At 56.8% G+C, this 57,051-nt stretch carries 50 protein-coding genes, 3 tRNA genes and 1 pseudogene (1 of these 54 only partly in view); 34 read left to right on the top strand and 20 right to left on the bottom strand.

Translation table 11 applies throughout. The features are described from left to right. The 5 genes in view from rsxD to metG are tightly spaced (at most 32 nt apart) and all read right to left on the bottom strand, a layout consistent with a single transcriptional unit that may run on beyond the window. Positions 1-13: the start of an electron transport complex subunit RsxD gene (gene rsxD, locus CLH62_RS19900; RefSeq protein WP_099619928.1), read on the bottom strand. Its footprint begins 1,037 nt before the window's first position; the window shows 13 of its 1,050 coding nt (coding positions 1-13); its start codon is at positions 11-13; its stop codon lies off the left edge, out of view. A 20-nt stretch (positions 14-33) separates the two neighbouring features. After that, positions 34-1,860: an electron transport complex subunit RsxC gene (gene rsxC / locus CLH62_RS19895; RefSeq protein ID WP_099619927.1), complete on the bottom strand. Its 1,827-nt coding sequence runs from the start codon at positions 1,858-1,860 to the stop codon at positions 34-36. Beyond that, complete coding sequence (gene rsxB, locus CLH62_RS19890; RefSeq protein WP_099619926.1) at positions 1,860-2,438, bottom strand: electron transport complex subunit RsxB; 579 nt, start codon at positions 2,436-2,438, stop codon at positions 1,860-1,862. Before rsxB ends, rsxC begins: the two co-directional genes overlap by 1 nt. A gap of 29 nt (positions 2,439-2,467) precedes the next feature. Then, a complete protein-coding gene (gene rsxA, locus CLH62_RS19885; protein ID WP_099619925.1) occupies positions 2,468-3,049 on the bottom strand; it encodes an electron transport complex subunit RsxA in 582 nt (193 codons plus the stop codon). Between the two features lie 32 nt (positions 3,050-3,081). Beyond that, positions 3,082-5,112: a methionine--tRNA ligase gene (gene metG / locus CLH62_RS19880; protein ID WP_099619924.1), complete on the bottom strand. Its 2,031-nt coding sequence runs from the start codon at positions 5,110-5,112 to the stop codon at positions 3,082-3,084. Between the two features lie 198 nt (positions 5,113-5,310). Between metG and apbC the strand changes: the two genes are divergently transcribed. The 4 genes from apbC (at position 5,311) to CLH62_RS19860 (ending at position 9,201) form a co-directional block, all read left to right on the top strand. Beyond that, complete coding sequence (gene apbC, locus CLH62_RS19875) at positions 5,311-6,411, top strand: iron-sulfur cluster carrier protein ApbC (RefSeq protein WP_099619923.1); 1,101 nt, start codon at positions 5,311-5,313, stop codon at positions 6,409-6,411. Positions 6,412-6,685: 274 nt separating this feature from the next. Continuing rightward, a complete protein-coding gene (gene dcd / locus CLH62_RS19870) occupies positions 6,686-7,252 on the top strand; it encodes a dCTP deaminase (RefSeq protein WP_099619970.1) in 567 nt (188 codons plus the stop codon). Next, complete coding sequence (locus CLH62_RS19865; protein WP_099619922.1) at positions 7,249-7,848, top strand: YjaG family protein; 600 nt, start codon at positions 7,249-7,251, stop codon at positions 7,846-7,848. Before dcd ends, CLH62_RS19865 begins: the two co-directional genes overlap by 4 nt. A 75-nt stretch (positions 7,849-7,923) precedes the next feature. After that, complete coding sequence (locus CLH62_RS19860) at positions 7,924-9,201, top strand: valine--pyruvate transaminase (protein ID WP_099619921.1); 1,278 nt, start codon at positions 7,924-7,926, stop codon at positions 9,199-9,201. Here the strand turns inward: CLH62_RS19860 and CLH62_RS19855 are convergent. The 3 genes from CLH62_RS19855 to purM all read right to left on the bottom strand — a co-directional run bounded on the left by CLH62_RS19855 (position 9,198) and on the right by purM (position 11,741). After that, entirely contained in the window at positions 9,198-9,926 is a 729-nt protein-coding gene (locus CLH62_RS19855) for a DUF3108 domain-containing protein (RefSeq protein WP_099619920.1), read from the bottom strand. The two genes, CLH62_RS19860 and CLH62_RS19855, sit on opposite strands and share 4 nt — an antisense overlap. Before the next feature lie 91 nt (positions 9,927-10,017). Next, a complete protein-coding gene (gene purN / locus CLH62_RS19850) occupies positions 10,018-10,680 on the bottom strand; it encodes a phosphoribosylglycinamide formyltransferase (RefSeq protein WP_099619919.1) in 663 nt (220 codons plus the stop codon). After that, a complete protein-coding gene (gene purM / locus CLH62_RS19845) occupies positions 10,677-11,741 on the bottom strand; it encodes a phosphoribosylformylglycinamidine cyclo-ligase (RefSeq protein WP_099619969.1) in 1,065 nt (354 codons plus the stop codon). Before purM ends, purN begins: the two co-directional genes overlap by 4 nt. 159 nt (positions 11,742-11,900) lie before the next feature. Here purM and CLH62_RS19840 point away from each other — a divergent pair, with 159 nt between their 5' ends. The 5 genes from CLH62_RS19840 to CLH62_RS19820 are packed head-to-tail and all read left to right on the top strand — an operon-like array spanning position 11,901 to position 15,739. Beyond that, entirely contained in the window at positions 11,901-13,256 is a 1,356-nt protein-coding gene (locus CLH62_RS19840) for a DUF2066 domain-containing protein (RefSeq protein WP_099619918.1), read from the top strand. A gap of 27 nt (positions 13,257-13,283) precedes the next feature. Beyond that, on the top strand, positions 13,284-13,838 hold the full coding sequence (locus CLH62_RS19835) for a CDP-alcohol phosphatidyltransferase family protein (RefSeq protein WP_099619968.1): 555 nt from the start codon (positions 13,284-13,286) through the stop codon (positions 13,836-13,838). Next, positions 13,835-14,533: a DnaA regulatory inactivator Hda gene (gene hda, locus CLH62_RS19830; protein WP_099619917.1), complete on the top strand. Its 699-nt coding sequence runs from the start codon at positions 13,835-13,837 to the stop codon at positions 14,531-14,533. Before CLH62_RS19835 ends, hda begins: the two co-directional genes overlap by 4 nt. A gap of 60 nt (positions 14,534-14,593) precedes the next feature. Next, positions 14,594-15,391 carry a ParA family protein gene (locus tag CLH62_RS19825; RefSeq protein ID WP_099619916.1) on the top strand — a complete coding sequence of 266 codons (798 nt, stop codon included), beginning with the start codon at positions 14,594-14,596 and terminating at the stop codon, positions 15,389-15,391. 12 nt (positions 15,392-15,403) lie between these two features. Then, positions 15,404-15,739, top strand: a complete 336-nt coding sequence (locus CLH62_RS19820; protein WP_099619915.1) for a YqcC family protein — start codon at positions 15,404-15,406, stop codon at positions 15,737-15,739. On the opposite strand, the gene nadC is transcribed toward CLH62_RS19820, so the two are convergent. Then, positions 15,740-16,579 (bottom strand): carboxylating nicotinate-nucleotide diphosphorylase, encoded by an 840-nt coding sequence (gene nadC, locus CLH62_RS19815; RefSeq protein WP_099619914.1) that lies wholly within the window; start codon positions 16,577-16,579, stop codon positions 15,740-15,742. 223 nt (positions 16,580-16,802) lie between these two features. Here nadC and CLH62_RS19810 point away from each other — a divergent pair, with 223 nt between their 5' ends. The 4 genes from CLH62_RS19810 to CLH62_RS19795 all read left to right on the top strand — a co-directional run bounded on the left by CLH62_RS19810 (position 16,803) and on the right by CLH62_RS19795 (position 22,860). Continuing rightward, the gene (locus CLH62_RS19810; protein ID WP_099619913.1) at positions 16,803-19,124 is read left to right on the top strand and encodes a DUF1631 domain-containing protein; all 2,322 of its coding nucleotides are present in this window, start codon (positions 16,803-16,805) and stop codon (positions 19,122-19,124) included. Between the two features lie 69 nt (positions 19,125-19,193). After that, positions 19,194-19,820, top strand: coding sequence for a 1,6-anhydro-N-acetylmuramyl-L-alanine amidase AmpD (ampD, locus tag CLH62_RS19805; protein WP_099619912.1), 627 nt, complete (start codon positions 19,194-19,196; stop codon positions 19,818-19,820). Continuing rightward, complete coding sequence (locus tag CLH62_RS19800; protein ID WP_099619911.1) at positions 19,821-20,708, top strand: histidine kinase; 888 nt, start codon at positions 19,821-19,823, stop codon at positions 20,706-20,708. A gap of 121 nt (positions 20,709-20,829) precedes the next feature. Continuing rightward, positions 20,830-22,860 carry a methyl-accepting chemotaxis protein gene (locus CLH62_RS19795; RefSeq protein WP_099619910.1) on the top strand — a complete coding sequence of 677 codons (2,031 nt, stop codon included), beginning with the start codon at positions 20,830-20,832 and terminating at the stop codon, positions 22,858-22,860. A gap of 23 nt (positions 22,861-22,883) precedes the next feature. Here CLH62_RS19795 and CLH62_RS19790 read toward each other — a convergent pair whose 3' ends face one another. The 4 genes from CLH62_RS19790 to CLH62_RS19775 form a co-directional block, all read right to left on the bottom strand. Then, entirely contained in the window at positions 22,884-23,777 is an 894-nt protein-coding gene (locus tag CLH62_RS19790) for a ketopantoate reductase family protein (protein WP_099619909.1), read from the bottom strand. A 5-nt stretch (positions 23,778-23,782) separates the two neighbouring features. Beyond that, complete coding sequence (locus CLH62_RS19785) at positions 23,783-26,635, bottom strand: valine--tRNA ligase (RefSeq protein WP_099619908.1); 2,853 nt, start codon at positions 26,633-26,635, stop codon at positions 23,783-23,785. A gap of 83 nt (positions 26,636-26,718) precedes the next feature. Beyond that, the gene (locus tag CLH62_RS19780; RefSeq protein ID WP_099619907.1) at positions 26,719-27,231 is read right to left on the bottom strand and encodes a DNA polymerase III subunit chi; all 513 of its coding nucleotides are present in this window, start codon (positions 27,229-27,231) and stop codon (positions 26,719-26,721) included. Then, the gene (locus CLH62_RS19775) at positions 27,218-28,711 is read right to left on the bottom strand and encodes a leucyl aminopeptidase (protein WP_099619906.1); all 1,494 of its coding nucleotides are present in this window, start codon (positions 28,709-28,711) and stop codon (positions 27,218-27,220) included. The genes CLH62_RS19780 and CLH62_RS19775 overlap by 14 nt, the downstream gene beginning before the upstream one ends. A 242-nt stretch (positions 28,712-28,953) precedes the next feature. Between CLH62_RS19775 and lptF the strand changes: the two genes are divergently transcribed. Both lptF and lptG read left to right on the top strand, forming a co-directional pair. Then, positions 28,954-30,063, top strand: coding sequence for an LPS export ABC transporter permease LptF (gene lptF, locus CLH62_RS19770; protein WP_099619905.1), 1,110 nt, complete (start codon positions 28,954-28,956; stop codon positions 30,061-30,063). Then, positions 30,050-31,111: an LPS export ABC transporter permease LptG gene (lptG, locus tag CLH62_RS19765; protein WP_099619904.1), complete on the top strand. Its 1,062-nt coding sequence runs from the start codon at positions 30,050-30,052 to the stop codon at positions 31,109-31,111. Before lptF ends, lptG begins: the two co-directional genes overlap by 14 nt. 24 nt (positions 31,112-31,135) lie before the next feature. On the opposite strand, the gene CLH62_RS19760 is transcribed toward lptG, so the two are convergent. Next, positions 31,136-31,690 carry an RDD family protein gene (locus CLH62_RS19760; protein WP_099619903.1) on the bottom strand — a complete coding sequence of 185 codons (555 nt, stop codon included), beginning with the start codon at positions 31,688-31,690 and terminating at the stop codon, positions 31,136-31,138. A 141-nt stretch (positions 31,691-31,831) separates the two neighbouring features. Between CLH62_RS19760 and alaS the strand changes: the two genes are divergently transcribed. The 8 genes from alaS (at position 31,832) to CLH62_RS19720 (ending at position 37,751) form a co-directional block, all read left to right on the top strand. Further along, on the top strand, positions 31,832-34,462 hold the full coding sequence (alaS, locus tag CLH62_RS19755; RefSeq protein ID WP_099619902.1) for an alanine--tRNA ligase: 2,631 nt from the start codon (positions 31,832-31,834) through the stop codon (positions 34,460-34,462). Positions 34,463-34,566: 104 nt separating this feature from the next. Beyond that, a complete protein-coding gene (locus CLH62_RS19750) occupies positions 34,567-35,805 on the top strand; it encodes an aspartate kinase (RefSeq protein ID WP_099619901.1) in 1,239 nt (412 codons plus the stop codon). A 184-nt stretch (positions 35,806-35,989) separates the two neighbouring features. Next, positions 35,990-36,187, top strand: a complete 198-nt coding sequence (gene csrA / locus CLH62_RS19745) for a carbon storage regulator CsrA (protein ID WP_008172808.1) — start codon at positions 35,990-35,992, stop codon at positions 36,185-36,187. Positions 36,188-36,313: 126 nt separating this feature from the next. Further along, positions 36,314-36,403: transfer RNA gene (locus tag CLH62_RS19740), tRNA-Ser, on the top strand. A gap of 63 nt (positions 36,404-36,466) precedes the next feature. Further along, positions 36,467-36,543 (top strand) — tRNA-Arg (locus CLH62_RS19735). Between the two features lie 26 nt (positions 36,544-36,569). Continuing rightward, positions 36,570-36,646 (top strand) — tRNA-Arg (locus tag CLH62_RS19730). Between the two features lie 360 nt (positions 36,647-37,006). Further along, positions 37,007-37,198 carry a hypothetical protein gene (locus tag CLH62_RS19725; protein WP_099619900.1) on the top strand — a complete coding sequence of 64 codons (192 nt, stop codon included), beginning with the start codon at positions 37,007-37,009 and terminating at the stop codon, positions 37,196-37,198. Between the two features lie 40 nt (positions 37,199-37,238). Then, positions 37,239-37,751: a BCAM0308 family protein gene (locus tag CLH62_RS19720; RefSeq protein WP_099619899.1), complete on the top strand. Its 513-nt coding sequence runs from the start codon at positions 37,239-37,241 to the stop codon at positions 37,749-37,751. Positions 37,752-37,759: 8 nt separating this feature from the next. On the opposite strand, the gene CLH62_RS19715 is transcribed toward CLH62_RS19720, so the two are convergent. Together CLH62_RS19715 and CLH62_RS19710 are read right to left on the bottom strand one after the other, a co-directional pair. Next, the gene (locus CLH62_RS19715) at positions 37,760-39,616 is read right to left on the bottom strand and encodes a HAMP domain-containing methyl-accepting chemotaxis protein (protein WP_099619898.1); all 1,857 of its coding nucleotides are present in this window, start codon (positions 39,614-39,616) and stop codon (positions 37,760-37,762) included. Positions 39,617-39,867: 251 nt separating this feature from the next. Beyond that, the gene (locus CLH62_RS19710) at positions 39,868-40,404 is read right to left on the bottom strand and encodes a DUF2058 domain-containing protein (RefSeq protein WP_099619897.1); all 537 of its coding nucleotides are present in this window, start codon (positions 40,402-40,404) and stop codon (positions 39,868-39,870) included. A gap of 106 nt (positions 40,405-40,510) precedes the next feature. Here CLH62_RS19710 and dbpA point away from each other — a divergent pair, with 106 nt between their 5' ends. The 4 genes from dbpA to CLH62_RS19690 all read left to right on the top strand — a co-directional run bounded on the left by dbpA (position 40,511) and on the right by CLH62_RS19690 (position 45,536). Further along, positions 40,511-41,884, top strand: coding sequence for an ATP-dependent RNA helicase DbpA (dbpA, locus tag CLH62_RS19705; RefSeq protein WP_099619896.1), 1,374 nt, complete (start codon positions 40,511-40,513; stop codon positions 41,882-41,884). Between the two features lie 223 nt (positions 41,885-42,107). Further along, a complete protein-coding gene (locus tag CLH62_RS19700) occupies positions 42,108-42,359 on the top strand; it encodes an OadG family protein (protein WP_099619895.1) in 252 nt (83 codons plus the stop codon). Positions 42,360-42,400: 41 nt separating this feature from the next. Further along, a complete protein-coding gene (oadA, locus tag CLH62_RS19695; RefSeq protein WP_099619894.1) occupies positions 42,401-44,188 on the top strand; it encodes a sodium-extruding oxaloacetate decarboxylase subunit alpha in 1,788 nt (595 codons plus the stop codon). A gap of 13 nt (positions 44,189-44,201) precedes the next feature. Then, positions 44,202-45,536, top strand: a complete 1,335-nt coding sequence (locus CLH62_RS19690) for a sodium ion-translocating decarboxylase subunit beta (RefSeq protein WP_099619893.1) — start codon at positions 44,202-44,204, stop codon at positions 45,534-45,536. Between the two features lie 50 nt (positions 45,537-45,586). Here the strand turns inward: CLH62_RS19690 and CLH62_RS19685 are convergent, their stop codons facing one another. The 3 genes from CLH62_RS19685 to imuA are packed head-to-tail and all read right to left on the bottom strand — an operon-like array spanning position 45,587 to position 50,823. Continuing rightward, positions 45,587-48,706, bottom strand: coding sequence for an error-prone DNA polymerase (locus CLH62_RS19685; RefSeq protein ID WP_099619967.1), 3,120 nt, complete (start codon positions 48,704-48,706; stop codon positions 45,587-45,589). Then, positions 48,706-50,124: a Y-family DNA polymerase gene (locus CLH62_RS19680; RefSeq protein WP_099619892.1), complete on the bottom strand. Its 1,419-nt coding sequence runs from the start codon at positions 50,122-50,124 to the stop codon at positions 48,706-48,708. Before CLH62_RS19680 ends, CLH62_RS19685 begins: the two co-directional genes overlap by 1 nt. Before the next feature lie 9 nt (positions 50,125-50,133). Beyond that, positions 50,134-50,823: a translesion DNA synthesis-associated protein ImuA gene (imuA, locus tag CLH62_RS19675; protein ID WP_099619891.1), complete on the bottom strand. Its 690-nt coding sequence runs from the start codon at positions 50,821-50,823 to the stop codon at positions 50,134-50,136. A 128-nt stretch (positions 50,824-50,951) separates the two neighbouring features. On the opposite strand from imuA, the gene CLH62_RS19670 reads away from it, so the two are divergent. Together CLH62_RS19670 and CLH62_RS19665 are read left to right on the top strand one after the other, a co-directional pair. Continuing rightward, positions 50,952-51,299, top strand: coding sequence for a 4a-hydroxytetrahydrobiopterin dehydratase (locus CLH62_RS19670; protein WP_099619890.1), 348 nt, complete (start codon positions 50,952-50,954; stop codon positions 51,297-51,299). 62 nt (positions 51,300-51,361) lie between these two features. After that, positions 51,362-51,637, top strand: a complete 276-nt coding sequence (locus tag CLH62_RS19665) for a YrhK family protein (protein WP_099619889.1) — start codon at positions 51,362-51,364, stop codon at positions 51,635-51,637. On the opposite strand, the gene CLH62_RS19660 is transcribed toward CLH62_RS19665, so the two are convergent. Beyond that, positions 51,634-52,626: an integron integrase gene (locus CLH62_RS19660; RefSeq protein WP_099619888.1), complete on the bottom strand. Its 993-nt coding sequence runs from the start codon at positions 52,624-52,626 to the stop codon at positions 51,634-51,636. The genes CLH62_RS19665 and CLH62_RS19660 overlap by 4 nt on opposite strands. A gap of 522 nt (positions 52,627-53,148) precedes the next feature. On the opposite strand from CLH62_RS19660, the gene CLH62_RS19655 reads away from it, so the two are divergent. The 5 genes and pseudogenes from CLH62_RS19655 to CLH62_RS19630 all read left to right on the top strand — a co-directional run. Next, the gene (locus CLH62_RS19655) at positions 53,149-53,640 is read left to right on the top strand and encodes a hypothetical protein (RefSeq protein ID WP_099619887.1); all 492 of its coding nucleotides are present in this window, start codon (positions 53,149-53,151) and stop codon (positions 53,638-53,640) included. A gap of 71 nt (positions 53,641-53,711) precedes the next feature. Continuing rightward, positions 53,712-54,149: a hypothetical protein gene (locus CLH62_RS19650; protein WP_099619886.1), complete on the top strand. Its 438-nt coding sequence runs from the start codon at positions 53,712-53,714 to the stop codon at positions 54,147-54,149. Between the two features lie 517 nt (positions 54,150-54,666). Then, positions 54,667-55,011 carry a hypothetical protein gene (locus tag CLH62_RS19645; protein ID WP_143752391.1) on the top strand — a complete coding sequence of 115 codons (345 nt, stop codon included), beginning with the start codon at positions 54,667-54,669 and terminating at the stop codon, positions 55,009-55,011. A 488-nt stretch (positions 55,012-55,499) separates the two neighbouring features. After that, on the top strand, positions 55,500-55,985 hold the full coding sequence (locus CLH62_RS21690) for a GNAT family N-acetyltransferase (RefSeq protein WP_099619883.1): 486 nt from the start codon (positions 55,500-55,502) through the stop codon (positions 55,983-55,985). Between the two features lie 633 nt (positions 55,986-56,618). After that, positions 56,619-56,999 (top strand): annotated as a pseudogene (locus CLH62_RS19630) (GFA family protein); the annotation flags it as partial. Positions 57,000-57,051 lie beyond the last annotated feature (52 nt).

Genomic DNA, 57,051 nt, shown 5'->3' with positions numbered 1-57,051 from the left:
GAACAAACGCCATGTGTGTCGAGCCTGATTCCGTTAGTGGGTGGACTGGGATTCGGCTGGCCGGGTGGCCAGTTTGTTTCGGGCTTCAGTCAGCGCCTCTTCGGCTCGCTTCACCCGGTCATGGTTCTTTGCTACTGCACGCTCAAGCTTCTCCACGTTGTCGGCCTGTTGCGCTTTCGCTTCGTCAAGCATTCCCTGCATGGTTTCCAGTTTGGATTGGGCCTGGCTCAGCTGCTTTTCCAGAGATTCAATATCCGGCTTTTCTTCAGTTATGTCGGCTGCGGGTGGCGGCTGGGATGCCTCGGTTTTTGCCTTCTTGCGTGCCAGGGCCTGCTCGACCAGAGCGGCTTTGGCAGAGCGTTCATCAACGGCCTCTCCCTCTGCTGCGGCTTTCTCCGCTTCGGCTTGTTTCTTTTCCTGGGCTTCGGCCGCAGCTCTTGCCCGTTCTTTGCGCCTCAGTTCTTTCTCTTCCCGCTCCCGCTCCAGGCGGGCCTGGCGAGCTTCGAAGCGCTCCCGGGCGTGGTCCGCTTTCAGCTGTTCTGCCCGCTGAACACGAATTTCGCCTTTGGCGAAGCGGTAGTACTGCACCAGCGGGATCGAGCTCGGGCATACGTAGGAGCAGGCTCCGCATTCGATGCAGTCGAACAGGTTCAGGTGCTCTGCCTTTTCAAATTCGGTGGCTTTGGCGTACCAGAACAGCTGCTGTGGTAATAACTCCATGGGGCAGGCTTCGGCGCACTGTCCGCATCGGATACAGGGTTGTTCCGGTGGTGGAGCCGGTAACTCACTGGCCGTCGCCGCGATGACGCAATTGGTGGTTTTAATGACCGGAATGGCTTCGGTTGTAAGCGTATAGCCCATCATCGGGCCGCCGAGCACCAGACGGCTGAGCTTGTCCAGTTGAATACCGGCCTGTTCGAGCAGATACTCGATCGGCGTGCCAATTAACACCTCGAAATTGCCCGGTTCGCGCACGGCTTCGCCGGTAATAGTAACGATCCGCGAAATCAGTGGTGAACCTCCAAGCACGGCCTGCGCCACGGCAACGGCGGTTCCGATGTTCTGGCACATAACTCCGATATCAGCTGGAATACCGCCGCTGGGCACTTCCATGCCAGTCAGTATCTGGATCAGCTGTTTCTCACCACCGGACGGATACTTGGTCGGAATAACCGCAATTTCAGTCTGGGTGCCCTCGGTTGCCTTGCGCATCGCCGCAATGGCTTCCGGCTTGTTGTCTTCAATACCAATGACGCAGCGTTCCGGACGAAGAATCCACGCCATAACCTTCAGGCCGGCAACAACATCATCGGCTTTTTCCCGCATGGTCATGTCATCGGCCGTAATGTAGGGCTCGCACTCAGCGCCGTTCAGAATCAGGGTGCTTACCTTGCGGTCCCGGGGTGGCCGGAGCTTGATGTTGGTGGGAAACCCGGCGCCGCCCATACCGGAAATGCCGGCATTCCGGATAATCTCAAGGACCTGGTCACGGTCGAGGGCGCGATAGTCAGTCACCGGGTTGCGGGAGCACCATTGGTCTTCGCCATCCGGCTTGAGTGTTATGCACCAGTCCGCCATTCCCGATGGGTGGGGAACGGGGTGTTCCGAAATGCTCTCGATCAGGCCGGATGTCGGTGCATGAACGGCTACGCCCATTCCGGTTTTAACATCCGCGATTATTTGCCCTTTCAGAACCCGTTCACCGACCTCAACAATTGCTTCGGCCGGGTCGCCGATGTGCTGCTGAAGCGGTAAAATCAGCCGCTCGGGAATTCCGGTGTGGCGAATAGGGCGAGCCGTTGAGAAGTCTTTGTGCTGCGGCGGATGAATGCCACCGGGAAAGTCCCACAGGTGTGTCATCAGGCGCTGGCTCCCTGGCGGTCGGTGGCGATGAGTCCCGAGGTTGGCGGCGTCCATGTCCAGGTACGGATATCCGGTTCAACGGTCACCATGTCGATACAATCGACCGGGCAGGGCTCCACGCAGAGGTCGCAGCCGGTGCATTCGCTTTCAATAACGGTGTGCATATGTTTGGCGGCGCCGAGAATGGCATCTACCGGGCAGGCCTGAATGCACTTGGTGCAGCCGATACACTCGTCCTCCCGGATGACCGCAACCCGCTTGACCTGCTCAACGCCATGCTCCGCGTCCAGGGGTTCCGGCTCAACATCCAGCAGATCGGCAAGGGCCTTGATGGTCGATTCACCACCGGGAGGGCACTTGTTAATCGGGCCGCCCTCTGCGATGGATTCTGCATAGGGCCGGCAACCCGGATAACCACACTGCCCGCACTGGGTCTGTGGCAGGAGCGCATCAATCTGGTCAACCAGCGGATTGCCTTCTACCTTGAAGCGTTCAGCGGCAAAGCCCAGCAAACCTCCGAACACAACGGCCAGGGCCAGAAGAACCAACACGGCAACGAGAACGCTTGTCCACATAAACTGCTACTCCTAATTCAGCTACCCTGTCAAACGCTGACCAGGCCACTAAAACCCAGGAACGCCAGTGACATCAGCCCGGCCGTAACCAGCCCGATCGCGGCCCCGCGAAACGCAACCGGAACGTCAGAGACGGCGATGCGTTCACGCATGGCGGCAAACAGGACCAGGACCAGGGAGAAGCCGGCCGCTGCGCCAAAACCGTACAAAACCGACTCAACGAAGTTGTTGTTCTTGTTGATGTTCAGGAGAGCGACCCCAAGCACCGCGCAGTTTGTGGTGATCAGGGGGAGGAAAATGCCCAGCACCCGGTAGAGCAAGGGGCTGGTCTTGCGCACCACCATTTCCGTGAACTGGACCACCACGGCAATTACCAGGATAAAGGTGATGGTTCGGAGAAACGCCAGGTCCAGGGGGGCCAGCAGGTAGGTGTAGGCAAGGTAGCTGCAAACCGAGGCCAGCGTCAGCACGAACGTGGTGGCCAGGGACATGCCCATCGCCGTTTCCAGTTTTCCCGAAACGCCCATGAACGGGCACAGTCCCAGGAACTGAACCAGCACAAAGTTGTTCACCAGAATGGTGCTGACCAGAATCAGTAGGTATTCGGTCATTTACCTTGCTCCATTGACCCGGCTGCCGGCCGTTACATGATCCGCATGCCGGGCGTGGCCCCGGAATCGGGAGACAGAATAAAGATATCCTTGCCACCCGGCCCCGCGGCCAGAACCATGCCCTCGGACATGCCGAACTTCATTTTCCGGGGCTTGAGGTTGGCAACCATCACCGTCAGCCGCCCCTCAAGATCTTCCGGTTTGTAGGCAGACTTGATACCAGCAAACACGTTGCGTTCGCCATGCCCCACGTCAAGAGTGAGGCGAAGAAGCTTGTCTGCCCCTTCAACATGTTCTGCTTTCACTATTTTAACAATCCGGAGGTCCACTTTCGCGAAATCCCCGAATTCTATCTCGTCGGCAATCGGCTCAAGATTGGCGCCAGACGCCGGCTTGCCAGTCGCTGCGGGCAATTCCTCTTTTGAGGCGTCCAGCATCTTCTCGATCTGGGCCATGTCCACCCGATTCATCAGTGGCTTGAACTTGTCGATACCATGGTTCTCGAGGCGCTGACCACGGTTGTTCCAGTCCAGCTTCGCGTTCAGGAACGTTTCTGCCGCCTTTGCGGTCTCCGGTAGCACCGGTGCCAGGTAGGTCATCAGCAGGTGGAACATGTTGAGGGCATTAGTGCAGATCGCCTGCAACTTTTCATCCTGGCCTTCCTGTTTCGCGATTACCCAGGGCTGTTCGTCATTGACGTACTGATTGGCAATGTCCGCCAGTTCCATGACCCGGCGCATGGCTCGGCCGAATTCACGGGCTTCGTAGAATTCCTCGATCTGCTGGCCGGCATCGACAAACTCCTTCAGCTTGTCGTGTTCGGTGATCTGGCCCAGCTGGCCGTCAAACCGCTTGGTGATAAAACCGGCGCTACGACTGGCAATGTTCACGACTTTGCCCACCAGATCCGAGTTCACCCGGGCAGCAAAATCTTCCAGATTCAGGTCCATGTCATCCACGCTGCCGGTCAGCTTGGCCGCGAAATAGTACCGCAGGTATTCCGGATTCAGATGGTCCAGATAGGTGCGGGCCATGATGAAGGTGCCCCGGGACTTGGACATTTTCTTGCCGTTCACCGTCACAAAGCCGTGGGCCCAGACCGCCGTTGGCGTTCGGAAACCGGCATCGTGAAGCATGGACGGCCAGAACAGGGCGTGGAAGTTGATGATGTCCTTGCCGATGAAGTGATACACCTCGGCGGTGGAGTCGGCCTTCCAGAAGTGCTCGAAATCGATGCCTACCCGATTACAAAGATTCTTGAAGCTGGCCAGGTAGCCGATCGGGGCATCGAGCCAGACATAGAAGTATTTCCCCGGCGCATCCGGAATCTCGAAGCCGAAGTAGGGGGCATCACGACTGATATCCCATTCCTGCAGCCCGGCATCCAGCCACTCGGCCAGCTTGTTCGCTACCTGTGGCTGCAATGTGCCGCTGCGGGTCCATTTTGCCAGGAAGTCAGCGAAATCAGGCAGCTTGAAGAAATAGTGCTCGGACTCTTTCTCAATCGGCGTGGCCCCGGACACCGCCGAACGCGGGTTGATCAGCTCCGCCGGCGTGTAGGTCGCGCCGCAGGCTTCACAGTTGTCACCGTACTGGTCCTCGGTCTTGCACTTCGGACAGGTGCCCTTGATAAACCGGTCCGCCAGGAACATGTTCTTTTCCGGGTCGTAGGACTGGGTGATCTTGCGCGTGGCGATGTGCCCGTTTTCCTGCAACTGGCGGTAGATGTACTCAGAGAACTGACGGTTTTCCTCTGAGTGCGTGGTGTAGTAGTTGTCAAAGCTGATGTGGAAACCGCTGAAATCTTCCTGATGCTCCTCACGGATACGATCAATCAGCTGCTCGGAAGTAATGCCTTCCCGCTCGGCGCGGAGCATAATAGCTGTGCCGTGGGCATCGTCGGCGCAAACGTAGTAACAGTTCTGGCCACGCATTTTCTGATAGCGCACCCAGATATCCGTCTGAATGTATTCCAGCAGGTGGCCCAGGTGAATGGGGCCGTTGGCGTACGGCAGGGCGCTGGTGACCAGAATATCGCGCTGTTGCTTGCTCGCTTGCGTCATGGTGATGTCCGAACCTTATGTTGACACGGGTTGGAAAGACAAAACGGGGCGCTGGCGGCCAAATGAATGGCTTGCGCCAGGTAAAGACCCCATATGGTCAGAAACGGGCACAGATGATACCTTCCGGGCAGATATTTTTCATCCGAATCACCTGTTTCCGTGCTTAAAATCGCGCATTAGCTTATTCCGGAGAACCCGATGACACAGATTTCAGAGCAGGCCCTGCAGACAGCGGTACGCGAATACCGCGACCCGTATCTCGGCAAGGACCTCTACGAACTGGGTGCTGTAAAATCCCTGAACGCGGACGACAGCGGAAAAGTGACCCTCATGGTCGAGCTGCCGTACCCCTCAAAAGGCATCGCCGGCGCCCTGAAGGAAATCGTGACCAACGCGCTGGAGTTTGTCGATGGGGTAGAGAGTGCCGACGTTCACGTAGGCCAGAAGATCCACTCCTACAAGGTTCAAAAAGACCTGCCATCAGTACCCGGCGTGAAAAACATCATCGCCGTTGCCTCTGGCAAAGGCGGTGTCGGCAAATCCACCACCGCCGTCAACCTCGCCCTGGCGTTGCAAGCTGAAGGTGCCAGAGTGGGCATCCTGGACGCCGACATCTACGGCCCCAGCATCGGCATGATGCTCGGTGTACCCGAAGGCAAACGCCCCGACACCCGCGAAAACAAATACTTTGTCCCTATGGAAGCCCACGGATTGCAGGCCAACTCCATGGCTTTCGTCGTTACCGACAAAACCCCCATGGTCTGGCGCGGCCCCATGGTTAGCGGCGCCGTGATGCAACTGCTGCAACAGACCCTCTGGAATGAACTCGACTACCTCATCATCGACATGCCCCCGGGCACCGGCGACATCCAGCTCACCCTGGCCCAGAAAGTCCCAGTCACCGGCGCCGTCATCGTGACCACCCCCCAGGACATCGCGTTGCTGGACGGTAAAAAAGGCATCGAAATGTTCCGCAAAGTCGACATCCCGGTACTGGGTGTGGTCGAAAACATGAGTGTCCACATCTGCAGCAACTGCGGCCACGAAGAACCCCTGTTCGGCCACGGCGGCGGCGCCCGCATCGCCGAAGAATACGGCACCACACTCCTCGGCCAACTGCCGCTGCACATGACCATCCGCGAACAGACCGACGGCGGCACCCCCTCCGTAGTCGCAGAACCGGACTCCGAAGTTGCCCGCCGCTACCGGGATATCGCCAGAAGGGTAGGGGCTGAACTGTCCACCCGGGAGCACAATCTCAGCGGTTCGATTTCAAGCGTTTCAGTAACCGAGCACTAGCTGACACTCCCGGGACGGCAACTACCAAAGTCTGTTCGCGGGCGCGGGAAAGGTCGTCCAAAAATTTTGGAGGCCAAGGATGGCCGGAAAAAAGCGCACATGGACGTGCTCGTAGCGGTTTTTGGACGACCTTTGCTGTGACCGCAGCCCCCAAGGTCCAAGGAGTGCAGTCTCTGAGTTGAGGCGGAGAAGTAAGCCCGTGAAGCTTCGACAGACTTCCAGGGAACAGGTAAACTACGCCTCAATTTTTCCCAGTGATTACGAGACTTCGCCAATGAGCATCAAAGCCGACAAGTGGATTCGCCGGATGTCCGAAGAAAACGGCATGATCGAACCGTTCGAGAGCGGACAGGTTCGTGAAACTGAAAAAGGCCGCGTGATCTCCTACGGCACCTCCAGCTACGGTTACGACGTACGCTGCAGCAACGAATTCAAAATCTTCACCAACGTCCACTCCGCCACCGTGGACCCCAAGAACTTCGACGAAAACAGCTTCGTCAACTACACCGGCGACGTCTGCATCATCCCGCCGAACTCCTTTGCCCTGGCCCGCACCGTGGAATACTTCCGTATCCCGCGCAGCGTACTCACCATCTGCCTCGGCAAATCCACCTACGCTCGTTGCGGGATCATCGTCAACGTCACCCCGCTTGAGCCCGAGTGGGAAGGCCAGGTTACCCTGGAGTTTTCCAACACCACCAACTTGCCGGCCAAAATCTACGCCAACGAGGGCGTGGCCCAGATGCTGTTCTTCGAATCCGACGAGATCTGCGAGACCAGCTATAAAGACCGGGGTGGAAAATACTTCGGCCAGACCGGCGTAACCCTGCCCAAGACATGAACGCCAACCAGTTCCTCAAAGCAGTCTCACAGTTGCAGGGCTGGCGCGAATGCGCCTTCCTGCTCGCTCTGGCTGAGCGCTCATTCCCCAACTATGCCTTGTTCGCAGACGCCGTTGACCTGAAAACCGGGGCCAAAATGCGCCAGCTGCTGGACCTGGCCTGGGACCTGCTCCAGAAAGATGTTTCGGAGTCCGCGATCCCCCAACTGCTGGCAAAGCTGGAAGCCCTGTCTCCGGATGTGAATGCCTACGATGCCTACGGCGTGTATCCGGCTTTCGACTTCTGTCAGTTGCTGGAGCAGGCTTTGCTCAGTCGCCTGAACCCGGGCAAACACCGGGCAACAGATGCCTCGCAGATGGCCACAGCAACAGTGGTGAACTTTATTGAACTCTCCGAGGGTGAGGATCTCGACGAAGATGAGTTGGTTCGCTTGCTGGATCAACACCCCCTGATGAAAGACGACAAGGCCTTCCAGCGTGAACTGGTGCTTGACCTCAAACGCCAGCGCACGCCCACCGATCAATTCGTGGCTCGCCTGCGGGAAGAGGCTGGCAACGACGGCGTCAGCAACCTGGGCATCTCCCTCAACGAATAATTGAACAGCCCGCGGGCGAGCTACACTTTCAGTGTCATTTATTGTTGTCAGCACTGGTCAGATGGAATTTACCTCATGAAACTCTCTGCTTTTGGTCGAAAATTTACCGCCGATGCCGGTATCACGTCCCTGATGGATGACCTCGGTAATGCCATGGCATCCGGGGACGAGATGATCATGATGGGTGGTGGTAACCCCGGCCACATTCCCGAGATCCAGCAGCGAGTGCAGGAAATTCTGGCTGACATGAGCCGCAATGAAGGGGATGTTCGGCGTCTGGTGGGCATTTACGATCCACCCCAGGGTGAAAAGCAGTTTATCGCCTCCCTAGCCGAGATGCTGAACCGCGAGTATGACTGGGGCCTGAAGCCCGATAACATCGCGCTTACCAATGGCAGTCAGGCAGCCTTCTTCATGCTGTTCAACATGTTTGGAGGCGACTACGGTGAGGGCCAGCGCAAGCATATTCTGTTGCCACTGGCACCGGAATACATCGGTTACGCGGACGCCGGCATCGAACCTGGCCTGTTCCACGCGGTTCAGCCGGATATTTCCTTTACCGATGCCCACGAATTCAAGTACCGGGTGGATTTCGATGCCGTGGAAGTAACTGGCGAGACTGGCGCCATCTGCGTGTCGCGGCCCACCAACCCAACTGGCAACGTGGTCACCGACGAAGAGTTGGCGCGCTTGGAACAGTTGGCCCGCGAGCACGACGTGCCCCTGATTGTTGACGGGGCCTATGGCACGCCATTTCCGAATCTGTTGTTCGTAGATGCAACGCCCACCTGGAACGAGCAGATTATCCTTTGTCTGAGCCTGTCGAAATTGGGCCTGCCGGCGGCGCGGACGGGTATTGTGATTGCGGCTGAGCCGATCATTAAGGCACTTTCGGGAATCAACGCCATCATGAATCTGGCCACGGGCAGTTTCGGAGCTATGCTGGCGGAGCCCCTCGTGCGCTCGGGCGAGATCCTGTCTTTGAGTCGGGAAGTGGTATGCCCATTCTATAAGGCGAAAATGCAGAAGGCGGTGGCCGTTTTCCGGGATGCCATGGGTGAGGACAGTTGCCGTTGGTATATCCACAAGCCGGAGGGTGCGATGTTTCTCTGGTTGTGGTTCCCGGATCTGCCGATTACCAGCCTGGCGCTGTACCAGAGGCTGAAAGCCCGTGGCGTGCTGGTCGTTTCCGGCCATTATTTCTTTCCGGGACTGCCGGAGGATGACTGGAAGCACCGGCACGAGTGCCTGCGGGTTACTTATTCCCAGGATGATGAGCGGGTTGCCGAGGGTTTGCGAATCATCGCAGATGAAGTCAAAGCAGTCTGGCGTGAGGCTGGGCGCGAAATCTAGGGGCCGAAATCCGCCTCTTTCAATTTCAGCTCGTAGGTGCTGCCGTCCGGTTCCACCTGAAGTAGTCGCACGAGAAGGAAATCCTTCTCGGGTGAAAACCACATCAGGGTCTGGCGCTTGGAGTCCTTACGGACCTTTTCCGCTTTCAGGGTACCAGTGCGGTCGCCGCCGGTGCTTATTTGCTCACCGTTTATGACTGCAAAGGTTTCCTCATCAATGGACCGGCCATCAATGACCTTGTAGGTCATGTCACGCTTCCCGTCCCGGATATCCTGGTGCAGCTGGAGCTGATAACCGAGCGGATCCAGCACACCATCTTCCAGTTCGACTTCAAAGGGCTTGCCCTTGTACTCTCCGGTGGCCACACCTGCCGGCCAGTCGAAATCGATTGAATGTTTCCGGTCCTTTATCAGAAAGCCGGAAAGGTGGTAGCGGTACTTCATCGGAACGACCCGGCCGTTCTCCCATCTGAGGATCAGGGATTCATCAATGTCTGCGATAAAGGAATTCACATCGGTTCGGTATAGCCAGATGTCGTTGCCCTGAGATGTCAGAGTCCGTTTTGCGGTGCCATTGAGGGAGATACCTTTTTCCATGGCTGCTGTGTAGCTGGCCTCAAAGGGTGTGAGCCCGGTGTCCGTCTCCGCCAGGACAGGGCCTGCCAGAATGCCGAGGCAGAGCAGCAATGCTGTGCCCCGGAGTTTGGAGACTATTACTGAGTGCATATAGTTAAACCCGAACAAAAATCCGTCATCGATCGCGACAGTGTAGCTGCTCGGGTTGGGTGCGGAGATGACAATTCGTTCAGGCGATTGGTCAGTTATCAGGCAGGCGCATGGGTGCGCTCAGGGGTTTGCCGTCAAACATGACATAGTCGCTGCCCAGCTGAACCCGACCCTCACAGAACCACCGGACCACGATGGGATAAAGGACGTGCTCCTTTTCCTTAACTTTCTCCGCCAGGGATTCCGGGGTGTCGTCTGGGGCAATAGACACCTCTGCCTGGGCGATAACCGGTCCGCCGTCCAGTTCCTCTGTCACGAAATGGATGGAGACCCCATGTACGTTGTCGCCGGCTTCCAGCGCTCTTTGATGGGTCTTCAGGCCGGTATATTTTGGCAGCAGAGAAGGGTGGATGTTGAGCATCTTGCCCCGGAAGGCCCGGACGAAATCGGTGGTCAGGATCCGCATGAAACCGGCCAGCACGATCAGATCCGGGTTATGGCGGAGAATCTCTGCCATAAGGGATGCATCAAACTCTTCCCGGGAGCCGAAATTCTTGTGGTTTACCACAAAGGTTTCAATGTTGGCCTGAGCTGCACGCTCCAGGGCAAAAGCCCCTGGCTGATTACAGCCTACAGCAACAATCTGTCCGGGGAATTCCCGTTCACGGCTCGCGTCAATCAACGCCTGCAGGTTGGTGCCGCTGCCAGAGGCCAGCACCAGGATTCTCGGCAATGGGGTCTGATCTGCCTTCATGTCGACAGAAGTCCGGGAGCGTAGCGAACGGACGCATCTGCATCTTCGCTGGCTGCACTTTCCATGATGCCGACCTGCCAAGCATGTTCGCCCAGTGCTTTGAGGGTATCCAGAGCCAGCTCCTTCTGGTTTGCAGGTACGCAGACGATCATGCCGATGCCGCAGTTAAAGGTTCGGTACATCTCCTCGCTGGCCACGCCGCCATTATCCTTGAGCCACTGGAACACAGGTGGCAGTTTCCAGCTCGCCGTATCGATTGCGGCCACGCTGCCCTTCGGCAGTACCCGGGGAATGTTCTCTGGCAGTCCACCGCCGGTGATATGGGAGAGTGCACGCACGTCTACTTCGCGAATAAGTTGCAGGAGATTTTTCACGTAAATCCGGGTGGGCGCCATCAGGGCGTTGGCCAGGGTGGTCTCGCCCATGGGTTGACTCAGATCGGCACTGCTGACTTCCAGGATTTTACGAATCAGCGAGTAGCCGTTCGAGTGCGGACCGGACGACCCCAGGGCGATAAGCACGTCGCCGGACTGAACCCGGCTGCCGTCAATGATTTCACTGCGCTCGGCAACACCGACACAGAAACCGGCCAGGTCGTAGTCATCACCCTCATACATGCCTGGCATTTCAGCAGTCTCACCGCCTACCAGTGCACAGCCTGCCTGTTCGCAACCTTCACCGATTCCTGCGACCACCTGGGCGGCAACGTCGACATTGAGTTTGCCGGTGGCGTAGTAATCCAGAAAAAACAGGGGTTCTGCGCCGCCGACAACCAGATCGTTTACACACATGGCGACCAGATCAATGCCAATGCTGTCGTGCTTGTTCAGCTGCATCGCCAGTCTCAGTTTGGTGCCTACCCCGTCGGTGCCGGAAACCAGAACCGGCTCATTGTAGCCGGCAGGAATCGAGACCATGGCGCCGAATCCGCCGAGGCCACCCAGAACCTCCGGGCGGCGGGTGCGCGCTGCGGTTTCCTTGATACGGCTGACGAGTTCATTGCCGGCGTCGATATCAACGCCAGCATCGCGGTAGGTCAGGGAGGGCTTCTGTTCGCTCATGGTGTACTTAACCGTTGGCCAGTGGGTCAGGCGCCGGATTTTAACAGGTGGAGTGTGGCGCTCCAAATGTATATTGCTTTTCTGCAACCCGGCGCCGCTACTCACGCTCTGGGCCATGGTGTATCCTATGCGCCATTCATGCGAACTGCAGGGTGTTTCATGTCAGTATCAGGACAAAAGCCGGCACATACTTCAGTATCGGCAGCGTGGGTGTTTGTGTTGTTCACGTTTCTGCTGGGGGGGATTTCCGGCCCGGCGGCGGCGGTAACGGTATCCGGCCTTTATTCTGCCAGGGTGCCGGTGGCCGGTTCCTCCCCGGGTCAGCTGGCTGAAGGCTATTCAGACGGTTTGAGCCAGGTTCTGGTTCGTGTCTCGGGCACCCAGGATGTGCTGTCCATAGAGGGTGTCGAAGCGCTGCTATCCGACGCTGAATCCTTGCTGCTTTCTTATCAGGTAGCCCGGGACGACTCTGGCCAGAGTGTCCTGGACATGTCTTTCGGCGCGGTAGGTGTAAACCGGGCCCTGGCCTCCATCAATGCGCCGGTATGGGGCGCCAACCGTCCCCTGACGCTGGCGTGGATTGCGGCCGAGGAGCGGGGCTCCCGCACCCTGGTAACCGACGGTACGCAGGGGGCTACGACGGGCACCCAGGAAACCAGCGGAACCTGGAAGGCCGCCTTTGACGCGGCAGCCAGAAAGCGGGGGTTGCCGGTGGCGCTGCCTCCCGCAGGTTTCACCACGGATCGGGAACTTTTGTCAGACATCTGGGGCCAGTTTATTGGCCGGGTGAAGGCGGCATCGAGTGACCTGGAGCACGATGTGCTGGCATTGGTTCGGGTCAGTCGCAATGGTGATCAGTGGCGTGCCGGTTGGGTTTTTGATGGCATGTCGATGAATGCGGGCGAGGAATCGGTAACAGCTCCGACCCGTGACGCCCTGGCCGAGGCGATGATTAATCGCTGGGCCGAGCTTTACGCCAGCCGCTATGCCGTCGACGCTGCAGAAGTTGGCGAATCCCCGCAAGTCGATATTGTGGTGCGCGGTGTGAGCTCGCTGGAGGACTATGCCAGGATCAACCAGATTCTCGGAGGGCTGACGCCGGTGGTCAGTGTAGGTGCCCACCGGGTCCGGGATGACCAGTTGACTCTGAGAGTCGCTTTTTCCGGCGAGCTGGATCAGCTCAAGGAATACATTGCCCTCAATCCGAGATTCGTCTCCCTGGGAACGGAGAATCCGTCTGTTCCATCTGAAGCTCCGCGCGAAGTTCCGTCGTCATCGAGTCAGCCGTCGGCCGCGCCAGAATCGGAAGCCGGCCCCGAGAGCGCCGGTGAGCAACCGTCCGGCGCCGCCGGATCGCAGTCACCGGCGGGAGACTCAGAAAGCCCGTCACTGTTTACCTATCAGCCGGTGCCCGTTGATGAGGAGGATTCCAGGCAGGCGTTCGAATCCCTGTATCAGGTTCTGTATTATCGTTGGCAACCGTCGTCTGTCATCGGGAGCGATGGCGGAGAGTAAGACGTTACCGGAGGGAGCCTTTTGAATTTGCACAGCTGGCGCTGGATTCCCAATGCCCTGACGTTTCTGCGCATTCTTCTGATAGCTCCCTTTGCAGTCGCGTTGCTGGCCGGCGACTATCGGCGGGCGCTGGTCATTTTTTTTCTTGCCGCTGGCACGGATGCAATCGACGGGTTCCTGGCCCGGCACTTTAACTGGCGCTCAAGGCTCGGCGCCATTGCTGATCCTCTTGCCGACAAGGCCTTGCTGATTACCGCCTACCTGATGCTTACACTGACCTCTGTTCTGCCGGTCTGGCTGTTTATTGTGATTCTGGGGCGGGACCTGCTGATCGTGGCGGGCGCACTGGCTTACCATTACGCCGTTGGCCGCTATGATATGGAGCCGAGTATCCCTGGCAAGGTGAATACCTTCGTTCAGATTCTGGTGGCACTGGCGATCATCGTGCTGCTGGCCGACTTGCCCATGCCGCCCTGGGTGGTGGATGTCGGCATCGCGCTGGCGGCCGCCTCCGCAGTGTTCAGCGGTGTTCATTACATCTTCGTCTGGGGTTTGCGGGCCTGGAGGTCCAAACGGTCATGAGCGCATCCCAGCTGGCACTTGGCGTCAAGCTGCGTGACGATGCGCGCTTCGACAACTTCCACGGTGATCGTAATACGGATGCTGCGAAACGTCTGGAGGTCGTGTGTCATCAGCCAGCCGGGGTTCCCGTAGTGGTACTGTGTGGTGATTCCGATACCGGGAAAAGCCATCTCTTGCAGGCGGTTTGCCATTACAGCGAAAACCAGGGCAGGGCTGCGGTTTGCATCAGTATTGCCGAGCTCCAGCCCTTTGGCCCCGAGGCACTTTCCGGCCTTGAGGCCCAAGAGATTATCTGTCTGGATGACCTGGACCGCATTGCGGGTGACCCGGTGTGGGAAGAAGCCATTTTCCATTTGTATAACCGGATCCAGGACCAGGGTGGACTTTTGATGGTGAGTTTGTCGGACCTGCCCGCCAACCTGCCATTCGAATTGCCAGACCTGGTGTCGCGGCTTAGCCACGGCTTGACCATTCAGCTGGGTATTTACCGGGATGACGATCGACTGAAGATTCTGATGGCGCGGGCGGAAAAACGCGGTCTGATGATGGCCGACGACGTCGCCGGTTACATTATGCGCCGTGCGCCCCGAAGACTTGGGGATTTGCTGGGCATTCTCGATATACTGGATGAAAATTCACTTCAGGCGCAACGAAGGCTCACGATCCCGTTTGTGAAAACGGTTATGGGATGGTGAAAGACCGTAAAGCTCAGTGGCATCAATAGAACGATACTTGCTTATCAAGGGAGAGACGGAATGAGACGGGTGGTATTTAACCAGAAAGGCGGCGTCGGCAAGTCCAGTATTACCTGTAACCTGGCCGCTATCAGCGCAGCTCGGGGCAAACGAACATTGGTTGTGGACCTGGATCCCCAGGGGAACTCCACCCATTACCTGCTGGGAAAGCCGGCCAGCGAGCTTAAGGATACGGTCGCTGATATGCTCGAGCAAACCGTTGCTTTTACCGTGTTCAACCGTCGTCCGGACGAATTCGTTCATGCCTCACCTTTCAAAAACCTGTTTGTGATGCCGTCCAGCCCTGAGCTGGACTTCCTTGAGCGCAAGCTGGAGGCCAAGCACAAGATCTACAAGCTGCGAGAAGCCCTCAAAAAGCTGGAGGAAACCTTTGACGCCATTTATATCGATACGGCGCCGGCACTCAACTTCTACAGCCGGTCCGCACTCATTGCGGCCCAGCGCTGCCTGATACCGTTTGATTGTGACGATTTTTCCCGACAGGCTCTGTACAACATTCTCAACGAAATCCGTGACCTCCAGGAAGACCACAATGAAGACCTGGTTGTTGAGGGAATTATTGCCAATCAGTTCCAGTCCCGGGCCAGTTTGCCGAGACAGCTGGTCAGGGAGCTCATCGAAGAAGGCTTGCCGGTGCTGCCAGTGAGGCTGTCGAGTTCCGTGAAAATGAAAGAGTCTCACCAGAGCCGGCAGCCCCTGATTCATATGGCGCCCAAGCACCCACTGACTCGCCAGTACGAGGACCTGTTCCGGATTCTGCATGGCGAAACCGTGGAGCTGGAGCCACTGACTGACTAAAGCGAGACTGATATGACCAAACCCGACGATCCGATCGGGCAGGTTGCGGACAGCCTGTTGAAAATTGAGATGGAATTACGGCAACTCGGGCTTTGGGAGTCAGGGCGACCCCCGGAGGAGGCCTTACAGAGTACCAAGCCCTTCTGCATCGATACCCTGGAGTTTCACCAGTGGCTGCAGTTTGTGTTTGTGGCCAGGATGAAAGTCATTATTGAGAGCGACCACCCGCTGCCGGCGGTGTCCGGCATAGCGCCCATGGCTGAGGAGCACTTCCGTGGCCGGCCAGAACCTGGCAACGCGCTGGTCAGGGAGCTGGAGGAAATCGACCGTTTGCTGTCCGGAGGCTGATCAGTCCAGTCTCATGGACAGATCCACGGCCCTGATGTCCTTGGTCAGTGCGCCAATCGAGATGAAGTCCACGCCTGTTTCAGCGATCGGGACCAGAGTGGTCGAGTTTATGCCCCCGGAAGCCTCGAGCTTTGCCCTGCCAGCGGTCCTGGTGACCGCCGTACGCATGTCTTCCAGCGAAAATTCGTCCAGCATGATGATGTCGGCGCCGGCATTGAGGGCCTGGTCCAGCTCGCCAAGGTTTTCGGTTTCCACTTCAACGGGTTTGCCCGGTGCAATCCGGTGAGCCGCCACAATGGCGTCGGAAATGGAGCCGCACGCGGCAATGTGGTTTTCCTTGATCAGAAATGCATCCCACAGGCCGATGCGATGGTTGTAACAGCCACCACAGGTAACCGCGTATTTCTGAGCGAGGCGTAGCCCGGGCAGGGTTTTCCGGGTATCCAGCAGGCGAACGCCGGTGTGGGCCACCCTGGCAGAATATCCGGCGCAGGCGGTGGCAACGCCAGAGAGAGTCTGTAACCAGTTCAGGGCCGACCGTTCCGCGGTGAGCAAGCTTCTTGCGGGACCCTCCATGGTGAACAGTTCCTGATCGGGTGACACGGTATCGCCATCGGCAACCTGCCAGACAAGTTTCACCGACGGATCAACCTGCCGGAACACCTCTTCAACCCACTCGCGACCTGCGACTGTGGCGGCTTCCCGGGTAATGACACGGCCGCTGGCGCGTTTTTCCGACGGTATCAGTAATGCCGTGATGTCGCCTTCTCCAATATCTTCCCGCAGACTCTGGGCGACGTTTTCGATTCGGGCCTGGCGGAGGAGTTCTGCGGTGATCATAAGGCGCGCGTCCGGTGGTTTGGGGTGGAACAATGCTGAGGCGGGTAATTCTATAGGGCACTCGGTGAATCGCCAAACTCTTGCCTTCCGTCTTCTAAACTGTGATGCAGGTCAGGTCTACACAAAAGGTGACAAATTCTGACACAACCTGACGTAGTCAGCTCGTATCATGTGAGGTGGAAAGAAGTTCAGATATTTTCCGATCCAGACCCGGAGCAGTTTCATGGCGCACGATAACAAGGTTGTCAGCTTTTCAGGCCAGAAGCCGCCTGCCCGGTTTTCCTTGCCGGCTGCGTTGGTTCACCTGCGTGACGCTTCGGGTCAGTCACTGAAATCCGTTCTTGCCAGGTTTTTTGATCGCGCCGACGATGCCCTGTTCGAACTTGCCGATCGGGCCGGTACCAACCTTGATCAGACTGCCTATTTTGATGCCATGCGAGAGTTAAGGCTCCGCCGCAAGGCCATGGTGGTCTCGATCCTCCAGTATGTCAGCCAGGCGTTTAACGAAATCGGAAAGTTTCAGCCACAGAAGACAACGGGCACTCTGGAAGACATTGACCAGGATTCTCTTAGCCTGGTGGATCATTCCCAGCTGGAGCAACAGGTCGCTGTCGATAACCTGATCAACAAGCTCCGGAATCGTTACACCGAACAGATCCGCCTGTTGACCGTGCGGGTTGGCCATTTGGTACCGGGTATTAACCTGAAAGATGCACAGATGCCTCTGAGCCCGGAAATTATCTGTGGTGGCGTGGCTGAAGCCTGTGCCGATCTCGACATAGACATACGGGCCAAACTGGTGGTCCTCAAGCTGTTTGACCGTCTTCTTGCCGACACGCTGGGAGACTTCTACAAAGAGGCGAATCGGACTCTGGTCAATGAGGGTGTGTTGCCGGAGATGAAGCGTCCGCCGGCAGGAAATGTGCCTGCCCGGTCCGGACAACGGCCTGGAGGTGGTGGCACGGGTGCACCTTCCGGTGTTGATGTTCCGCTGGCTCCTGCCGGTGAAAGCTATGGCGGACCATCGTCCCAGGCGACTTTCTCCGAGCTCAGTGCACTGTTGCATCAGGGTGATGCCGGGTCCAGTGGCCGAGGTCATGGTGGTGAAGGCTTTATTGATACTGATCGCCTCATGGCACGCCTGACGGAAGCACAATCCAACAGCCGCCAGTGGGATGACGGTGTCGTAATGCCTCTTAATCAGCAGCTACAACCAATTCTTCGGTCTGGAGATGGTCAGAGCCTGAACCCGGGACAAATGGACAGTGATGTAATCAATCTGGTGTCCATGTTGTTCGACTTCATCCTTGAAGATCGGCAGCTGCATCCTGTCATGAAGGCATTGATCGGGCGCCTTCAGATCCCGGTGCTGAAAGTCGCCCTCAGTGACAAGAACTTTTTCAACCGGGGTGGTCACCCGGTTCGCAAACTGCTCAATGAGCTCGCACTCTCGGCAATCGGCTGGACAGAGAAAAAGCCTGGGCAGCGTGATCCGCTGCGGGAGAAGATAGAATCCGTGGTGGACCGAATTCTGAACGAGTTCACCAATAACGTGGCTTTGTTCGAGGAATTGCTGAAGGATTTCAGCCACTTCATGGATCTTGACCGCAGGCGGCGGGAGCTGGTGGAGCAGCGACTTCGCGATGCGGAAGAAGGGCGGGCCCGTCAGGAGCGTGCTTCCGAGGCAGCAGAAAGTCTGGTGCGGGATCTGACTGGACAGCGGGATATTCCGGAGCCGGTTGCGGGCTTACTGAATGAGCCCTGGACCAGGTATTTGCAGTGGGTCGTTCTGAGGGAAGGTGAGGACAGTGCGCGATGGCAGCATGCCCGGAACCTGACTGAACAACTGGTCTGGAGCGTGGATCCACGCCCGGTCAGTGATGCAACCCGCAGCGAGTTGTTACGGGCAATACCAGCCATCGTAGATGATCTTCGTAAAGCCCTGCAGGAAATCTCCTGGGATCCGTTTGCCACCGATGCGGCTATCCGCGATCTGGAACTTGCTCACGTTGATGTATTCCAGCGGCTTGTGACGGCGCCGGCCCGGGAAGAGCAGTCTGAAGAGGTTGCTCGATCACTGCCACCGGAGACGCCGGTAGAGGGTGTCGCTCAGCCGGATTCCATGCGATCGGAGGGCGAGCCGTCAGCGGCCCCGCTGAATCCGGAGGAATCCGCAGAAGATCCAGCTGTTGCCCAACCAGCTGCGACGGTCCCCGAAGCCGGCAGTCAGTCTGCCGAGGAGGCGAAGGTGGCACCGGTGATCGATCCGGTATGGCTGGAGAAGGCGGACAGCCTTCGGGTGGGGTCCTGGATCGAACTCACCCGCGAAGAAACAAAGGTGCGGTGCAAACTTGCCGCTTTTATCAAGGCGACCCGCAAGTACATCTTCGTCAACCGGAGTGGTGCCAAGGTTGCGGAATACCACCGTCAGGAGCTGGCTGCAGATATGGAGGCGGGCAGAATCAGCATGCTGGATGATGGTCTGATCTTTGACCGCGCGCTGGAGTCTATCATTGATAACCTTCGTAGCAGCCGCAAGGACTGATTCATAGCAACCAGGGCAGGTTTGTGATTCAATCAGAGGCTGTAATCCTCTGAAACTTTTGGAATTACTTTGCCTGATTCAGATGTTTTTTCCGCGAGCCTTCCCGATTCCGGTGCCGACCGAAATGCGCTTCGTGAAACCGGCAGGGTTCCTTTTGCGCGCTGGTGTCCTTCGCCAAACTTCGGGCCTCGTCCTGAAGGTGCTGCGATCTCCTTGCTGGTCGTCCACAACATCAGTCTTCCCCCGGGACAGTTTGGTGGCCCGGAAATAGAAGACTTCTTCTGTAACTGTCTTGACCATTCTGCCCATCCCTATTTTGAGGCCATAGCCGGTATTCAGGTGTCTGCCCATCTGCTGATTCGGCGTGATGGCAATGTTGTGCAGTTTGTCAGCCTGCTGGATCGCGCCTGGCACGCCGGGCGTTCGTGTTTTGAGGGGCAGGAAGAATGTAATGATTTTTCCATCGGTATCGAGCTTGAGGGTACCGATGACACACCTTATACCCCGGAACAATATCGCAAGCTGGCACAGGTAGCGAACCTGGCTATGGCCGCCTGGCCGGACATTACTGATCGACGTATTGCTGGCCATTGCGATATCGCGCCCGGCCGGAAGACCGATCCCGGGCCGGCGTTTGACTGGGAGCTTTTTGCGGCAGTCCTTGACGATAACCGGTCGGCAAGGAAGGGCGTGTAAATGGTCCTGATTGTGTTTCTCCTGGCTTATATGGTGCGCCGGCGCCTGGACTCGCTGGACTTGCTCAACGGCGATGATCTGTGGCGCCGGTGGTTTCACAATGGCAGCCGGGTAAAGGCAGGCCATGAGGCCGGAATTACGACCGGACTTGCATTGGTTGTTTTTCCTGCATTTTTGCTGGGACTGGCGGAGTATTTACTGATTTCCTCCGACTGGCGGATGGCAGCCTATCCCGTTGAGTTTCTGGTTCTGGTAGCCGTCATGGGAACCCCCGGATGGCGGAAGGTACTCCGGGTCTATGCAGAGGCATGGCAGCGGGGAGACATGCAGTCGGCCTGGCTCCACGTAAAAGACCACTTGCCCGCCGAAGAGCGTGGTGCTGCCCTGTCCCCGGAGGCGATGCATCTCTCCCTCTCTAAAGCACTGTTGGTCTCGGTTTTTCAGCGCTTTTTTCTAGTGGCTTTCTGGTATGTCGTCGGCGGTGTCGGCCTGGCGGTTTTGGCCCGCGGGCTGGTTGCACTTGCGGATCATTGGCCCCAGGCACCGGCCCGGCCAAGGTTCGCCAGAATGTCGGAATGGGCGGCGTGGATTCCGGCCAGACTGTTGTCACTCACCTTCGGAATTGCCGGGGATCTTGCTGGCTGGCTGCGGGAAACCCGCCATACGCTGACCGGAGTGACGAAAAAAACCGATGAAGTACTCATGATTTCCGCCAACGGGTCGTTAACCGGATATGCACTGGATCCGGCCCGCTTCTCACAGATTCATCCAGATGAGTGGACTGCTTTTGGCGGGCGAAGCCTGAGTGCAGTAAGGGATTTGCTGAACAGAAGCATGCTGGTATGGATCTGCACCCTCGCATTGTTGGTCATTTCTGGTATTGCCTGACCGGAATTTGATAAAACATTACAGTTTAACAACAAATAATGCTTAAGTTTTTAAGACTTTAGGCGACAATATAAGAAAAGAATACCTATTCAGTTGTTAAAGCTCCAGCGCGAGGATCACCGTGAAGCAACTCATTAATCCTGCCATCGCACTGATGAATCGGCTGCCAATGGTCTACAAGTTCAGTCTCATCAGCATTCTGTTTCTGTTACCTATTGGCGGGCTGTCCTGGCTTGTAATCTCCGAGCTCAATCGCTCTGTTCAAACCATGACCCGGGGTGTTGAGGGGCTTGAGCAGCTGCAGCAGGTTGATCGGCTGGTGGATGCAGCAATGGACTATCGCGACTACCACTCTCCAGCGGTCATCAAGGATGAGAGTGCCATCAAGGCGCTGTCGGAGGACGCTGCAGCTTCTGTAGACGCCACCCTTGAGGCACTGGTCGAGGAGAATCGTTCGTTTGATAGCTCAGGTTCGTGGGCCGAACAGGTAGGCGCGCTCCGGCAGGAATGGAAGGGCCTTCGAGCCGATGAGAACTATCTGGGAAATTTCGACCCCCAGTTCAAGTACTACCAGGAGTTTGTTCAGAAGGCTCAGGCCCTGCTACCTGCCACAATAGAAATATCCGGCCTGGGGCAGGGAACCTCCAGGGAGAACCAGCTTATTCTGGGCCTGCTCCGTGATTCACTCCCCGCAGCACGTACGGTTATCGGTCGGGCAAAATCCTACGGCATGTTTGCGCTGGTAGAAGGGCAGGTCGGTTACGCCCTGAGCGAAACCCTTAACGAAGTCTATGACCAGCTGACCAATCGCAGCTCGCTGCTATCGCCGGCGCTTTCTGTGGTCTCTGAATCGTCGCCGGATCTGGTGAGCCAGGCGGGTGATGCGATCGCAAGGGTGGATGAGAGCCTGACGGTCGTCCGTGATCAGCTGGACCAGAATGTCATTACGCCCATGCGCCTCGAAATGCCCTGGCAGGACTATGACGAACTGATTTCAGCCCAGTTGGCTCCCTTCGACCAGTTCAAAGCCGCAGCATTTGATGTGGTGGAAGCCAATCTCCGGTCAAGGCTAGAAAGTGAGGTCAATCAGCGGAGCCTTATTATCATTGCACTGGTTGCTATCCTCCTGGTGGTCGTTTACCTCTACGTCGGTTTCTTCATGTCGGTGCGCACGGCCATCAATCGGTTCAGCCAGGCCGCGAGGAACGTGGCGGCGGGCGATATGACTACCCACATCATGTTACGCAACCGCGACGAACTGGGTGAGCTGACGACCGAATTCAATAACATGACAGACCGGATTGCCGAACTGATTCGCTCCGTCGGCCGGACCACGGCGGACGTGGATCAGCAGGCTACCCGGGTAAATGATACGGCAGCAGCCAACAGTGAGGCTGTGGCACGCCAGATGGAAGAAAGCGGCCAGATCAATGAGGCCATGAACCAGATGGTTGAGGCGGTGCATGAGGTGACTGAGAGTGCTCACCGGGTCGCCGACAGTGCCGGCAATGCCGAACGTGATACTGAAACGGGGCGGGGTGTGGTTGCCGGTACGGTCAGTACAATCAACAAACTGGCCACCGAGATCTCTGGTGCGGTTGAGGTGATCAATCGGGTAAGTAAGGACAGCGACAACATCAGCCAGGTTCTTGTGGAAATCAAGGCCATTGCAGAGCAGACCAATCTGCTGGCGCTGAATGCCGCAATCGAAGCCGCCAGAGCAGGTGAGCAGGGACGCGGGTTTGCGGTAGTTGCCGATGAAGTCCGGTCGCTGTCACAGCGCACACACAAGTCGACCGAAGAGATCGAAGGGATGATCTCAAGGTTGCAGAGTGGTGTTAAGGACGCTGTGTCCGCCATGACCAACAGCCGGGATGTCACCGAAACAACGGTTCAGAAGTCCGGTGAAGTGACCGAAGCCCTGGACCGGATCGCCAATGGTATCTCGGTCATTGTGGATATGAGCCACCAGATCGCCCAGGCAGCGGAGGAGCAGTCCGCCGTCGCAAAAAACGTGAATTCGAATGTTGAGCAGATTGGCGAACTGGGCAAAAAGACCGCTGCTAACGCCGAGGAGACGCTCGGTTCGTCAAGGGAAATGTCGGAACTGACGGCGTCGCTTCAGCGGCTGGTGGAGGCCTTCAAGGTCTGACCGTAAGTTGCCGTGTGTACCTGTTAGCGTGACCACAGCTGGTGAACCCGTTCGGTCAGCATCTGGTTCACCGGTGTCCGGATGCCGAGGTCTTTTCCAAGCTTCCACAGATAGCCATTAATGAAGTTTATCTCCGTGGTCCGGCCCTTGAGAACATCGGCCCGCATCGACGAGGTGTTGCGGGCGGTCTTGTGGGCAACAGTCTCTATCCGCTCACGAAGGGCTTCCGGCGTTTGCTCACCCTGACCGCTGGCTCGCATCAGCGCTGACAGTTCGTGACATAGCCCGTCGATAGTATCCCGATAGAGGGGGAAGGCGAGGATATCGCCGTTGGGGCAGTCCAGCAGGGCCGTGTAGGGGTTGATGCCGGCGTTGATAACGAGCTTTTGCCAGAGTCGCTGCAGTATGTCTTGCTCGGGATGTATGGTCAGACCGCTGGCGCTCAGCAACTCAACCACAGTGTTCAGTTGGCTGCCAGCGGATTCAGTCATCGGCCCGATCCAGGTGTCGCCGGTGCCGGCGTGGACCAGTAGGTCCGGTTCCGGCCGGTTGGCGCCCTCGGTGGTGCTGGCTGCCAGGATAGGGCGATCCGGCCATCGGGCAGCCACCCTCTGCTGACTGCCGAGGCCGTTCTGGAAAAGAATGATCGGAGTAGTGCCGGGGAACTGGTCAATCACCCCGGCAATGGCGTCAACGGTGTCGCCGGCCTTGGTTGTGACCAGAATCACGCCGGGATCGTCACTGGCCCGAAGCCATGGAATCCGGGCGATCAACTCCCGGCCGTTGATGGGCCGGAACCGGTAGCTGATATCGGCCTCGGGCGACCCACCGGGCCTGGCAATGAACGCAACACTGCCGACAGGCAGCAAAGCCGCCCACAGCCTGCCCAGCGAGCCTGCACCGAGGATACCGATCATGCCGTTTACATGGTCTCGATGTCGGCCCGCTGCTGGCTCAGACGGGTCTGGTTGCTCTGGGCGTCACGGAGCTTTTCCTGCTCCTTCTCGACCACATCCGCCGGTGCCTTGGCGGTAAACTTTTCGTTGTTCAACTTGCCCTCAAGGCGCCCGATCTCTTTCTGCAGCCGCTCCAGCTCCTTGTCCAGGCGCTTGAGCTCCGAATCCTTGTCGATCACGCCGGCCATGGGGACCAGCACTTCCATCTCACCGACAAGCTGGGTGGCAGACATGGGGGCCTTGTCGCCTTCAAACCAGTCGAGGCTCTCCAGCTTGGCCAGGGAGCCCAGGAACTGGCGGTTGTCATCCATGCGGCGCTGGTCTTCGGCGTCTTTGCCCCGCAGCAAGACGGGGATCTTTTTAGCCGGGGAGATGTTCATCTCGCCACGAATGTTGCGCACGGCCACGATGACACCCTTGACCCATTCAATATCGGCGGTAACGGCGGCATCCTGCTTGCTGGCGTCTGGCTGCGGGAACGGCTGCAGCATGATGCTGTCGCCGGTTTTGCCCGCAAGTGGCGCAATGCGCTGCCAGATTTCCTCGGTGATGAACGGCATCATCGGGTGCGCCAGGCGCAGGACGGCTTCCAGCACCCGGACCAGGGTCCGGCGGGTGCCGCGCTTGGCTTCAGCACTGGCATTTTCGTCGTTCAGAACCGGCTTGGACAGTTCCAGGTACCAGTCACAGTATTCGTTCCAGATGAACTCGTACAGGGCATAGGCCGCCAGGTCGAAGCGGTACTGGTCCAGGTGACGGATGACATCCTGCTCGCAGCTTTGCAGCTCGCTGATGATCCAGCGATCGGCCAGGGACAGTTTCACCGGCTCATCATTGATGCCGCAGTCTTCGCCCTCGGTGTTCATCAGCACGTAACGGGCGGCGTTCCACAGCTTGTTGCAGAAGTTGCGGTAGCCTTCCAGGCGTTTCATGTCCCAGTTGATGTCGCGGCCGGTGGTGGCCATGGCCGCGAGGGTGAAGCGCAGGGCGTCGGTGCCGTGGGCGGCGATGCCTTCCGGGAATTCTTTCTGGGTGCGCTTGCCAATCTTCTCGGCCAGCCTGGGCTGCATCAGGTTGCCGGTACGTTTCTCCAGCAGGTCAGGCAGACTGATGCCGTCAATCATGTCCAGCGGATCAATCACGTTACCCTTGGACTTGGACATTTTGTCGCCGTGCTCGTCCCGGATCAAGCCAGTGACGTACACGGTGTGGAAGGGTACCTGGGGCGTGCCGTCCTCATTCTTCATGAAGTGCATGGTCATCATGATCATCCGGGCAACCCAGAAGAAGATGATGTCGAAACCGGTCACCAGGACGTCGGTCGGGTGGAAGGTCTTCAGACGCTCGGTGATTTCCGGCCAGCCCAGGGTGCCGAAAGTCCACAGGGCAGAGCTGAACCAGGTGTCCAGTACGTCGTCGTCCTGCTTCAGTTCCAGATCAGCCGCCAGGCTGTGCTTCTTGCGCACTTCGCCTTCATTGCGCCCGACATAGATGTTGCCTTCGGCGTCGTACCAGGCCGGAATCCGATGGCCCCACCACAACTGACGGGAAATACACCAGTCCTGGATGTCGCGCATCCAGGAAAAGTACATGTTTTCGTACTGCTTGGGCACGAACTGGATACGGCCATCTTCGACTGCTTCAATTGCCGGCTTGGCCAGGGTCTTGGCGTCGGCAAACCATTGATCGGTGAGCATGGGTTCGATGATCAGGCCAGAGCGGTCGCCGCGGGGCACGCTAAGCACGTGGTCTTCTTCCCGCTCGAGCAGGCCCCCGCCTTTCAGGTCGGAGACGATGGCTTTACGGGCTTCCTCGCGGGTGAGTCCGGCATAAGCTCCTGGCATCTGGCCGTCGAGTTCGGTGTTTTCGGTGCCGTCGGAGTTGAATACCTCAGCCACGATCCGGATGTTAGCATCCTGGGTCAGGACGTTGATCATGGGCAGGTTGTTGCGCTTGCCCACGGCGTAGTCGTTAAAATCATGGGCCGGGGTGATCTTCACGCAGCCGGAGCCCTTTTCCGGGTCGGCGTGGTGGTCGGCCACAATCGGAATTCTGCGATTCACCAGCGGCAGTAGCACGTGCTTGCCAATCAGGTGCTGGTAGCGCTCGTCTTCCGGGTGCACTGCAACGGCAGTGTCGCCCAGCATGGTTTCAGGGCGGGTGGTCGCAACGACTACATAGTCTTTGCCGTCTTGCGTCTTGGCGCCGTCCGCCAGCGGGTAACGCAGGTGCCAGAAGAAGCCCTTCTCTTCCTTGTTTTCAACTTCGAGATCCGAAATGGCTGTGTGCAGCTTCGGGTCCCAGTTCACCAGCCGCTTGCCTCGGTACACCAGGCCTTCGTCGTACAGCCGGATGAACACTTCCTGCACGGCTTTGTAGAAGCCATCGTCCATGGTGAAGCGTTCGTTGTCCCAGTCCACGGAGTTGCCGAGGCGGCGAATCTGGCGAGTGATGGTGCCACCGGAGTGTTCTTTCCAGTCCCAGATGCGCTTAATGAATTCTTCCCGGCCCAGGTCGTGGCGGGTTTTGTCTTCTTCAGCGGCCAGTTTGCGTTCAACCACCATTTGGGTGGCGATGCCGGCGTGGTCGGTGCCAACGGTCCACAATGCGTTGCGGCCCTGCATGCGCTTGAAGCGGGTGAGGGTGTCCATGATGGTGTGCTGGAACGCATGGCCCATGTGCAGGCTGCCGGTAACGTTGGGCGGCGGGATGGCGATGCTGAATGATTCACCTTCGCCGGAGGGGCGGAAGTACCCTTTGGATTCCCAGTTTTCGTACCACTGGCGCTCGATGTTTTCTGGCTGGTAGGTTTTTTCCATGGGTTTCTGCAGTGACCGTTGGTTGATTCGCAAGGGAAAATTGAGACGCCCGATTATACATGGTCGCCCTGTTTGCGGCGAACCTAACGCTTTCTCTGATCATGCACTCGAGGTTCAATCCCCAGAGCTCGCAGCTGTTTAAAATGCGACCGCGCCTGGTTCAGGACATTGGGGTCGTTATGTGCCACCAGAGCAAGTCGTTTAAACCGGTCCGCATTCGCTGGCAACGTTGCCGAGAGGATGATCACAGTCTCCCAGTCTTCTGCCACTGGCGGGCATAGCAGGATGCCCACGGAATCTGTGCAGGTGGTGGCGGAGTCGGGAACCACGCTGTGGGGGATGAACGCATCGGGGCTGAAGTTCCAGAGCAGGTCATCGAGTTCCTCCGCGTGTTGCATGGTGTCGCAAACGACGCACACACGGTCGCCCTGCTGCCAGGCTTTGTCCACGAGTCTGGTGGCGTGGAGGTTGCGGGCGGCGGGGGTGTTCTGGGCGAGGATGTGGAACCAGTATCGTTGGTTCGGGTCTTCCTTGCCGGAGGGGCCGGCAGCGGGGCTGCCGGTCTCCGGTGGATTGGCCGGGTTACTTTCCTGCATGGGACATCAGGTAGTCGACCAGCATGGGTACGGGGCGGCCCGAGGAACCCTTGGCTTTGCCGGAGTGCCAGGCGGTGCCGGCGATGTCCAGATGGGCCCAGCGGTAGTCTTTGGCAAATCGGGACAGGAAGCAGGCGGCGGTAATGGTGCCGGCCGGGCGGCCGCCGATGTTGGCCATGTCGGCGAAGTTGCTGTCGAGCTGGCTCTGGTATTCGTCCCAGAGCGGTAGGCGCCAGGCGCGGTCACCGGCGCGTTCGCCTGCAGCCAGTAATTCGTTGGCAAGATCGTCGTTGTTGGCGAGCAGGCCGGTGGCGTGGTTGCCCAGGGCGATGATGCAGGCACCGGTGAGGGTGGCCAGATCAATGACCGCGGCAGGGTCAAATTTCTTCACATAGGTGAGGGCGTCACAAAGTACCAGGCGGCCCTCGGCATCAGTGTTGAGGATTTCAACGGTCAAGCCGGAAAGGGTGGTAACGATGTCGCCCGGGCGCGAGGCGCCGCCGTCCGGCATGTTCTCGGCTGCGGCGATCACGGCCACTACGTTGATCTTGGGCTGGGTTTCGGCCAGCACTTGCATGGCGCCGAATACGCTGGCGGAGCCGCCCATGTCGTATTTCATTTCGTCCATGCCTTCGCCGGGTTTGAGGCTGATGCCGCCTGTGTCGAAGGTGATGCCTTTACCCACCAGTACATGGGGCTTGTCCTTGGCCTTGCCGCCACGGTATTCCATTACAATCAGCCGTGGCGGCTGGGTGCTGCCCTTGCCGACGGCGAGAATGGTGTTCATCCCCATTTTTTCCATCTGCTTTTCGTCAAGCACTTCGGTCTTGATGCAGTCGTAGTCCTTGGCGAGCTTCTTGGCCTGCTGGGCCAGCCACTCCGGGTGGCAGATGTTGGGCGGGGTGTTGCCCAGGTCGCGGGTGAAGTTCATGCCGCGGCCGGTGGCGAGGCCCAGATTGAACGCATCTTTCAGATCTTTGGTGGCACTCGAGGCAACTACAACAACTTTATTCAGTTTGCGGGCTGTCGGCTTTTCGCTCTTGAAGTCGCTGAAGGTGTAGAGCTGGTCTTCCAGAGTGCGGCCGATAAGGCTGAGGCGGGCGGACTCAGAACTAACCGCGTCGTCGCCGGTTACCGGGGTGTCTGCAAGGGCGACAGCGACACTTTTTGAGGGGCCATCTTTCAGAGCGGTCATCATGGCGATCAGGGCCTTGCGATAGTTTGCAGGCGTTCGGTCTGCGTCATTACCTGTCCCAACCACCAGTAGGCGACCCCAGGGCTGATCTGTCAGCGGAATGGCCGCCGTGGTGGCGTTCTTGCCGCTAAGGTCGCCGGCTTTCTGGAGTTTCTTGATCAGCCCGCCCAGCGCCTCGTCTGCCTGGTTGGTGGAGTGCGGCCAGGTGCCTTTTTCAGGCAAGCCGACAACGAGGCAGTCTGTTTTGGTGCTGGCGATGGCTTTATTGCTCAGGCTGAAATTCATGGCAACTCCTGTCGATTGTTCTGGATACGTCCGCCAGAGGCGGGAATCGTGCTTGAATGTGATTTACTCTAGCATTGGGGCTGGCAAGGAAATTATCAAGCGGTTCATCCCGCTTGCAGGCCTGTCAGGCCCTTCATGCCGGTGTAATACCGCTACTCTGTCATTCGGCATCAAGGTTACATAGAATACGCGCAGTTCCCAGCATCCTCCACGTTTCACCGGATACGGCCAGAGAGACCGATTTGAGCATCATTTTCCGTTACCTCATTCGCCAGGCCATGATCAGCATGGTTGCCGTTTCGGGCATCCTGTTGCTGGTGTTTATGAGTGGCCGTTTTCTGAAGTACCTCGACAGCGCAGCTGAAGGGAGTATTTCGGCCGGGGTGCTGTTTGAAATAATGGCCTATCGATTCCCCGGTTTCCTTGAGCTGATCCTGCCACTTGGCCTGTTTATAGGGATTTTGCTGGCTTATGGGCGGATGTATCTCGAAAGCGAGATGACGGTCCTCTATGCCTGTGGTGTGAGCAACAAGGCATTGCTTGGTAAAACCCTGATTGGCAGCTTTCCGGTGATGATCATTGTCGGGGCCATGAGCCTCTATGTTTCTCCGTGGGGAATGAAGCAGGTTGAGGACATTATCAACGAGCAGCGCAAGGCCACGGAATTTGAAATGCTGGCGCCCGGGAGGTTCCAGGATTTTTCCTCAGGCGGGCGAGTGACCTACACCGAAAGTCTCAGTGAGGACAAGCGCCAGCTGCGGGGCGTTTTCATTGCTGAATACGCCCAGGACGGTAAGGACCTGACCATTATCACCGCTGAAACCGGTTCACAGCTGATAGATTCGGAAACCGGCAGCCGCTTTCTCATACTTGAAGGGGGAGGCAGGTTTGAGGGTGTCGCTGGCCAGCTCGATTACAACCTGATTGACTTTGAAGCCTATGGTCTGAGGATCGAGAGCGGTAAAACCGGAGTTCAGGAACTTGAAAAAGGAGTCAGCACCCTGAGCCTGGTGCAATCAGATAGCCTGGAAGACCGGGCATTGCTTCACTGGCGCCTTTCCCTGCCTCTTATTGTTCCGGTCGTTGCCTTGCTGGCGGTGAGTCTGAGCCGGGTTAACCCCCGGCAGGGCCGCTTTTTTCACTTGTTGCCGGCGATGCTGGTCTACATCACCTACCTCGGCCTGCTTATTGTGGCCCGGGACTGGCTCGCTGCGGGCAAGGTCCCCGAGTGGATTGGTATGCTCTGGGTGCATGCGCTGTTCACAGCGTTGGGGCTCTGGCTCCAGTTTGGCCCCAACTGGCTGCACCGGCGGCGCATAGCCCGGGAGGGAGGTGCTCATGCGCAGGGTTGACGGGTATGTAATGCGCACGGTTGGCGGCGCCATGTTCCTGGTGATGGTTGTTGTGCTGTCACTGGATCTGGTTTTTGCATTCATTGCCGAGCTGGATAATACCCGCAATGACTACCAGACACTTCAGGTGCTCTGGCATATTCTCCTGACCGTGCCGCGCCGAATTTACGATTACCTGCCGCTCGGGGCTTTCATGGGTTGCCTGGTTGGCCTCGGCTCCATGGCCAGTTCCTCGGAACTCACGGTCATTCGCGCTGCCGGGGTGTCACTCAGGCGCATTGTCTGGTCGGCCATGAAGCCGGCACTCGTGGTGGTCTTGTTGGGCGTTTTGATCGGCGAATATGTTGCACCTGCGGCCGAGCGTTTGGCTCAGAGCGACAAGGCTGTGGCCCTCGGGGCGGGAAGAAATGTGGCGTCGGCGTCTGGCGTCTGGCACAAGGAGGGGGATGTTTATATTCACCTCAATGCAGTCCAGCCGAACGGCGTGCTGCACGGTATCTCGCGATTCCGTCTCAATGATGATCGTCAGCTGGTCTCGGCCAGTTTTGCCGAACGGGCAATTTTTCAGGGCGACTACTGGCTGCTGGAGAATGTCCGGACCACGAATTTTGAGGGCAATAGAACCACTCGTTCTGAAAACCATACCCTGGAATGGGAGACTGGTTTGTCCCCAGGCGTACTGAGCGTTCTGATCGTTAAACCGGAAAATCTTTCCATGACAGGGTTGTACACCTACGCCAGGTATCTCGGGGAGCAGCGCCTGAATGCCTCGCGATACTGGCTGGCCTTCTGGAAAAAAGCACTGATGCCGCTGGGCACGGCCGTCATGGTACTGGTTGCCATATCCTTCATCTTTGGCCCCCTTCGTTCAGTCACCATGGGTTTTCGGGTGTTCACGGGGCTGCTGGTGGGGCTCCTGTTCAAATACATGCAGGACCTGTTAGGCCCCATGAGCCTGCTCTACGGGTTTAACCCGATGCTGGCGGTGTTGGTGCCCATCGCGGTTAATGCAGTGGTGGGCGCAATCCTGATGCGCCGGGCCGGATGATCCGCCCGGTTACACCGCCGGTTTTCACCTGTTCGCCGACTGCTTCTTTCCCGATTCTCTGGGTAAGGAGACAACCACGCTGTCGGACAGCCGGTCTGTGACAGACAGGCCGTTGATAGGGTAGAACAGGGCGATCATGGCCGGAACGGAAAGGAACAGTGTTGCTGCGCTCAGGTAGTAGCTCGCGAGCAGGGTCAGGAAGATGACCGCTGCGGCGGTAACATAGCGAATCAGTGCCTGGGTCCAGCTGACGGAAGTGCCGTCCAGGTTCTCGATGCGGACTCGCCACACCTGCATCCCCAGGGTTTGCCCGAGGCGCGTCCAGAAGTAGGCAAAAAACAGGTAAAGCACCAGGAACAGCACGAAGGTCAGGCCTGGGTCACTGGAAAGCTGGCCGGCCTCGGCCATCTGCTCGTAGCGGTCCCAGCCGGTGATCCACCCGGCAACCATGGTGTAAGCCCAGGTGGCTACCAATAGCACGGCAATGCTGATCAAACCGTCGTAAATAATCGCCAGGGCACGTTTCAGGGCAGTGGCTGGTGGCAATAGTTCCTCGGCGTCATGGAAGCGTCGGGGCATGGAATCTCCTGTGATGTTTCACGTTTTGCCTGTTCTCGGCGTGTGCTAGAGTAGCGGATTTGCACAAGCATGTAAGTAATCGTATTCAATCGCGGACCCGGCGGCATTCCCGGCGGGTTTCTGGAAAGGTATCAAAGGGCTATGAAAACCGCAGAGTTGCGACAGGCATTCCTGGACTATTTCAAACAGCAAGGTCACACCATTGTTCCAAGCAGTTCGCTGGTACCAGCGGACGACCCCACATTGCTGTTTACCAATGCGGGAATGAACCAGTTCAAGGACCTCTTCCTTGGCCGTGAAGAGCGCGACTATACCCGGGCAACATCGTCCCAGAAATGCGTCCGCGCCGGTGGCAAACACAATGACCTGGAGAACGTGGGTTATACCGCTCGCCACCACACCTTCTTTGAAATGCTGGGCAACTTCAGTTTCGGGGATTACTTCAAACGTGAGGCTATCAATTATGCCTGGACTTTTCTCACCGGCAAGGATTGGCTAAACCTGCCTCAGGACAAGCTCTGGGTGACGGTTTACGCTGAAGACGACGAGGCTTTCGAGATCTGGAACAGGGAAATCGGTGTTCCGGCAGACCGGATTGTCCGCATTGGTGATAACAAGGGCGGTCGCTATGCGTCTGACAATTTCTGGCAGATGGGCGATACCGGTCCCTGCGGCCCCTGCACCGAAATCTTCTTCGATCATGGCCCGGATGTGGCCGGTGGGCCTCCGGGTTCTCCGGAAGAGGACGGCGACCGCTATATTGAAATCTGGAACGTGGTGTTCATGCAGTACAACCGTACTGCTGACGGCGAGATGCTGAAGCTGCCCAAGCCTTCCGTGGATACCGGCATGGGGCTGGAGCGGATTACCGCTGTGCTTCAGGGCGTTCACAGCAACTATGAGATCGATCTGTTCCAGGATCTGCTCACCGCGGCTTCGAAGGTTCTCGGTGGCGCTGCAACCACGGAGGCGTCTCTGCGTGTGGTGGCAGACCATATCCGCTCTTGCGCCTTCCTGATCGCCGACGGTGTAATGCCATCAAACGAGGGTCGCGGGTTCGTTCTGCGCCGGATCATTCGTCGCGCAGCCCGCCATGGCAACAAACTGGGAGCTACCGGGCCGTTCTTCTACAAGCTGACAGGTGCCCTGGTTGAACTGATGGGGGATGCCTTCCCGCAACTGGTGAGCAGTCGCAAACAGATCGAGAAGGTGCTGCTGCAGGAAGAGGAGCAGTTCGTAAAGACCCTGGACAAGGGGCTGCGCCTGCTTGAGCAGGACATCGAAGAGCTGAAGGGCACGGAAATACCGGGTGAGACCATCTTTACCCTGTATGACACCTTCGGTTTTCCGGTAGATCTGACCAATGATATCGCCCGTGAGCGTGGTCTCACGCTGGATTACGATGGCTACGAGAAGGCCATGGAAGCCCAGCGCGAGCGTGCCCGGGCAGCCAGCAAGTTTGGCATCGACTATAACGCGGCCGGCCTGCAGATTGAGGGCAAAACCGAATTCACCGGATACGAGAACATCGACGGCCACGAGAAAATCCGGGCGGTGATCGTGAATGGTGAAGAAAAGACCGCTGAAGCGGGTGATGAAGCCGTTGTGGTGCTCGAGCGCACGCCGTTTTACGCCGAATCCGGTGGTCAGGTAGGCGACACCGGCCTGCTGACCTGGAGTGGCGGCCGGTTCAAGGTTACGGACACCCGCAAGGAAGGGGACAACCACCTCCACCTCGGCACCCTGATTGAAGGCGAGCTGTTCCCTGGGCTGGAAGTGGATGCGCGGATTGATCATGCCCGACGCGAGCGCACCAAGCGCAACCACTCGGCCACACACTTGCTCCATGCTGCCTTGCGAAAGGTGTTGGGTGAGCACGTGAGCCAGAAGGGTTCTCTGGTGGATCCGGACAAACTGCGTTTCGATTTCTCCCATTTCGAGGCATTGACCCCTGAGCAGTTACGGGAAATAGAGCGCCAGGTAAATGAGCAGATTCTGGAAAACAGCCCGGTGCAGACTGAAATAACCGACATGGAAAAGGCCCAGGAAAAGGGCGCCATGGCACTGTTTGGTGAAAAATACGGTGATGTGGTCCGAGTGCTGAGCATGGGTACCGATAACTACTCGGTTGAACTTTGCGGCGGAACTCACGTGGGCCGGACCGGTGATATTGGGCTATTCCGAATTACCTCGGAAAGTGGCATTTCCTCGGGTGTGCGTCGTATCGAGGCGGTAACCGGCATGGGTGCACTGAACTGGATCGATGAAACGGAGCGCACCCTGCGTGAGACCGCTCGACTCGTAAAGGGCACGCGGGAATCCGTGGTCGAGAAGGTTCAGCAGACCATTGATCGCAATCGTCAGCTCGAGAAAGATATCGATGCCCTGAAAGCCAAACTGGCGAGTTCTGCCGGCAGCGACCTGGCTGGCTCTGCTGTAGACGTCGCCGGCCTCAAGATAGTTGCTTCCGAAATGGAAGGCGCGGATCGCAAAGCCCTGATGGAAACCGCTGATCAGCTCAAGAACAAGCTGGGTGAGGGTGTTGTTGTTCTCGCCAGCGTTGAGGATGGCAAGGTGACCCTGGTTGCCGGTGTCACCAAGTCTGCTACTGGCAGGATCAAGGCCGGGGATCTGATGAAGCACCTCGCGGCGCAGGTCGATGGCAAGGGGGGTGGTCGTCCCGATATGGCCCAGGGCGGGGGTAACGATCCGTCGAAACTGGCGGAGGCACTGGCGGGCGTTCCGGCCTGGGTTGAAAAAAATATCGCTTAAGCAACTGTTTTATTGGGCGGGCTGAGGTTTATAATCCAGCCCGTTTATTTTAAGGGGCGGAGCGTTGTTCCGCTGTGAGTCCCCGTTTCGGATATTGGAAGAAAATGGCTCTGTTGGTTCAGAAATTTGGTGGCACCTCGGTGGGCACCACCGAGCGTATCGAAGCGGTTGCCGAAAAGGTGTGCCGTTTCCGCAATGAAGGTCATGATGTTGTTGTCGTGGTTTCCGCCATGAGTGGTGAAACCAACCGGCTGATTGCCCTTGCCAACAACATCATGGAGGAGCCGACTCCCCGTGAAATGGACGTGCTCGTCTCCACTGGCGAACAGGTGACGATTGCACTTCTGTCCATGGCTCTTCAGAAGCGTGGCTGTGAAGCCCGCTCATACACCGGCTCCCAGGTGCGGATTGTTACAGACAGCACCCATACCAAGGCACGCATCAAACAGATCGACGAGCAGCGTATGCGTGAAGATCTTGATGCGGGTCGCGTGGTGGTTGTTGCCGGTTTCCAGGGCATTGACGAGAACGGGAATATTACCACGTTGGGTCGTGGCGGTTCAGATACCACCGCAGTGGCGCTGGCGGCAGCTTTGAAGGCCGATGAGTGCCAGATCTACACCGACGTGGATGGTGTGTATACAACCGATCCCCGTGTGGTGGACAGCGCCCGACGCCTTGAGCGTATTACCTTTGAAGAAATGATCGAAATGGCGAGCCTTGGCTCCAAGGTTCTTCAGATCCGCTCTGTAGAGTTTGCAGGCAAATACAACGTTCCATTACGGGTTCTTTCCAGCTTCCAGGAAGGGGAAGGCACCCTGATTACTCTTGAGGATGAAAACGCCATGGAACAACCGGTTGTTTCCGGCATTGCTTTTAACCGTGACGAAGCCAAACTGACAATATCCGGTGTGCCCGATACTCCGGGCAGTGCTCTGCGGATTCTCAAGCCTATTAGCGATGCCAATATTGAAGTGGACATGATTGTCCAGAACGTGGGTGAGGATAACAAAACCGCATTTACCTTTACCGTGCACCGTAATGATTTCAAGCGTGCCAGGGAAGTACTCCAGGGCGTTGCTGATCAACTCGGTGCCCGTGAAGTGGGCGGGGACAGCAAGATTGCGAAAGTCAGCATTGTGGGCGTTGGTATGCGGTCACACGCCGGTGTTGCGACTCAGATGTTTGAAGCGTTGTCCAATGAAGGCATCAACATTCAGATGATCTCCACGTCGGAAATCAAGATTTCTGTGGTGATCGATGAGAAATATCTTGAGCTTGCGGTTCGTGCCCTTCACAGTGCATTCGAGCTCGACAAGCCCGGGGTAGACGAGGCCCGATAACGCAGGTAACAGGTCGATCTGCGGGGCTGTATAAAAAAGAGATTCATTAACTGAGCCTATGATATCGCGGACCCGTATAAGGGAATGTGCGTCTGTTGTTCGGCTAGTGATCTCACTATAAAAGTGGAAAAGCAGATAAAAACCATTTGTCGGAACAGGTAGCTCTAGATAGGGAGTAAGGGATATGTTGATTCTAACTCGCCGTGTTGGCGAAACTCTGATGGTCGGCGACGATATCACCGTCACCGTTCTGGGAGTGAAGGGCAATCAGGTGCGCATTGGCGTCAATGCCCCTAAGGAAGTCGCGGTACACCGTGAAGAAATCTATCAGCGAATTCAGTCGGAAAAAGGCTCCGAAGAGCCGGAACCCGGCAATAGCTGAAAGTCAAAAAGCCGTTCATGGGTGACCTGAACGGCTTTTTTGGTTTACGGGGACGCCTAGGCCGAAAAAACTCGTGTCAACCCTATGAAATCAGAAAAATTATGGTAGTATACGCCCCGTTCTCAAGGAGAGGTGGGTGAGTGGCTGAAACCAGTTCCCTGCTAAGGAACCGTACGAGCAATCGTACCGAGGGTTCGAATCCCTCCCTCTCCGCCATTTCCTTTACCGGGAAATCGAGACAGGTTAATGTAGCATTCAACCACAGCAAGTGATCAATGTGCGGCTGTAGCTCAGCTGGATAGAGTACCTGGCTACGAACCAGGCGGTCGGAGGTTCGAATCCTCCCAGCCGCGCCATCGATCAACCTTGCCATCAGTTTTAAGCGGCTGTAGCTCAGCTGGATAGAGTACCTGGCTACGAACCAGGCGGTCGGAGGTTCGAATCCTCCCAGCCGCGCCATATCAAGACCAAAACGCCTCAGTCTGTGTACCCACAGGTTGAGGCGTTTTGCTTTGTATGGCTGGGAGGATTTGAACCGACAAGAGGTTCGACCAAAACCCACGCAGTGGGTTGAGGAACGCCGGAGCTTTGCGACGGCGGCCCCGAAGGGGAAGGGGCGAAGGCCCGCATAATCCTCCCAGCCGCGCCATATCAAGACCAAAGCGCCTCAGTCTGTGTACCTCACAGGTTGAGGCGTTTTGCTTTGTCCTCCCGATATTGCCCCCCGTCAATTTTAATCTGATCAATATTTGCGCAAGCCTCGCCTCCCTGACTATTCTTCTAGACGTAAGGAACAATAAGCGAACAGGAGGTCCACCCATGAGCAAAACAGTAAACGGTTCCTACCAGGATCACGATCAGGCCAAAAACACTTGGGACGATTTGATCGCAACCGGTATTCCCAGGGACAATATCTACATTGACGAAGACGCCAAACTCGTCAAGGTCATTGTGCCTGCAGACACCGAACGGGAGGTTCGGGAAATTTTCGATCGCCACAAGCTTCAATGAAACCGGGAAATCCGTCAAAAACAGGGAAAGGAGCACCAACATGAGTGGCAAAGATGGGGATGTGGCTGGGCGCGGACGCGGGGACCGACTTCTCAAAGAGGAGATTCACGATCCCTATATGGCCAGAAGCAAGCCCAAGGAGCCTACTGTGTGCCCGGAGTGCGGCGCCATTTTTCACAAGGGGCGCTGGCAGTGGTCGGCGGCCGATCCAGCAGAGAAAGCTCATGAACTGATGTGCCCCGCCTGTGAGCGGATCCGCGATGATATGCCCGCTGGCATACTTACGCTCTCTGGCGCCTTCCTCGGCAAGCATCGGGATGAAATCCTAAGGCTCATCCACAACAAGGTTGAGGAAGAAAAGGCCGAGCACCCAATGAAGCGGCTGATGGGAGTTGAGGATGGTGAGGAAGGGGAGCTGATCGCCAAGTTCACCGACCTTCATCTTCCTCGGGGCGCTGGGGAAGCCATTGAGCGAGCCTACGACGGCGAGCTGGAAATCCAGTACACCAAGGAATCGAATCTGGTCCGGGTGTACTGGAACCGTGATGAGTGAGTACTGGCTTAGAGCCTGAAACGGGAAACCAGGTTCTGCAGTTCGCTGCCGAGTCTGGCCAGTTCGCTGCTGGAACTTGCGGTCTGGTTGGATGAAGCTGCGGACTGATCGGTCACATCCCGGATGCTGGTTATATTCTGGTTGATTTCCTCAGCTACCGATGTCTGTTGTTCGGATGCCGTGGCAATCTGACTGTTGTATTGTTTTATATCCTCAACGGCTCTGGTTATGAGCTCAATGGTAGCTCCCGTCGCTTTGGCGCGCTCCAGTGTGTTGGCGGCCATGGTGGTGCTTGATTCCATCGCGGATACCGAGTCTCCTGCACTGCTCTGAAGCGACGTTACCAATGTCTCGATTTCCCGAGCCGACGATTGGGTCCGTTGGGCCAGGGAGCGGACTTCGTCAGCAACCACGGCGAAGCCCCGGCCCTGCTCACCAGCGCGTGCCGCCTCAATGGCCGCATTCAGCGCAAGAAGGTTGGTCTGCTCGGCCACGGATTTGATGACATCCAGAACGGTGCCGATGTTGGCAGTTTCCTTTTGCAGGCCGTGAATGGTTTCCATGCTCTGGTTCACTTCCCTGGCCAGGTTATTGACCTGCTCGACCGTTTCCCGAACTTCCCGCTCACCCTCGCTAGCCTGGCTGGCGGCATCGGTTGCGACAGAAAATGCCTGCTCCGCGCTTTGCGCAATCTCGCTGACAGTAGCGGTCATCTCATTCATGGCCGTTGCAACCTGATCAGTCTCCTGTTTCTGGCGATTGATGCCATCACTGGTCTGGCTGGTGACTGTTGAAAGCTCTTCAGCCGAAGCGGCGATGTTAGAGGCGCCGGATTCGATGCTTCTGACCAGTTCCCGCAGGCTTGTTACCATGGTTGCCAGGGCAGCCATTAACCGACCAATTTCGTTGGTTCCGGCCGCATTTATGTCGACAGTCAGGTTGCCTGAGGCAACTTCAGACGCGATGGCCACTGCCTGATTGACCGGAGAAACGATAGCGCGGGTAATGAGGTAGGCCATTAATACGCCAAGTACAACGGCGACGCCCGTTGCACCAAAGATCAACCAGGATGCCTGCTGGCGGTCGGCTTCCATCTTTTCGACCTGAAGCCTGCGAAGACCGGTTGCAGACTTGATGGCGCTCCTTGCGGTGCTGACCATGTCATCCGACAAGCGGCTGCCGGCCCCGGTCAGCTCTACAACCGCCTGGAACTCGGTGACATAGGTATCGAGCGCTGCGTTGATCTGTTCTTTTTCTTCGGCAGTGATGGCAGCTGACTTCAGCGGGTTCTGGACCCTTTTGGCGTCGCCAAGAAACGCCTTGACGCTGGCTTCGTCGTGCTCGATCAGGAACTTGCGCTCTGATCGGCGCATATCCTCAAAAATCGCTGAGGCAAAAAACAGCGAACTGTGGGCCTTGAGTGATGATCCAAAGATTCTGGCGCTGGTCTCAAGGCGGCTGAGGGCTTCTTCCCGGGCAGTGATGTTTGTCTCAACCTCTCCCATCAGTTGCTGGTACTGCTTCACATCAGACTGAATGTTGCCCAAAGTGTTGGTGCTGTCAGTATCAGTCAGCAGAGGCTCTATCTTGTTGGTTAATTCGAGAACGCGATCGCCTTGCGCCTGGGTTTTGGTGACTGCATCGGCTTCGCCGGTCAGGAGAAAGTTCTTTTCTTCGACACGAGCTTCGGTGAGGTCGGTATTCACTTGCCCGAGCATGGCAACGATATTCGATCTTTGGCCATAGCTGTCCAGGGCGCGGTCACCCACTATGCCCACCAGAATGGTCAGCAGCAGCAGGATGGCAAATCCGCCGGCGAGTCTGGTTCGGATGGTCATGTTGGCGAAGAGTTCTGGAAAGCGCATTGTTGTAATGTTCCTGGAGGATTTGAGATTTGCCGCTCCGACCTTTACAGCTCAACTCGTCAGTCACAAGCCGGATGGCTTTTCTGATACGTTTTGAAGGGTAAAGGTGGCTTTTGTTTGACTAATATTAAGTCGGTTTACGGCTGCTTATTCCAGAACTTTACAGTTACAGATGATTACCGGGTGTATTTTAACGTGATACAGAAGAGTGAGTTTCTGGCTCTGAGCGCTATCAGAACCAGACGGTTCAATTACCACATCAGATCATCAGGGATCTCATAACCCGCATAGGGATCGTCTTCTCCCACGTCATCCTTGTTGCGGTCGTGGAGTACGACAACGGCATTCTCATCACGCTCCATGATCTTCCGGGCAACGCCCTCTGCCAGGATCTCGTAATTGTCGTTGATATGGACAATGGCCAGTCGGCCACGGGAAAGCTGATCGACCATTTTGTCGTCGACAAAAATCTTCTTGATCTTTTTGTCGTGGACAAACTGATAGGAGGTTTCACCCCGGCTGCGGTCGAGGCGGTTCGATTCGACTAATTGGCGTATCTGTGCCTGGATCGCTTTTCTCTCAGCTGCCTGTTGGCGCTCAAGATTCAGCTGGCGATCACGTTCGGCCTTTTCTTCGCGGGCCTGGCGCGCCCGGATCTCGGCCTCGTTCACCTGAACAGCGCCTTTGGGTTGCTGTTTGCGTTGCTTGCGCTTTTCACTGCGAATGGTTTTGGCTTTTTTCTCATCGGCAAGGCCGGCTTTCAGCAATTGGTCCTGAAGGGATGCCATCAGTAACTCCGTTCTTTAGTTGCAAATTCTGGTATCATTTGTCGTTAGTATACGCCCTCATTATTGCCTTCATAACCAGCATCCGCTGATTCCGGGATTTTCTTTTATGTCTTCTTTTAACGACTTCGGTTTGTCTTCTGCCATGCGTGCAAATCTTGAACAGCTGGGTTTTGCAAAACCCACAGAGATACAGGCAAAGGCGTTAGCACCAGGGCTGGCGGGTAAAGACGTGATTGCCATGGCAAAAACCGGGAGTGGTAAAACCGCTGCATTTGGCATCAGCCTGATTGAGCGGCTGAATCCACGATTGTTCGCGGTGCAGTCATTGATTTTATGCCCGACCCGGGAGTTGGCGGACCAGGTAGCCAAGGCGTTGAGGGAGCTGGCCCGCGCCCGGGAAAACATCAAGATACTGACCCTGTGCGGGGGTGTGTCGATCGGGCCGCAGATCGGTTCGCTCAGCCATGGGGCGCACATTGTTGTTGGCACGCCCGGCCGGATTCAGGACCACCTGCGCAAGGAAACCCTCTCGCTCGCGCGCCTGAAGACCGTGGTTCTCGATGAAGCAGATCGCATGCTGGATATGGGCTTTCAGGATGCCATGGAAGACATCCTCTCGCAGACGCCAGGCTCGCGGCAGACCATGATGTTCTCGGCAACCTGGCCGGCTCCGATCCGTGAACTCAGCAAACAGTATCAGAAAGCCCCGGTTGACGTTCGCGCAGAAGCCGATGGCGATAACCCGGACATCGAAGAACTGTTCTACGAGGTAGCGCCTCAACAAAAGGCGGGAGCCATTGTGGCACTGCTTTCCGAGAAACAACCTGAGTCCTGCATCGTTTTCTGTACCACCAAGCAGCAGTGTGACGAGATGGCGGAAGACCTGGGTAATCGGGGTTTTTCGGCGCTGGCATTGCATGGCGATCTGGAGCAAAGGGATCGTGACAGCGTGCTGGTGCGTTTTGGCAATCAAAGCTGTTCGATTCTGGTTGCCACCGACGTGGCCGCCCGCGGCTTGGATATCAAGTCTCTGCCATTGGTTATCAACGCGGATCCCGCGCGGGATCCCGAAGTTCACACCCATCGCATCGGGCGTACCGGGCGAGCAGGGGAGCAGGGCCATGCAGTCACCTTCTGCACGCCGGCCCAGGGGCATAAGATCAGCCGGATTGAATCCGAGCGTGGGCTTGGCGTGGTCTGGGGTGACACCGAATCGCTTCTGGCTACGCCGGTAAAACCGGTTGCTCCTGCCATGCGAACCCTGTGCATCGCCGGTGGCCGCAAGGACAAAATCCGTCCTGGAGATGTTCTGGGGGCGCTAACAGGCGATGCTGGTATTCCCGGCAAAGCGGTTGGCAAGATAGATCTGTTTGATCATCAGTGTTTTGTCGCGGTTGAAAAGTCCCAGGCAGGAAAAGCACTGTCCAGACTTGAAAACGGTAAGGTCAAAGGCCGTAAAATACGCGTCCGGTATGCCTGAATGAGAATTGCTTCGAACCCTATGGTAACTGTCATTTTGGGCCTCGACGCTCGGAAACTCCCTATAGAATTTCGCATTCAGGTTGCCCGGGGCCACTGAAAACGGTAAATTACGCAGGATTTTGCCCCCCGAATTGTTGCGGAATGGCGTTAGACCTTAGTCTAACTGGTCAGTCCGGGCAGGGTTCGGGAGAAACATAAATCAATACAGGTAGCTGTTCGATATGAATGACCTGATGTCACAAGCCGTCGATCTGATGATTGCCGGAATGGGGTTTGTGTTCGTGTTCCTGATTGTTCTGGTTTTGGCGACACTTCTCATGTCCAAGCTCATAGGACGGTTTGCGCCGCCAGAGCCGGCAACCCCGGCCAAAACGCCACGTGCCAAGCCGAAGGCGCCTGCGTCGGTTGATCCCGACACTGCCGAGGCCATCAAAAAGGCGATCGCACAATTCCGGGCGCGCCACAAGAAGTGATCCGGTAACAAGATAGAACCTTTAAACAGAAGGCTGACACGATGACTGACACAAAGAAACCGCTGGGGATTACGGACGTTATCCTGCGTGACGCCCACCAGTCCCTGCTTGCCACCCGTATGCGGCTGGATGACATGCTGCCTATTGCCGAGAAACTCGACAAGGTCGGTTTCTGGTCTCTGGAATCCTGGGGCGGAGCCACCTTCGATTCCTGTATCCGTTATCTGGGCGAAGATCCCTGGGAGCGCATTCGCGAGCTGAAAAAGGCCATGCCCAACACACCGCAGCAGATGCTTCTGCGGGGCCAGAATCTGTTGGGTTACCGTCATTACGCGGATGATGTAGTGGACCGTTTCTGTGAGCGTGCCGCCGAGAACGGCGTCGACGTGTTCCGTATTTTTGATGCGATGAACGATCCCCGGAACCTGGACCGCGCCATCAAGGCCGTTCGCAAGACCGGCAAGCATGCCCAGGGCACTATTGCTTACACCACCAGCCCGGTCCACACCATTGAAATGTGGGTAGAGCTGGCGAAGGAAGTGGCCGACATGGGAGCGGACTCTATCGCCATCAAGGACATGGCGGGTATTCTCAAGCCCTACGTGGCCTTCGATCTGGTCAGCCGCCTGAAAAAAGAACTGGATATTCCGATTCACATGCAGTGTCACGCGACTACTGGCATGTCGACTGCCACCGCCATCAAGGCAGCGGAAGCCGGTATCGATAATGTGGACACCGCTATCTCCTCAATGAGTATGACCTACGGCCATTCGCCCACCGAAGCGGTGGTTGCGATTCTTGAAGGCACAGATCGGGATACCGGTCTGGACCTCAATCTGCTGGAAGAGATTGCCAGTTACTTCCGTGAAGTTCGGAAGAAGTATGCCAGGTTTGAAGGCAGCCTCCGTGGTACCGATTCCCGCATCCTGATTGCTCAGGTGCCGGGTGGCATGCTGACCAACATGGAAAACCAGCTGAGAGAGCAGAACGCTGCCGACAAGTTCGATGAAGTACTGGCCGAGATTCCCAAGGTTCGCGAGGACCTGGGCTTCATTCCGCTGGTAACGCCGACATCCCAGATTGTGGGTACCCAGGCGGTACTGAATGTTCTGACTGGCGAGCGTTACAAGTCTATTTCCAAGGAAACCTCTGCAATTCTCAAGGGCGAGTACGGTTCTGCACCTGCGCCGATGAACAAGGAACTGCAGGAGCGCGTTCTGGATGGAAAAGAGCCAGTTACCTGCCGTCCGGCAGATCTGATCGAGTCCGAGATGGACAAGCTGACTGATGAACTCAAGAAGCTGGCAGACGAGAAGGGCATCAAACTGGCGGAGAACACTGTAGACGATGTACTGACCTACGCGTTGTTCCCACAGATCGGCCTGAAGTTCCTGGAAAACCGTGGCAACCCGGATGCGTTTGAGCCGGTTCCGACCGCTGAAACTGCTGCTCCGGCGAAGAAGGCCGAAGGCCCCGAGACCTATACCGTGGAAGTGAACGGCAAGAAGTTTGTGGTTGCGGTTTCCGAAGGTGGTGAGATCACTCAGGTCCAGGGTGAGGGTGCTGCTGCTTCTGCACCGGCCGCTTCTTCGGCTCCGGCACCTGCAGCAGGCGAAGGCGAGCCTGTGGTTGCGCCTCTGGGCGGCAACATCTTCAAGGTTCTGGTTTCTCCGGGTGACGCCGTGGAAGAGGGCGATGTGATGATTATTCTCGAAGCCATGAAAATGGAAACCGAGATCCGCGCACCCAAGGCCGGTACTATCGGCGAAGTCTTCATCAAGGTCGGTGATGCCGTCTCCCCTGATGATGAAATGCTGACAATCGCATAAGGGCCAGCATTCCATGGAAAAATTACTGACGCTCTGGACAGGTAGTGGCCTGTTCAACATAGAGATCGGCCAGGTGATCATGATCGCCATTGGCCTTCTTCTTCTGTTCCTTGCGATTCGCAAGGGCTTTGAGCCGCTGCTGCTGGTACCTATCGGGTTCGGCGGCATTCTGGCGAATATTCCGGAGGCAGGTCTTGCCCTGACTGCGGCCGAGAATGCCATCCACTTCGCCCTGAAGAGTGAGGCGACGCAGATCCTGGCGGCGCTGGCAGCGCCGCTGGATGTTGCCTATCAGGCTGGGCAGGCGGTAACGCCTGAGTTGAAAGAAGCCTTCAAGGTTGCTTTCAAGGAGGCCAGCTACTCAGAAATGGCAATGGCAAACTCCCTTGCCCAGGATTTCGGCTACGGCAATGGTATGTTGTATAACTTCTACTCCGTGGTTATCGGCAGCACCGTTGGGCCTCTTCTGATCTTCATGGGTGTGGGGGCGATGACGGACTTTGGCCCTCTGCTTGCTAACCCCAAAACCATGCTTCTGGGCGCTGCGGCACAGTTTGGCATCTTCGGTACCGTTATTGGTGCTGCGCTGCTGGACTGGACGGGTGTTCTGGATTTCAACATTCTGGAAGCCGCTGCCATTGGCATTATCGGTGGTGCGGATGGTCCGACTTCCATCTATGTAGCCAGCGTTCTGGCGCCGCATCTGCTGGGTGCGATTGCCGTATCCGCATATGCGTACATGGCCATGGTGCCGATGATCCAGCCGCCGATCATGAAGGCGCTGACGTCGGTGGAAGAGCGGAAAATCAAAATGACCCAGCTCCGCCCGGTCAGCAAGAAAGAGAAGATTGTTTTCCCGCTGGTGGTTCTGATTGCGGTTGTTCTGTTCCTGCCGGATGCGGCACCGCTGCTGGGTATGTTCTGCTTCGGTAACCTGATGCGTGAGTGTGGTGTGGTGGAGCGTCTGAGTGACACCGCCCAGAACGCACTGATCAACATTGTGACTATTTTCCTGGGTCTGTCCGTTGGCTCCAAGCTGATGGCGGACAAGTTCCTGGATGCCCAGACTCTTGGCATCCTGGGCCTGGGTATTGTGGCCTTTGGTGTTGGTACGGCATCGGGTGTTCTGATGGCCAAGCTGATGAACAAGCTGACCAAAGAGCAGATCAACCCGTTGATCGGTTCTGCCGGTGTATCTGCGGTGCCGATGGCAGCGCGGGTATCCAACAAGGTTGGTCTTGAAGCTAACCCGCAGAACTTCCTGCTGATGCACGCAATGGGCCCGAACGTGGCCGGTGTTATCGGCTCTGCGGTTGCTGCCGGTGTGATGATCAAGCTGCTGAGCTGATTGTTTCCTGCAGTATCGAAAGCCCCGCTTCATGCGGGGCTTTTCTGTTCTTAATGGAAATTCCGGGAATGAACCGGCAACGACCGAATCAAGTGGCTAATATCCGAAAGCCTCCCCGCCATCACATGCACAATATCCCCCTGACGCTCCAGCACTCCCTTCACATGCAATAACCGGGCGGTCAATAACGGCTTGCGCTGCCTTCGTGCGGTTTCCAGCCACACCACCACGTTTACGTTGCCGGTTTCGTCTTCCAGGGTGACGAAGGTGACGCCGGAGGCGGAGCCGGGGCGTTGCCGGCCGGTAACGAGGCCTGCGACCTGGACGGGGATGCCGGCTTTAGTGGTTTTCAGTTGTTCGGCACTGAGGCAGAACTTCAGATGACCCTGCTCCCGGAGTAGCGCCAGAGGATGACGCTGGAGGGTTAGGCCTTGGCTGGCGTAGTCGGCAAGGACGTTCTGGCCTTCTGAGGGCTCCGGAAGCTGCTGGCAGTATTTCGGCTGGTAGTCGACAGCGGCTTCTTCGGTGAACAGTTCCGTGGGCTGTTCATGGTCGAGTAGTTGCCAGTAGGCCTGGTGCCGGTTGGCGGTGAATGCCGGCATGGCGTTGGCGCCGGCGAGGAGTTCCATATCACGTTGGTTGAGTGCGGCCAGGCGGCGGAGTTCGCTGGCGGAGCGGAAGCCTGCGGTTGGGCAGTTCTGATGGATGCGTTCGGCGCCGTTGGCGGAGAGGCCCTGGATGATTCTCAGGCCCAGGCGCAGGTGTCGGCTGGCGCTTTCCAAAGTGTGGTCCCATTGGCTGTGGTTAACATCAACCGGAAGCACGGTGACATCATGGCGTCGGGCGTCCTGAACCAGTTGCGAAGGGGAATAGAACCCCATGGGCTGGCTATTGAGCAGGGCGCAGTAGAAGGCAGCCGGGTGATGGCGTTTGATCCAGGCGGAGACGTACACCAGCAGGGCAAAGCTGGCGGCGTGGGATTCGGGGAAGCCGTAGCCGCCGAAGCCGCAGATTTGCAGGTAGAGTCGTTCGGCGAAGCCGGCGTCGTGGCCCCGTTCAAGCATGCCGGTGATCAGCTTTTCCCGGAACGGAGTCAGGTCGCCGTGGGATTTCCAGGCGGCCATGGCCCGGCGCAGCTGGTCGGCTTCGCCGGCGGAGAAGCCGGCGGCCACCATGGCCAGTTTGATGACCTGTTCCTGGAAGATAGGCACGCCAAGAGTACGTTCGAGAACTTTGCGTACCGCGTCGTTGGGGTAGTCCACAGGTTCCAGTCCGTGTTTGCGGCGCAGGTACGGGTGCACCATGTCGCCCTGGATGGGGCCGGGGCGCACAATCGCCACTTCGATCACCAGATCGTAATAGGTTTCCGGCTTCAGGCGCGGCAGCATGTTGATCTGGGCCCGGGATTCCACCTGGAATACGCCGATGCTGTCGCCTTTCTGGAGCATGGCATAGGTGGCACGATCCTCCGGAGGGATGTCCTGCATCCGGAATGGCTGGCCTTTCTCGTCGCTGATCAGCTCCAGCGCCTTGCGTATGGCGGAGAGCATGCCCAGGGCAAGCACATCCACTTTCATCAGACCCAGGCTTTCCAGGTCGTCCTTGTCCCACTGGATCACGGTGCGGTCTGCCATGGCTGCATTTTCGACCGGTACCAGTTCGGCCAGTGGCCCGGCACTGATCACAAAGCCACCTACGTGCTGGGACAGGTGCCTTGGGAAGCCCAGCAGTGTATTGACCAGGGTGAAGAACTGGTCCGCCACCTGGGGGTTACGGGTGATTTTCTTGTCCAGAATCTGCTGGCGCCAGTTGGTGGCCTTGTCCCGCCAGTCGATGCCTTCCAGCAGCTGTTCCACCAGGGCCGGGTCGAACCCCAGAGCCTTGCCGACATCGCGAATGGCACTGCGGGGCCGGTAACGGATCACCGTGGCAGCCAGGGCGGCCCGTTCCCGGCTGTAGCGCCGGTAGATGTACTGGATGACTTCTTCCCGCCGTTCATGCTCAAAATCCACATCAATGTCCGGTGGCTCGTCGCGGTCTTTGGAAATGAAGCGTTCGAACAGAAGCTCAACCCGGGCCGGATTTACTTCGGTGATGCCCAGGCAGTAACAGACGGCGGAGTTGGCGGCAGAACCCCGGCCCTGGCACAGGATGCCCCGGCTGCGGGCAAAGGCCACGATGTCGTGGATGGTAAGAAAGTAATGCTCGTACTTCATCTCCGAGATCAGGCCAAGCTCCTTGCGGATCAGGCTCTGGACCTGAAGTGGCGTACCCTCGGGATAGCGCCGACGCTCGCCCTCGCGGGTCAGCCGTTTCAGGTAACTGGCAGGAGATTCGTCTTCCGGCACCAGATCCGGTGGGTATTCATAGCGCAGACTGCCGGGCTCAAAGGTGCACTGCCGGGCAATGGTGAGGGTTTCGGTCAGCCAGGTTTCGGGAAACAGCCGCTGGAGAACCCTCAGGGGCCGCAGGTATCGTTCGCCATTCTGGAACAGGCAGTGGCCGGCGTGTTCCAGGTTGGTGTGATTGCGCAGAGCCGTGAGCACATCCTGCAGGGGCTGGCGTTCCCGGCTGTGCATATGTACTTCGCCAACGGCGGTTACGGGGATACGTAACTGGTCAGCCAGCCAGTGTATCCGGGCAAGCCGTTGCTCTTCACCGGATTCCAGGGTGCGGGCGGCGGCAATCCAGAGCCGGGGGTCAAACAGGCGGTTCAGCCATTCTCCGCAGGCCAGAGCCTGATCGGACTCTGCCTCGGCAGGTGAGGGTGGCAACCACAGGCACAGGCAGTCATCAAGAGGGTGAGTTTCAATATCCCGGGCGAACAGCTGGTAGTGGCCTTTCTCTGCCCGGCGGCGGCCGGTGGTGATCAGCTGGCAGAGCTGGCCATAGCCTTTGCGGGTGCGCGCCAGAAGAATAAAGCGGGGCGTTGTTGCGCCTTTTGGCGTATCGGAGAGCTCGAACCAGCTGCCGGTAATGAGTTTGACCGGGCTTTGTGCCAGTGCCGCCCAAGCCCGGGGAATGCCGGCGACGGAACAGGCATCGGTGATCGCCAGGGCCGCGTAGCCAAGCTCGTGCGCCCTTTCGGCCAGCTCCTGGGGGTGAGAGGCGCCGGTCAGAAAGGTAAAGTTGCTGAAGCAGAACAGCTCCGCATACTGATGCTCAGACATCAGCCAAACCATCCATGCACAAACCAGCCCTCCCGGGCATCCCGGAATATCCAGGCCAACTGACCGCTGTTTAACTGGGCAATGTAGTAATCCCGGTGCACCCGGTGGCCATCCCACCAGCCGCCGCTGATTCGCTCCGGGCCGGCAAACCAGGCGACCGGCGTTTCAGTAAGCGCTTGCGGTCCTTTTAGCAGCCAGAGTGGGCGCCGTGGCAGATCTTCGGCCGGCTTTAACGGAGCGGCCGTTTTGCGCATTACCTCTGAAGCAGACCATGCCCGTTCGGGGCGATGATCGGCCTGGGGCGAGAGCTGTTTGAGTGCCTGTTCCCCAAGGCGGGCCTGCAAGCGGCTGATCAAGGTATGCCAGGCCTCGTTCAGGTCCTGTGTTTCACCCAGCAGATCCTGCCCGGAGGGCGCTTCCCGGGACAGGAAACGCGTCACCGACAGCATCAGTGAGATAACCGGAGCCTGCAGCGAGTGCTGCTCAAGCCGCAACCGGATCAGGTTGAGAAAGTTGTCGGCCCGGTGCTCAGGCCCGGAGGTGCGAATGTGCAGACGGGTAGGTTCCGAGTGCCGGTGCCTCAGAACCAGCCGCAGGCTGTCGGTATCCTGCTGGCGCCAGCAAAGGTCTTCTTCCAGTTCCGTGAGCATGCGCTGGAGCGGAAACAGCAGGCCCTGGGCGTGCTCGATCTCCTGCACAAAATCGGCCTGTTGCCGGAACGAGTGGGGCGGTTGCCAGGGGGCTCGCGGATCCGGCCGGGTGCCCTGGATTTTCTGGATGTGAGCCAGCAGCTCAGGAGACAGGCGACGTGCCAGCTCATTGGGGGGTAAATCAAAGACTTCCCCCAGAGTGTTTAGCCCCAGTCGCTGAAGCCGGATGGAGGCTTTCTCATCGAATTCGGCCGCAAGCAGGGGCATCTGGCTCAAAGTTCGCAGAATATGGCCCTTGTCGGCCGTGCACTCCCCCTTGCCGACACGGGCAATCAGGCGGGCTGCCAGAGGCGTGTGGCCAATACCAATCCAGGCATTCAGCTGGCGCTCATTCAGCCCCTGTTCCACGGTTTGCCAGACGGCGGGCAGCCCGCCATAGAGCTTCTGCAGGCTGCCAATCTCGGCCAGCAGGCCATCTGGTGGAACCAGTACAATGTGGGCGGCATAGCGATACAGCCAGCGGGCCTGATCTTCCAGAATCCTGGATTCCCGGGTTTCATCGGCACGCACCATCCCCAGATCCGGCGCCAGGCTGATGGCGGTTTTCAGGCGCATGCCACTGCGAATGCCCTGGGCCCTGGCCTCAGGGCAGGCCTGGATTACCTTCTGACCGGAGCCTTCCACAATTACCAGCGCGCCCTGGTCTTCCCGGGAGCGGCGAATGTGGTCCAGCAACAGGTGTGGAAAATGCAGATACAGCCACAACATGGAGAGTTATTACCCGGTTGAACCCGACCAGGGGCCCCGGACAACCCGGGTGGTTTCACGAAATGAGAGATCAGCCCGCTGGGCCATGGCCAGTGAACAGCGTTGCCCGGGCCAGCTGCCCCGACGCTTGAGCACATTCACCTTGAGATCCTGCTGCTCGCCCGGTTCAAGTTCCAGGCGCAGGGCAGCCGGAGAATTTTGCTCGGCGTAGCGCCGCTCCCGGAACAGGACGCACACATTGCAGCCGGCCTCGGCGGCCAGCTGCAGCCGCCGGACCTCCCGGGAGGCAAGTCTTCCGGGCCAGGCCATCACCAGCCCTGTCACCGGTGAGCGAAGGCAGTTTTCCAGAGTCCACAGAAAGTCGCCTTCATCCTCGGTATGGATCAGCACCACCTGGTCCAGATCCACACCTTCCCGGGCCATGGCAGGTGCATAGGGGGTGTGCGGCGGGTTCAGCCAGAACACAGTTTTACGCTCCGCGCACATCCGCTGCATAAGTGGCAGCAGCAAATGCAGCTCGCCAATACCCGGTGCATCCAGAAGACATTCGCTCAGGGCGCCCCGGGGCCAGCCCAGGCCGCCGAGCTGGTTATCCAGAACCTGATATCCGGTTGGTTCTGCAGGTTGTGTGGTCTGGACGTGGCGGTGGCCCTGCCAGACACGGGCATCCTGCATCAGCGTATTCAGAAGCTCGCTCATGATGAAAACTCTCGCAATACTGTTTAAATGTACAGTATTCTCAAAGTGGCAGGATTTCAAGAGAAGGGTTGATAAAGCGAACGGCCAGACCCACGCTTGTAGTACAGCCATCAGCCATGGAGGTTGAGATGAGTGACCTGAAAGAGCGCAGCTGTGAAGCCTGCAGCCCGAATGCGCCCAAGGCTACCGAGGAAGAAAAGCAGCGCCTTCAAAAAGATGTTCCGGACTGGGAAATTATGGACATTGACGGTGAAGAGCAGCTCCACAAGGTCTTCAAACTCAAAAACTTTGTTAAGGCCCTGGAATTCACCAACAAGATCGGTGACCTTGCCGAAGCTGAGGACCACCACCCTGTGATCGTCCTGGAATACGGAAAAGTCACGGTGAGCTGGTGGAGCCACGAAATCGGTGGCCTGCACAAAAACGACTTCATCCTGGCAGCACGAACCGACGCTGCCTTTAAGGACATGCAATAACCTCAATCGCGGCGGAACCTGGCTTCCGCTGCGCTCCTTCCGGACCGGAGATCGCCAAGCGAATGGTTGAAAACCGTACCGATAACCCCCTGACCCTGAAACTCGGCAAGGAAGAGCTTATTATCCGCCGCCGCTATGAGGTGGTCAGCATCATCAACGATTTTTTCATCGCCATCTGGTTTCTGGTGGGCAGCATTCTGTTTTTGTTCCCGGAATATGAGAAGGCCGCAATCTGGCTGTTCATTATCGGCAGTTTCCAGTTCCTGGTCCGCCCCACCATCCGGCTAATCAGCCACATTCACGTTAAGCGAATTCCGGCCAGCAATTGGGAGAGTTAGAAACCTTCATCAACCGGGCTGCGCACACCAAAACCACCTTTGCGAACAACGTGGGTGTAGATTTCTGTGGTGCGTACGTCGGCATGGCCCAGAAGCTTCTGAATGGTGCGAATATCATAGCCTGCTTCCAGCAGGCGGGTTGCAAAGCTGTGGCGCAGAACATGGCTGTTTGCTTGTTTGTAAATTCCCGCTTTTCGAATGGCGGAACCGATGGCTCGTTGTACGCTGCGATCCAGAAGATGGTGCCGACGAAGAACGCCGCTGCGTGGGTCAACGGATAGTTTCGCGGCCGGAAACAGATACTGCCATGCCGGCTCCCGGCCCGCACTGGGGTACTTTCGATCAAGGCCTGTGGGCATATAAACCTCGCCATGACCTTGTGCCAGGTCTTTCTTGTGCAAGGCCAGACAAATTTCCATTTGCAGACCAAGTGGTTCGATCAGCGAGTCTGGCAGCAGGGTTGCTCTGTCCTTATTACCTTTGCCACTGCGCACGATGATTTGCTGCATCCCGAAATCCACATCTTTTACCCGAAGCCTCAAGGCCTCATTGATTCGAAGGCCTGAACCATACATCAAGCGCGCCACCAATCGAGACTCATCCTGCAAGTGGTCAATGACGGTCCGGACTTCATCATGAGTGAACACCGTAGGAAGGCGGCGGGATTTTCGAGCAAGCTCAAATGATAGTTCGTCCAGCGGCTGCTCCAGGAACTCGCGGAATAGAAAGACAATGGCGTTCAATGCTGTTCGCTGAGTGCTGATACTGCTATTACGCTGAACCGCCAAATGTGACAGAAACTGCTCTACTTCCTTTGCAGAGCAGACTGAAGGATGTTGCATACCGTGAAATCGGATAAAACGCTTGATCCAATGACAGTATGTTTGCTCGGTTTTATAAGCCATATTGCGGCTTCGGATCAACGCACGAAGCCGATCCATGAAGCGGGTAGGGTTGTCTGGTAATTTGGGTGGCACATCCAGAATCATGCATTCAGCCCCCATGCTGTTTATTTGTACAGTATTTTGCGTATGATTTTGCTTGCTGTCATGCAGAAAACGGAGATATAAGACAACTGTCGCAAAATGCCGAAAATTCCACTCGTGCTCTCTTACAACTCTATGAAAAATATGGAATAGTCTACGAAGAATAATTTTGAATAAGCGAGTGGACACTTTTGGAGAAAATTGAATCGTTGGCGTCTATCTCCACGCTTACTCGTTTCTTAGGTCGATAGCCTTTTGATAAAAAAAGAAATTGTAGCCACGGCATGCTAGGCGTCGGGGAAATATACGCACGCGGGGTAGATGTCATTTGTCGTTGAATTAGCTGTTAGAAGGACGTATGAAGTTGTTACCGAGAAAGGAAGTAATGGCACAGCAGCTAAAGATCAGTGGAGTTCCGCTGATACTCGCTGCCACATATTCTGTATTCGGGTATTTCTCCGCGGATCCTGAGCAGAGATCAGTCACTACATTTATTAACTATTTTGCTGCCGGCTTCTTTTTTTAATGTGGCTCGTCGGTCAGTATCTAAGGACGGCCAAACAGCTTGATGATTCCTCAAATTACGAAGCTATTCAGGCGGGGCTTTCTGATGTAAAGGAATCTATTCGAAAACTTCATGAAATCCATGGAACGAAAACTCAAAAAGCTGCCACTTCAAACTCTTTCCTTGTGGACGCCAAGAAGGCCGTCGCTGATGGCCATGTCGTTGCTGGGCTTATGCAGGCGGGCGTTGCTTTTGAGCAGGCGGTCATTAACAAAGCAATTCAGCTTAAGCTTTATAGAGGACCTCGTGTGCCTGTTGCCAAAACCATCAATGGGTTTAGACGCTTTATGAGCGAGCCAGTAATTGATGAGCTGTTTGCGGTGTGGAAACTCAGGAATCAACTGGTCCATATGTCGCCGGAGGCCGCTGACGAACTAGCGAATAGCCCTGAGCTGATTGATTATTTTGAGTGGGCGATTTCGGAATTGGAGAAGTCGCCTTCTAACCAGTGAATGAAGCCGACCGTTTTGCGCTTGCGCTCCAAACGGCGGCTTATTCAAGGCGTTAAATCCAAGGAAGTATCGTGCGTAATATCGACCTGTTTAACCTACATGTTGCCGAAGTGCTCGGAATTTGCTTTGAGAGCTTTCCGGTGAGACCGGACATAAGGTACGAGGACCTTGGTAAAAACGTATACAAAAGGTACGCATCCGGGACTGATGAAGAGCTTTTCTACAATGCGCAGGAATACGAAGAGCTTGCAGCTGCCACAGTAAATTGGCTAACAGATGCTGGGTATTTGTGGGTCGGTAAGAAAGTCTATGGCGCTGTTAAAAGTGTCACATTGACGCCCAAGAGCTTGGAGCTGTTAAATGCCACTCCCCAGGCGCTTGAAATGACGGAGTCAGTGGGAACCATTCTAGCGAATGGATCAAAAACACTTGGACGTGAGACGGCTCTATCTGTAATTCGATCTGTGCTGGCGGAGGGCGCGAAGCTTGCGTTTTCAGGCAATATTTAACCATGCCAGCCACGGCGACGGTTACTGCATTGCGGCTGCGCCTCCATTCCAAAACCGCGCGTGCTGAGCGGCGTTAGCTGGTAGTGCCTTGTTCGTTTTTGGTGGCTGGGTGCCATCGGGCCTTGGCCGCAAGCGGGTAGCAATACCGGCAAGTTTGGTGGCTCGCCAAGGCCGTCAGAATCCGCGGTCAAATTGGCAGCTCAATCTGGGGTCGGTGTTGGTATAGAAATCGGTGCTGGCCTTGTGGGGCTGTTCACCGAAAATTGGGTCTGGACAGGCTACTCTGAAGTTCAGGTTCATTCGCCGCATCATTTGCGTTGGTTTCAATCACAGTGCATCGGCGGTTTTAGGTGCTAGGGCATCGGCACATGCCGTCTTGTTGGTTGCCTGGTATTGGGCTTCACAGTTACCCCCAGCTAACCAGTCGCTGTAGTTCGCGGCCGTTGGCCGCCGGACGTCCTTTTCATTGCGGCTTCGCCTCCATTACAAGGTCGCCGCTAAGCTAAGCGTTAACTTTATGGTCGAGTCGGAAATGGAAAGGCTGTCTTATCATCAAGTTGAAGCCATCAAAGCAGAGTACGGCCTTCTGCCTGAGGAATACCTGAGATGGCTCTCTGAACGAGGATGGGGAGAGCAGGAAAGCGGAATTATGTTGTATTCAGGTCCGGTTCATCCAAATGAGATATTCGGCGAGCAATACCCTGTAGCACTGAAAGAGGTATTGTTGGTTGGCGATGACATGGCCGGCTATTCCATTGGCTATCGTGCCGCTAATATTGGTTGGCAGTTTGTTGGTTTTGATAGTGCTGGCAGTGAGTTGGAGATCATTGAGGAGGGGCTTAGTGCATACCTCAAAAGTTAACAAGTCGGTCAACCGGACGCCAAAAGCGTACCGCTTTTGGTTCCCTCCGCTAGCGCTCCGGCGCCGGTTACCTCAGCGTTATACACAAGGAATGTTCATAGATCATGGCAAGGAATAGCGGCCAAGGTGGGCCGATTGAATCAAGGTTGATTAGCCTTTTTGCATCACTGTTTTTCTCTATCCCAACAGCAGTATTCGTTTGGCTCTGGGTCAATTTGGAGTTGGCCGTCTACTGGAATGGCTTTCTCAGCAGTCGTTACCTCATTTCCTGTATCTTGGTTTTTGCTGTGTTGGCGTTGCTGCTCCCGCGACTTTTCCCGTCTATTCTCGGGGGTGTCTGGCGCGGTATAGCCAAGGTTTGGCATTGGTGGGGGTGGTAGCCTTATGTATAACCAATCGTTCAAGTTCGCTACCGGCCTGGTGGCCGTCCGCCGGACGCCTACTACGCTGCGCTCCGCAGGCGCCGCTTAACATTCAGCGTTAGTCATATGGAAGCAACTCTGCGAATCCCACAGAAAACCGATTATGAGGCTATTGCTTCCTGGGTAGTCGATGAAAAGGCTTGTGCTCGCTGGGCTGGTCCATTGGTGCCGTTTCCGTTTGCGCCGGAGAGATTACCTGAACTACTCGAGACGGAGGAATGCTTTAGCTACTGCTTGTCCGCTAGCAACCGCAAGTGTATTGGTTTTGGTCAGTTTTGGGTGGCGGAGCAAGGTGCGGTGCACATAGGCAGAATAATTATTTCACCCGAAGCTCGGGGAATAGGTGCTGGTCGTCTGCTGTGCGAGAAACTGATCGAAAAGGCGGTTCGGTCAACTGGCGCCGCATACGTTACTCTTCGTGTATATCGGGATAACAATGCTGCGCGTTCCCTATACGAGAGCCTTGGCTTCTTTAGTGTGGAATCAGAATCTACGGGCGACCTGTTGTTCATGCGTGCAGTGACTAACAAGACACGGAAGGCGGACGCGTGAGACGCGCCGCTTCGTTTTTGCGTTAGGCCTATATGAACTACGAACAGTTTCTCCAATCGCTCGAAGATAATGGTTGGAGTGTGCCCAATAAATCGTTTGCAGCCAGAGTCTTCACGTCTGATTGGCAAGTCGCTTTCATTCGACATGGAGGCCGGTTTCAAAGGCCAGGCGAAGTCGCCTTTGTAATTGGGCTCTGAAAAACCTTTCTGCGTAATAGGGAAAAACAGCACACTGAAACCCCTAGAGAGGCTCATGATTACCCTTTCAAACTGAGCCTTGAGGATCTTGTCTTCGCGAAAGCTCAGATACGTAAGCAGGTTGTTGAACTACGATTTAAGTTCGCTTGAGAGCACAGATGGTTGGGAACGTATTTTTGAGTTATTGAACAGGAAGCTACCTCGGATGATCGAGGCCTATTCTGGCTCCAAGCTACGGAAAGAAATCCAAAAATATGGCCAAGATGGCTATATAGAACAAATTTGGGTGGAGGACTTGGCCTAACCAGTCATTCCAGTTCGTTCCGGCCCTGACGGGCCTCCACCGGACGGCCTTTTCTCCGCTTCGCTGCGTAAAGCCGCCGCTGAATATTGGCGTTATCACATATGGAGCTGAGAAAGGAGCCTATCAGGTAGTTGCCTTTGTGGTGGCGTCCAATATGAAGTGAATGGCGACCTTAATGACGTATACAACTGCCATTGCTCTATGTGCCGCAAGCTCCATGCGGCCGCTTTCCGAACCTGCGCAAAGGTGCAGGCCGATGACTGGCGAACCGTCAGAGGCGAAGAACTACTCAAAACCTACGAGTCGTCGCCGGGAGAGTTCAAGGTATTTTGCTCAAATTGCGGATCAAGCATTCATACGAAGTTCAATGCAAAGCCGGAGGTCTACGCGCTTCCGTTGGGCACCCTCGACACCGATCCAGGCGTGCATGCAGACCGCCATGTTTTCGTGGGCAGCAAGGCTCCGTGGTTTGAGATTACCGACGATTTGCCTCAGTTCACCGAGAATGACTGAGGCAGTGTAAGCGGCCGGTAATCCCATCTTGAGTCAGGCGCTGTCGCCGTCA

The organism is Marinobacter guineae, assembly GCF_002744735.1.
GTDB lineage: Bacteria > Pseudomonadota > Gammaproteobacteria > Pseudomonadales > Oleiphilaceae > Marinobacter > Marinobacter guineae.
The sequence above is the reverse complement of the archived record's forward strand: the minus strand, read 5'-3'. Positions and strand labels throughout refer to the sequence as shown.

Bases quoted from the DNA above. Each gene is read 5' to 3' on its own strand.
- CLH62_RS19840 (WP_099619918.1), top strand. From the start codon at position 11,901: ATGTCAGTATCAGGACAAAAGCCGGCACATACTTCAGTATCGGCAGCG.
- nadC (WP_099619914.1), bottom strand. From the start codon at position 16,579: ATGATCACCGCAGAACTCCTCCGCCAGGCCCGAATCGAAAACGTCGCC.
- CLH62_RS19820 (WP_099619915.1), top strand. From the start codon at position 15,404: ATGACCAAACCCGACGATCCGATCGGGCAGGTTGCGGACAGCCTGTTG.
- CLH62_RS19690 (WP_099619893.1), top strand. From the start codon at position 44,202: ATGGAAAAATTACTGACGCTCTGGACAGGTAGTGGCCTGTTCAACATA.
- CLH62_RS19680 (WP_099619892.1), bottom strand. From the start codon at position 50,124: ATGTTGTGGCTGTATCTGCATTTTCCACACCTGTTGCTGGACCACATT.
- rsxA (WP_099619925.1), bottom strand. From the start codon at position 3,049: ATGACCGAATACCTACTGATTCTGGTCAGCACCATTCTGGTGAACAAC.
- CLH62_RS19655 (WP_099619887.1), top strand. From the start codon at position 53,149: ATGTGGCTCGTCGGTCAGTATCTAAGGACGGCCAAACAGCTTGATGAT.
- CLH62_RS19645 (WP_143752391.1), top strand. From the start codon at position 54,667: ATGGTCGAGTCGGAAATGGAAAGGCTGTCTTATCATCAAGTTGAAGCC.
- apbC (WP_099619923.1), top strand. From the start codon at position 5,311: ATGACACAGATTTCAGAGCAGGCCCTGCAGACAGCGGTACGCGAATAC.
- CLH62_RS19785 (WP_099619908.1), bottom strand. From the start codon at position 26,635: ATGGAAAAAACCTACCAGCCAGAAAACATCGAGCGCCAGTGGTACGAA.
- CLH62_RS19790 (WP_099619909.1), bottom strand. From the start codon at position 23,777: ATGATCGGTATCCTCGGTGCAGGCTCGCTGGGCAGGCTGTGGGCGGCT.
- CLH62_RS19800 (WP_099619911.1), top strand. From the start codon at position 19,821: ATGGTCCTGATTGTGTTTCTCCTGGCTTATATGGTGCGCCGGCGCCTG.
- imuA (WP_099619891.1), bottom strand. From the start codon at position 50,823: ATGAGCGAGCTTCTGAATACGCTGATGCAGGATGCCCGTGTCTGGCAG.
- csrA (WP_008172808.1), top strand. From the start codon at position 35,990: ATGTTGATTCTAACTCGCCGTGTTGGCGAAACTCTGATGGTCGGCGAC.
- metG (WP_099619924.1), bottom strand. From the start codon at position 5,112: ATGACGCAAGCGAGCAAGCAACAGCGCGATATTCTGGTCACCAGCGCC.
- CLH62_RS19750 (WP_099619901.1), top strand. From the start codon at position 34,567: ATGGCTCTGTTGGTTCAGAAATTTGGTGGCACCTCGGTGGGCACCACC.
- CLH62_RS19685 (WP_099619967.1), bottom strand. From the start codon at position 48,706: ATGTCTGAGCATCAGTATGCGGAGCTGTTCTGCTTCAGCAACTTTACC.
- CLH62_RS19665 (WP_099619889.1), top strand. From the start codon at position 51,362: ATGGTTGAAAACCGTACCGATAACCCCCTGACCCTGAAACTCGGCAAG.
- CLH62_RS19760 (WP_099619903.1), bottom strand. From the start codon at position 31,690: ATGCCCCGACGCTTCCATGACGCCGAGGAACTATTGCCACCAGCCACT.
- CLH62_RS19855 (WP_099619920.1), bottom strand. From the start codon at position 9,926: ATGCACTCAGTAATAGTCTCCAAACTCCGGGGCACAGCATTGCTGCTC.
- CLH62_RS19700 (WP_099619895.1), top strand. From the start codon at position 42,108: ATGAATGACCTGATGTCACAAGCCGTCGATCTGATGATTGCCGGAATG.
- hda (WP_099619917.1), top strand. From the start codon at position 13,835: ATGAGCGCATCCCAGCTGGCACTTGGCGTCAAGCTGCGTGACGATGCG.
- alaS (WP_099619902.1), top strand. From the start codon at position 31,832: ATGAAAACCGCAGAGTTGCGACAGGCATTCCTGGACTATTTCAAACAG.
- CLH62_RS19825 (WP_099619916.1), top strand. From the start codon at position 14,594: ATGAGACGGGTGGTATTTAACCAGAAAGGCGGCGTCGGCAAGTCCAGT.
- CLH62_RS19860 (WP_099619921.1), top strand. From the start codon at position 7,924: ATGAAACTCTCTGCTTTTGGTCGAAAATTTACCGCCGATGCCGGTATC.
- CLH62_RS19775 (WP_099619906.1), bottom strand. From the start codon at position 28,711: ATGAATTTCAGCCTGAGCAATAAAGCCATCGCCAGCACCAAAACAGAC.
- rsxB (WP_099619926.1), bottom strand. From the start codon at position 2,438: ATGTGGACAAGCGTTCTCGTTGCCGTGTTGGTTCTTCTGGCCCTGGCC.
- oadA (WP_099619894.1), top strand. From the start codon at position 42,401: ATGACTGACACAAAGAAACCGCTGGGGATTACGGACGTTATCCTGCGT.
- CLH62_RS19865 (WP_099619922.1), top strand. From the start codon at position 7,249: ATGAACGCCAACCAGTTCCTCAAAGCAGTCTCACAGTTGCAGGGCTGG.
- purM (WP_099619969.1), bottom strand. From the start codon at position 11,741: ATGAGCGAACAGAAGCCCTCCCTGACCTACCGCGATGCTGGCGTTGAT.
- CLH62_RS19715 (WP_099619898.1), bottom strand. From the start codon at position 39,616: ATGCGCTTTCCAGAACTCTTCGCCAACATGACCATCCGAACCAGACTC.
- CLH62_RS19725 (WP_099619900.1), top strand. From the start codon at position 37,007: ATGAGCAAAACAGTAAACGGTTCCTACCAGGATCACGATCAGGCCAAA.
- dbpA (WP_099619896.1), top strand. From the start codon at position 40,511: ATGTCTTCTTTTAACGACTTCGGTTTGTCTTCTGCCATGCGTGCAAAT.
- purN (WP_099619919.1), bottom strand. From the start codon at position 10,680: ATGAAGGCAGATCAGACCCCATTGCCGAGAATCCTGGTGCTGGCCTCT.
- lptG (WP_099619904.1), top strand. From the start codon at position 30,050: ATGCGCAGGGTTGACGGGTATGTAATGCGCACGGTTGGCGGCGCCATG.
- rsxC (WP_099619927.1), bottom strand. From the start codon at position 1,860: ATGACACACCTGTGGGACTTTCCCGGTGGCATTCATCCGCCGCAGCAC.
- CLH62_RS19660 (WP_099619888.1), bottom strand. From the start codon at position 52,626: ATGATTCTGGATGTGCCACCCAAATTACCAGACAACCCTACCCGCTTC.
- CLH62_RS21690 (WP_099619883.1), top strand. From the start codon at position 55,500: ATGGAAGCAACTCTGCGAATCCCACAGAAAACCGATTATGAGGCTATT.
- dcd (WP_099619970.1), top strand. From the start codon at position 6,686: ATGAGCATCAAAGCCGACAAGTGGATTCGCCGGATGTCCGAAGAAAAC.
- CLH62_RS19720 (WP_099619899.1), top strand. From the start codon at position 37,239: ATGAGTGGCAAAGATGGGGATGTGGCTGGGCGCGGACGCGGGGACCGA.
- CLH62_RS19810 (WP_099619913.1), top strand. From the start codon at position 16,803: ATGGCGCACGATAACAAGGTTGTCAGCTTTTCAGGCCAGAAGCCGCCT.
- CLH62_RS19780 (WP_099619907.1), bottom strand. From the start codon at position 27,231: ATGCAGGAAAGTAACCCGGCCAATCCACCGGAGACCGGCAGCCCCGCT.
- CLH62_RS19710 (WP_099619897.1), bottom strand. From the start codon at position 40,404: ATGGCATCCCTTCAGGACCAATTGCTGAAAGCCGGCCTTGCCGATGAG.
- CLH62_RS19670 (WP_099619890.1), top strand. From the start codon at position 50,952: ATGAGTGACCTGAAAGAGCGCAGCTGTGAAGCCTGCAGCCCGAATGCG.